Consider the following 57,671-nt stretch of genomic DNA (forward strand, 5'->3'; position numbering starts at 1 on the left):
TGGTCGCGCATCTGCGCGAGCGTTCCGACGTACAGAACATCGACCTGATGAACCTCGCCGGCTTCTGCCGCAACTGCCTGTCCAACTGGTACCGCGATGCGGCGCAAGCCGAAGGTGTCGAACTCAGCAAGGACCAGTCGCGCGACATCATCTACGGCATGCCCTATGCCGAGTGGCAGGCACTGAACCAGATCGAAGCCTCCGATGCCAAGAAGGCCGAGTTCGAGGCAAGGCGCCCCAGGGATCACTAGGGTCACCATCGATCGCACTGAGCCACCTTCACGAATAGTTTTTGTTGCCAAATGGGAGGACTACCGTGCCTAGGATCGACGTTGCCAACGTGCCCGGACGCAAGGGCTCATCCTATCCACCGCCGTTCGATGCACCTTGTGCCGAACGCGTGCGGCAGCGGCTGGGCAACGCCGGCGGGCTGACCGACTTCGGCATCAATCTCATGCGCCTGCCGCCGGGCGACTGGTCGAGCCAGCGCCACTGGCATTCGCACGAAGACGAATTCGTCTACGTGCTTGAAGGCGAGCTGGCGCTCATCGAAGATTCCGGCGAGACGGTGTTGCGCGCCGGTGACTGCGCGGCCTTTCCGAAAGGCTCAGGCAACGGCCATCACATGATCAACAAATCGGGCGCGATGGCGATCTATCTCGAAGTCGGTTCGCGCTGGCCCGACGACGTCACCACCTGCTCCGACATCGACATGATGAGCACCAACGCCGACGGCCGCTTTTTGCACAAGGATGGCGTACCTTATCCCGAGCCGTACGGATTTCGGAGTGGACCGCCGAGATGGTTGGCCGACGCGAGAGGACGTAGCGCCACCCGCGCATCATGGCGCCGTCTGGTCCAAGCACTTTCGGCGAAGAGCGCTTGACTGTGAATTGAATCGATCTAATTTGCCGCGCAAAGCCATTTCCGAACCGGATTCTACCCGATGGACGCGCAGAAAATCATGCAGACCGCGATTCGTGGACGCTGGGCAGTGGCCTGCATCTTCCTCGCCAACGGCTTTCTGACCGGCAGCTGGGCGCCGCAGATCCCGGTGTTCCTGACCCGGCTGGACATCAGCAAGTTCACGCTCGGCCTGCTGATCCTGTTGTTCGGTGCCGGCGCCGTCACCGCCATGACCTGGTGCGGCCATCTGATCTCGAAGCATGGCTCGCGCACGGTGCTGCGCTGGTTCGGACTTGCCGGCAGCTTCGGCCTTTTGGTCGTGGCTCTGGCCCCCAACGTGCCCTTGGCGGCCGTCGCCATGTTCATCTTCGGCGGTTCGATCGGCGGCATGGACGTCGCCATGAATGCCAATGCAGTGGCAGTCGAACGGCGGCTGTCCCGTGCCATCATGTCGTCCTCGCACGGCTTCTGGAGCCTTGGCGGTTTCGCCGGCGGCGCTTTGGGGGGTTTCGCCATCCAGAACTACGGTCACCTCGCCCATGCGACAGTGGTGACGGCTCTTGCCTTTGCCGTCATCGCCGTAGCGATCCGCTACCTGATCGTCGAGGACAAGCACCCAGTCGCCGAGCACCACAAATTTGCTCTGCCGGCAAACCCGCTGGTCTATCTGGTTGGGCTGATGGCGCTGCTGACGATGATCTCCGAAGGTGCGGTACTCGACTGGGCGGCGCTGTATCTCAGGCAGGAGCTCGGCGCCGATCTTGCCATCGCAGGCCTGGCCTATGCCGCCTTTTCCGGCGTCATGGCCGTCATGCGCTTTCTCGGCGATGGCGTCCGCAACCGTTTCGGTGCCGTTACGACGCTGCGCGCCTCGGCCCTTGCCGCTGCTGCCGGCATGCTGGTGGCCGGGCTGGCTCCCTCGCCTTGGCTGGCCATTGCCGCCTTTGCCTTTTGCGGCCTCGGCATTGCCAACATGGTGCCGATCATCTTTTCGGCCGGCGGCAACCAGGAGGGCATGGCGTCCGGCACCGGCATGAGCGTCGTCACCACAATGGGTTACTCAGGCATTCTGGTGGCGCCGTCGGCGATCGGCTTCATCGCCGAACACTCGAGCTTCGGCCCGATCTTCGTCGCTCTCTCTGGGCTACTGATCGTCGTGCTGGTGATGGCTGGGCTCGCTCACCGCGCCGAATTTGCTGCCGAGCCTGCACCGGCTGAATAGCGCTTGAACTCTTCGTACAGGAAATCCGCCACGCGGCGGATGCGCACGCTGGTACGCACGTCCCGGTGCATCGCCAGCCACACCGGCAGCGTCGGCAGCGGGAGACCCGGCAGCACTGTCTCGACCAGCGCATCGCGCTCAGCCAGCGGCTCCTGGCCAAAGCCGATGCCGTTTCCCGCCCGCACCGCCTCCCAAAGCACGATCTGATTGTCGGTCCTGAAGCGGAAGGCATTGCGGGTGAGCGCGACGCCGAATTGGACGAAGCCGCGAATGATCTCATCGCTGCGGTCGAAGCCGACCAGATCGTGGCCGGCCAGATCGCGGGCCTCGCGCGGACGGCCACGCCGGTCGAGATAGGATTTTGCCGCGCAGGCGCGGAGCGGAATGTCGGTCACCTTGCGCGCGACCAGTTCACTCTGCGCCGGCTTAACCATGCGGATGGCAATGTCGGCGTCGCGACGCAGCAGATTCTCGACCTGGTTCGAGGCGACGATCTCGACCTCGATGCCTGGCTCCTCGGTCCCAAGCCTCGCTGTCATTTCCGGCAGCACATAGGCCGCCACCACCTCGCTGGCGGCAATGCGCACCGTGCCCTCGATCGCCTCGACCGATCCCAGCGCCAGCAGCGAAAAGGCGCTCGCTTGTTCGCTCACCGCGCGGCCCCGTTCAAAGAGCGTGCTGCCCGCTTCCGTGAGCGCATAGCCGCGCCGGCCGCGCCGGAACAGGGTGACGCCGAGCGCCTGTTCCAGCTCGGCGATGTGGCGGCCGAGCGTCGGCTGGCTTGCGGCAAGTTTTCGTGCGGCCGCCGACAGGCTGCCGGTCTCCGCGACGGTGACGAAACTCTTGATCAGGTTCCAGTCGATATCCATTCAAAATTGAATATCAGACCGCCAGCTTTAGTCAATTTTCATTCGTTTGCGAGGAGATCACATTGCGGTCGTAGCGCAAACACGGAGACGAACAATGACCAAGATCGCAATTCTCGGCGCCAATGGCCGGCTCGGCCGCACGGTGGCCAAGGCCTTCCTCGATGCCGGCTACGACGTTCGCGCCGTCACCCGCAGCGGCAAGGTGCCGTCGGAGCTCAAAGGCGCCACGGCGATCGCCGGCGACGCGCTCGACCGCGATGCGCTGATCCGCGCCACCGACGGCATTGATATCATTTTCAACGGCCTCAACCCACTCTACACCGACTGGAGCAAATGCCTGCCGATGGCCGAGAATGTGATGGCTGCCTGCCGGGCGAATGGCGCGCTGCATCTCTTCCCGGGCACCGTCTACAATTACGGCTCGCCGATGCCGGCGGTGATCACCGAAGACACGCCGTTTCGCCCGACGACGGAAAAGGGCCGTATCCGCGTTGCGATGGAAGATCTGTTTCGCCGCGAGGCCGACGCGGGTCGGGTGCGCACGATCCTGCTGCGCGCCGGTGATTTCTTCGGCGGCACCGGCGGCGGATCGTGGTTCGATCTGGTTGTTGCCGCCAAGATGACCAAGGGCGTGTATACCGCGCCGGGGCCGGTCGATCTGGTACATGAATGGGCCTTTCTGCCAGATCTGGCCAAGGCCTTCGTCGGGCTGGCTGACAATCTCGACAAGATCGGCTCCTACGACGCGCTGAACTTTCCTGGCCATGCGGTATACGACCTGGAGATCAAGGCGGCCGCCGAGAAGGCGCTCGGGCGCTCGCTGAAACTGACCTCGATGCCGTGGTGGGTGCTGCGTGCCGGCAGCCCGTTTGTGGCGATGTGGCGCGAGATCGTTTCGATGTCCTATCTCCGCTTCGAGCCGCACCGGCTGGCTTCAGGCAGGCTGGAAGGCATTATCGGTGCGATCCCGCACACGCCGCTGGAAAATGCAGTGTCGGAAGCGCTCGAGGATATCGGCATCGCCACGCTCAAGACGACGCAAAAAGTTGCCTAACAACAAACCAAAAAAAGGCGGATGGCCAGATGGTCATCCGCCGCTTGTCACGACCAATGATTGCGGTCAGATCCGGCCCATCAACAGCAGCACCAGGACAACGATCAGAATGACGCCGACGATGCCGGATGGTCCGTAACCCCAGGACCGCGAATGCGGCCATGCCGGAACCGCGCCGATCAGAATAAGAATAAGAATAATGATGAGAATGGTGCTGATCGTCATCAGAAAATCCTCGCTTTGAGGTTGCAATGACGGAACAATGCAGAAGGCCGCCCATTGTTCCCGGGCGGCCTTTGCTTGATTGGGGACGTCGATCTATTCGGCGGCCTTCGGGAAGGCGATCGCCGGTTCGGTGCCCAGATCGGCCTCCAGGCCCTCCGAGGTGATCTCGGGCTTGCCACGCCCGAACAGGCGGCTGAACCAGCCCCGACGCGCACCGGGTTTGACCTTGGCGCGAGTGAATACCATCAGCATCGACGGCGTCACCACCAGCGTCAGCACGGTGGCGAAGGACAGCCCGAAGACGATCGCCGAGGACAGCGATATCCACCATTGCGTCGACGGCGCGTTGATCGTCGTCTCATGATGGAAGATTTCGAGGCCGAGGCCGAAAGCGATCGGCAGCACGCCGAGGATCGCCGACACTGCCGTCAGCACCACCGGGCGGGCACGTTCGCGGCAGGTCTGCAGAACGGCTTCGTATTTGTCCCAGCCCTCTTCGCGCAACCGGTCATAGGTGTCGATCAGCACGATGTTGTTGTTCACCACCACGCCGGCCAGCGCGATGACACCGATGCCCGACATGACGATACCGAATGCCTCTCCCGTCAGCAGCAGCCCGAGGAACACGCCGATCGTCGCCATGACCACGCAGGACAGCACCAGCCAGACGCTGGTGAACTTGTTGAACTGCGCCAGAAGCACGATGAAGATCAGGAAGATCGCCGCGCCGAAGGCTTTGCTGAGGAAGGCACCGGCCTCCGCGCTGTCCTCGTTCGAACCGGCAAGCTTCCAGCGAATGCCGCTGCCGAGGTTCATGTCTGCGACAGCTTTGGTGACCTCCTGCTGGACGGCAGCCACCTGGGCGCCGGCAGCGACGTTGGCCTGGACGACCACCGTTCGCGCGCCGTCGATGCGGTTGAGGATGCCGACCGTCGGCTCCGGCTTGCGCACGACGAAGTTCGAAATCGGCACCGAGCCTTGCGCGGTCTGAACACGCAGTTCGTCGAGCGTCGACAGCGTGCGCCGATCCTCAGGCAGGCGCAGTCTGATGTCGACGGCATCATCGGCGCCGGCGGGCCGGTACTCGCTGAGCTTCAGCCCGTTGGTCACCAATTGCACCACCGTCCCGACCGCGGTCGGGCTGATGCCGTACTGCGCCGCCTTGGCGCGATCGACCTCAAGCGCCCAGTCGACGCCGGGCGGCGCCAGGCCGTCGGAAATATCGATGACCCCGGGTACCTTGGCAATGCGCGCGGCGACGGCGCGGGCCTTGTCGTCAAGGCCCTTCGGATCGACGGCCGAGAGCCTGATCTGGATCGGCTTGCCGGTGGGCGGGCCGGCTTCCGGCACGCGAACCTCGACGTCGACACCGGGAATGCCGGCCATCACGCCGCGCAGTTCGTCGAGGATTGAATTCGCCGATTTACGCTCACGCCAGTCGACGAATTCGTACTGGATTACGCCGACCACGTCTTCCGGAACGTCCTGGCCGCCGCCCTGCGTCTTGCCGACACGGGTATAGACGGACTTCACGCCCGGCCAGCCGAGCAGCCGGTTTTCCGCCGTCTTGGTGGCCGCATCCATTTCGGCAAGCGAAAGATTGCCGCGGGCGTGGACATAGAGCAGACCGTAGTCAGGCTCGACATTCGGGAAGAATTCGACGCCGGCGCCGAATTTCGAATAGGCGTAGCCGACGCCGAACAACAGCGCCACAGTGAGGACAAGCACGGTGATGGGATAATGCACCGCCTGCTTGACCACGGCCATGTACCAGCCGTCGCGATTGTCGTCGGGGTGGTGGGCCGGCGCCTTGGCGAATATGGCGCCCAGCGTCGGTGCGAAAACCAGCGCATAGAGCATCGAGGCCGAGAGCGTCACGATCAGCGTGATCGGCATATATTTCATGAAGTCGCCGATGATGCCCGGCCAGAACAAAAGCGGCGAGAAGGCGGCAATGCGGGTCATCGTCGCGGCAATGACCGGGCCGGCCATGCGCTTGGCGGCAAGCGCGAACGCTTGTTCCTTCGGCATGCCCTCGCTCATGCGTCGCTCGGCGAATTCGGTGACGATGATGGCGTCGTCGACCAGCATGCCGACCGCCAGGATGAGACTGAACAGCACGATCATGTTGATCGTGTAGCCCATCATCGCCAGCAACAGGATGCCGATCAGGAAGGATGAGGGGATGGCCAATCCGATCAGCAGCGAGGCACGGCCAGACAGGGCATAGAGGATAACGATGAACACCAGGATGACGGCGATCATCACGTGGTTCTGCAGGTCGCCAAGCAGCTGGTTCACGAACACGGACTTGTCTTGCGTGTAGGTGACGTGCATGCCCTCCGGCATCGTCTTGATGAAGGCGTCGGACACCTCCCTGACCTTGCCAATCGTATCGATCAGGTTGGAGCCGATGCGCTTCTTCACCTCGATGGCAATCGCCGGCTTGCCGTCGAGGCGGGTAACCGTCTCGGCGTCCTTGAAGGTCGAGCGGATGGTGGCGATATCCTTGGCCTGCACCACCGCATTGGGGCCGGCGACGACCGGAAGCGCCGCCACATCCTCTGGCGTCTCGATAAGCGAAGGCACCTTGACCGCGTATTTGCCCTCGGACCCTTCGATGTTGCCGGCGGCGACAAGGCTGTTGGAAGCGCCGACCGCACCGATCAACTGGTCGAGCTGCAGCCCATAGGAAGACAGCTTCATCGGATCGATGACAACTTCGACGAGGTCGTCGCGGGCACCCTGCAGCGAGCCCTCGAGCACGCCAGGCACTTCCTCGATGCGGTCGCGCAGTTCGCGCGCCGCCGCCGTCAGCACGCGCTCAGGCACCTCGCCCGACAGCGTCACGACCAGGACGGGGAACTCGGAGATGTTGACCTCGGAGACCACGGGCTCCTCAGCCGCTTGCGGCAGGTCGGCCTTGCCGTCCTGCACCTTGCTGCGCGTGTCCTGCAGCGCGGTGGCGAGATCCGTCTGTGGCTGGAATTCGACCAGCACATAACCGCCGCCCTGGAAGGCGGCCGAGCGCATCTCCTTGAGGCCCTTTAGGCTCTTCAGCTTGGCTTCCATCGGCCGCAGCAGGAGGCGTTCGGAGTCTTCCGGCGAGATGCCCTGGTAGATCAGGCTGACATACATCATCGGAATCGGAACGTCGGGTTCCGCTTCCTTCGGCGTCGACTGGTAGGCGACCGCACCGGCAAGGATGAGAAAGACCAGGACCGCAATGGTCAGCCGGGCATTGCTGATTGCAAGTTTGACGATGTCCATGATTACTGCGTCCCGGTCGTCGCTTCGCCCAACAGCTTTTGAATGGTCGCCTGGTCGGCCTCGACCGGCTTGACCGCTTCGCCTTCCTTCACCAGCTCCTGGCCAGCGACGATGATGCGGGCGTCGGCCGGAATGCCACCAAGCACCAGGCCGGTCGGCGTGTCGTCAACCAGGTCGATCGGGAAGAACACGACCTTGTCGTCCTTGTCGACGGCGCGGATGCCGAGGTCGCCCTTGTCGCCGAGCGTCACCACCGAGCGCGGCAGCATCACGGCGTCGGTCGGCTGGGCGCTGAGCGCGATTTCGGCCGTCATGCCGGCTGGTACGGAACCATCAGCGTTGGGGATGGCGACTTCGACCCGGAAGGTACGGGTTGCCGAAGACGCATCCCGGCTGATGTAGCGCACGATGCCTTCGACATTCTGGCCGCTGACCAGACGCACATTTGCCTTGTCGCCGATCTTCAAATAGCCGAGATCGCGTTCGCTGACCTCGCCGCGTGCAATCACCGGATCGAGGCTGAGAATGGTAGCCACCTCGCCGCCCTGCATCACCGAACTGCCAAGCTCCACCGGCACCCGGTCGATAACGCCGTCGAAGGGCGCCTTCACCTCATTGCGGTCGAGCTCAGCTTGCGCGGCGTCCAGTTGCGACTTGGCCAGCGACAGGTTGGAGCGGGCCGTATCGAGCTGCAGCGTCGGCAGATTGCCGGTTTTCATCAGCCGCAGGGCCGCAGCCAGCTCGGCCTCACGTTGCACGACAAGCTGCTTGGCGTTGTCGACCGCCGAGATTTTTTCCTCGGCGGCAAGCATCAGGATGAGGTCGCCGGTCTTGACGTGCTGACCCTGCTTGACCGGCAGCTTGTCTATGACTCCGGCGACGCGTGTCGCCAGGACGGCGCGCTTGTCGGCTTCGGTCAGTCCGGAAATGCGGATAGCGCGTGCATAGGTGCGCCGCGGCGGGGTTATGATCGCGACCGTGCGCAAGGGCGCCTTGGGCTGTTCTGCCTCGGCAGTCCCCGGCTTGGCAGCCCCCTGTTCGCCAGTTTGGGGCTTACCTGAGTCGGCGGCCTTGGGCTGCTCGACCTCTCCTGCCTTGGGCTTGTTGTCGGCGGACGCGCTGCCGACGGACGAGAATTCGCCTGTCGCCATCCAGCCGGCGAACCCGATGAGCACAACAATGGCTGCAAGCTTGTGAAACCTGAATTTCGGCATCGTCATTTTTTCCAGTGCGCGGGGTTCGGCCAGGCCGCATCTTTTACTTGGGGCGCGTCGCCGATATGGGTGCGCGCGAGGCCGTATTCAAATTGCCGTGATCGGCGAAGCGCGCTTCTACCTCAAAGTTGCATCGCAATATAGTCAGAAATGTTGATGGATTGTTGCTTTGTCCGCAAAGATGCGGCTGCAGCATCGGCTGTTGATCGCCAAAACAGCGGTTTGGCAGCAAGTGTCAGGATGATTGGACAGATTGCGATGTCATCTGCTTTGCGGAGGAGCCAGAACAATTCCAGGAAAAGTGTGAAACGGTTTTCCGTCCGGAATTGCGTCAAAAAAGATAGAGCGGTTCGGCGTTTCCGTGAAACGGTAAATCGTTCTAGGCCGGACGGCGGGCGGCCTCGGGCTGCTTGCGCGCCGCAAGAAACTCCTTGACGCGCCGGCCCGGCGCCGGCCCGCGCACCGGCTTCAAGCCGTCGTCGAGCTCGCCGGACAGATCGATCGTCGGCCGCTTGCCTACGGCGTCGTAGTTTTCTTCCAGCCAATCACTGGCTGCGGTGCGGCCCAGGTCGCGCAGATAGGCAAGGAACGCCCATTCGGCATTGACTTTGGACGATGCCGACAGATCCTTGAATGCTGCGTCGGCATCGATGCGGTGCATGCGGATGTCGCGATATTCGCCGTGCGGCAATCGGCCGGCGGCGATCAGTTCCTTGACGAAGGCGATCGAGCGGAATTCGCGCAACAGCCCGGCATTGAAGGTGATCTCGTCGATGCGGTTCTGGATCTCATTGGCGCTCTTCGGCGTCCCCTCGCGGACCACCGGATTGATCTGCACCAAGAGCACGTCCTCGGTGGCCGCGGTCTTGAAGAACGGGAACAGTGCCGGGTTGCCGCCATAGCCGCCATCCCAATAGGGCACGCCCTTGATCTCGACGGCACGGAACAATTGCGGCAGGCAGGCCGACGCCATCACCGTGTCGAGGTCGATCTCGCCGTCCGAGAAGACCCGCAACTGGCCGGTCTCGACATTGGTAGCGGAAATGAACAGTTCCATCGATTTGCAGGCGCGCACATTGTCGAAATCGATCTCACGTTCGACCACGTCGCGCAGCGGATTGATGGCGAGCGGATTGGCGACATAGGGCGAAAATACCCGAGACATCGTATCGAACAGGAAATAGCCGGGCGTGTTCTCGATCGACCAATTGCCCCAGGCGACGTCCCAAGGCATGCGCTGCACCGGACTGAAGCGGCCCTTTGCCGCCACCGCACGCCAGAAATCGTCGAGCTTGCGCCGCGCGCCCTCGACCCCGCCGCGGACGAAACCGTCGGCCAGCGCCACGGCATTCATGGCGCCAGCGCTGGTGCCCGAAACCGCCGTTATATCGAGGCGCCCGTCCTCGAGCAGCCGATCGAGCACGCCCCAGGAAAACGCCCCGTGCGAACCGCCGCCTTGCAGCGCGATGTTGATCTTCTTTGCTCTTCCGCCTTGCCGTTTTTCGGCATAGCGTGGCCCTTGACCGCTGGAAGGCTCACTGAGCGGTCCAGCCGCCGTCGACAGAGACGTGCGTGCCGTTGATCTGCGCCGCCGCATCCGAGCATAGGAACACCGCGGCCGCCGCAACCTGCTCGACGGTGACGAACTCCTTGGTCGGCTGCTTTTCGAGCATGACCTCGCGGACCACCGTCTCGCGGTCCATCTTGTTGGCCTTCATCTGGTCGGGGATCTGCGCCTCGACCAGCGGCGTCAGCACATAGCCGGGACAAATGGCATTGCAGGTGATCTTGTCGCGCGCCAGCTCCAGGGCAACTGTTTTGGTCAGGCCCACAATGCCATGCTTGGCCGAGACATAGGCCGACTTGAATGGCGAGGCGACAAGGCCGTGGGCCGAGGCGACGTTGACGATCCGGCCGCCACCGGCCTGTTTCATCAGCGGGATGGCGGCGGCGATGGTGTGGAAGGCCGATGACAGGTTGATGGCGATGATCGCGTCCCACTTCTCGATCGGGAAGCTTTCCACCGGCGCGACATGCTGGATGCCGGCGTTGTTGACCAGGATTTCGACCGAGCCGAATGCCTCGGCTGCCTTCGCCACCAAAGCCCGGCACTCGGCCGGCTTCGACATGTCGGCCTTGACGTAGACGGTCTTCACCTTGTGGTGCTTCGCGATCGCATCGGCGATGGCGTGATCGTCGGCGGTGTCGGAAAAGGAATTGACGACGACGTTGCAGCCTTCGGCCGCGAGCGCGTGGGCAATTGCCAGGCCGATGCCCGAGGTGGAACCGGTGACGATGGCGGTTTTTCTGGCGGTCAAGGCGGCTTATTCCTTTCGAGGCGGGCTCCCGTGGAACCATGCTGCACTGCAGCATATAGGCTCTCTGTCACCCAAGAACAGCGGATGTGTGGAGCAATGACATGAAATTTTTGTCATGAGGACCTCTCCCATCTCGACGAGAGAGTGTCCGGCACCGGCTGTAGCGGGCCGGTTTCCGTAAGCATTCGGGGAGAAATCCTTAGGCGACGAGGTCCGGCACCGTCCCGATATAGCGCGACTGCGGCCGGATCAGCCGTCCGCTCGTCTGCTGCTCGCGCGCATGGGCGATCCAGCCGGCGACGCGCCCGGCAGCAAAGACATTGGTGAACGCCTCTTTCGGAAAGCCCGCCGCTTCCAGCAGGAGCGCTGTGAAGAACTCGACATTGGTCTGGATCGAGCGCGACGGCTTGGCGATGCGAAGCACTTCGAGTGCCGCTTGCTCCACACGCTCGGCAAACGCCAGCCGGTGGCCGGTTTCGCCCTTGGCGCCAAGCTGCCGCACCACCGCTTTCAGCACGTCGGCACGCGGATCGCGCACGCGGTAGATGCGATGCCCGAAGCCCATGATGCGGCGGCCGCGCCCGATCTCGTCACGCAGCCAGCCGGCGGCGTCGCCATGCGCCTCGATCGCATCCAGCATCTCGATCACCGGACCTGGCGCGCCACCATGCAGCGGCCCCTTGAGCGCTCCGAGCCCGGCCAGCACCGCCGAAGTAAGCCCGGCTTGCGTCGAAGCGACCACGCGCGTGGCGAAGGTCGATGCGTTGAGGCCATGGTCGCAAACCGTCACGAGATAGGTATCGAGCGCTTTCGCCAACTTCGGCGAAGCCGCAATGCCGGTCAGCATCCGCAGCATGTCGGCGGCATGATCGGCCTTGCTATCAGGCGCAATTGGGCTTTCGCCGCGCTGGAAGCGCTGCAAGGCCGGCGTCAGCACGGCAGGTGCCGCAACCAGCCGCAGCGCGTCCGGCAATTTGTCGCCGTCCGGCAGCACGGCAATGCCGGCGCGCATCGCGCTGTAGATGTCGAGGGATGCGAGAAACGGCAGCAAGGGTTCGATCTGCTCGAACACTTCGCTGCGCGCCCGACCGATCGCCTTCGCCAGTTCCTTGTCGCCGGGAAGATCGTCGAAAAAGCCGTCGAACAGCAGATGAACCACCTCGGCGTATTTCCAGCGGCCTGCCAGTTCGGGCAACGAATGGCCCCGGATGGTCAGGCGGCCAGCAAGACCGTCGACATCGGAGAGCACCGTTTCCGCCGCCACCACATCATCGAGCCCATTCGCCATTGGTTTTCTCCTTGACCCTTTCTGGGCGGTAGATAAGGGTTGGCGACTGGACCATCAATCTTGATCAACTGAATCAACATGCCAAGGCTGACATGACGGAGTGGCTGACGCGGGACGAAGCCCTGGAGCGTCTCAAGGTGCGCGCTCAGACGCTCTATGCCTATGTCAGCCGCGGACGCATCGGCATGCGGCCGGATCGGGCCGACCCACGCCGCAGTCAGTATCGCGCCGACGACATCGCGGCGCTGGCGAGCCGGCGGGCGCGCGGCCGAAATCCCCAGGCTATCGCCGAAAGTGCAATCGCCTGGGGTGAGCCGGCAATCGCCACCACGATCTCGACCGTTTTGCAAGGCCGCCTCGTCTATCGCGGCCAGGATGCGGTTGCACTCTGCGAGACTGCCACGCTGGAGCAGACGGCAAACCTGCTTTGGGCATCCGACGCACCAGTGTCGTTCGTCTCGGCGAGCCGCCATGGCAACGGCGCAACTGGCCGGCCGGCTGCCTTCGCGGAATTGGCCGCGTTGGCGGCTAACGGCCGGCCTTCGCTCGGCCGCAGATCGGCTTCGCTCAACCACGATGCGGCCGGCGCCATCGCCGCTCTGGCTCAGGCGCTCGGCGCGATTCCCGGAACTGGTGCCGTGCACGAAAGGCTGGCGCGGGGATGGTCGCTCGATGCGGCCGGCGCAGACTTGATCCGCCGCTCACTGGTACTGTTGGCCGATCACGAATTGAACGCATCGACCTTCGCCGCGCGGGTCGCCGCGTCCACCGGCGCACCTGTTTCGGCCTGCCTGCTTGCCGGCCTCGCCACGCTCTCCGGTCCGCGCCATGGCGCCGCCGCGGAGGCGGTCATGATGTTGGCGGAGGATGCGCAGAGATTCGGGCCGGATGCGGCTGTCGGACGCTGGCTTGGTCACGACAGGCCACTGCCCGGATTTGGCCATCCGCTTTATCCCGACGGCGATCCGCGTGCGGAACCGTTGCTGGCCGCAATCGATGTCGATGATGGGCTGGTACGGCTTTGCGATGCGGCCTTTGCGGCAACGGGCATGCGCCCGAACGTCGATTTCGCCTTGGCCGCGCTGACGCGCAGCCTCCGCTTGCCGTCCGATGCGCCGTTCCGCTTGTTTGCGCTCGGCCGCAGCGTCGGCTGGGCCGCGCATGCCGTGGAGCAGGTGATAAGCAGCGGCCTGATCAGACCACGCGCCCGCTACCAGGGACCGTTGCCGGAGTTCCATTAGCTGGCGGCGCAACCTCGGCCCCTTTTTGGGTGCTGGCGAATTAAGCTTTAGATGGAATGGTCATCCGGCTCATGAAAAGTCGGAGAGCCCGCTGCGCGGCCAGGGCTGGCGGCTCGCACGGATGCCATTCCCGGAAATGACCATCGATCGCCATGCGTGCCAACCCGTAAACGAGTGCACGCGCGGCAAGCACAAGATGATCAAAGTCGGTGTCGGGAGCAAGCCGACCCTGTTGTTGCGCTTGCGTCAGCAAGTCGATCATCGTCCGCCGAATAGCCTCATTCTGATCACGAAGGCTGTCCGACCCTTCAAAATCAATCAGGGTTCGGGAACTGATGATCTGGAAATGCGTGGGGTTGGTAATTGCCCATTCCAGATAGCCTTGTCCGATTGCTTCGAAGGCCTCAATGGGATCTGCGCTGTCGATTTTCGACTGCGCCTTGGCAACAGCCTTTGTCAGCCGATCCATGGCCTGTTCGGCGACTGCGGTTAGCAGCGCTGTTTTCGATCGAAAATGCCGGAATGGTGCGCCGGGTGAAACGCCGGCACGTTTTGCGGCCTCGCGTACGGACACATGCTCGGCTCCCCGTTCCTCGATGATCTCCACGGTTGCCGTGATCAAGGCCTCGACGAGATTGCCGTGATGATATCGCTTGGCATCTCCGGCTTCGTCGGAATCAGTAGTCTTGGTCATCTCAGCCAAATAACACGAGAGCGGAATGTAATCACTGATTATTTCCCTTGTGTTCGAGCGCTGCGTATGTAATCAACGTTTACATCGCAACGGAGGTTACCATGTTTCGCATCACCGCAACGACTGCCCTCGCTTTCTCCTTATTGTCGCTCGTATCTGCCGAGGCCGAGGATCGGCCCACCCTGGAAGTCGTCTGGCCGACGGCAGGTTCAGTTGTCGAACTAGGCAATGCTCCTGAGAAGGCGATAGGCGTTGTCGTCAGGAGCAACTTCAGGCTGCTCCCTGCGGGTGAGTGCGGGGAAATCAAGCAATGCGGCCACGTGCATATGAAGATCGATCCCAACGGAGAGACCTGCAACATCCCCGGCAAGCCGTACAACAGCATGAACAGCGACTTTGGCGGTGATCTTATCAAGGCCCGTTTTGGCCATTGCCCGGATGCCGCCGGCAGACACGTGATCGGCGTGCTTCTTGCCGATGATCATCACCGGCCCATTCTAGTAGACGGCAAACCTGTTACCGCTCTGGTGACGGTGACCACGAAATAGAGCATGGATGACATCTTCACCTTCGAGGCAAAGATGTTTTCTGACACGGGCCTGCTGAGGGAAATTTGGGCCGGCGCTTCGCCGGCCGGCAGTCACGACATCGTGTCGAGCTTGCGCTGCATCGCGGCGATCTGCTCCTTCAGCTCCTGAAGGTCGTCGGGTTTTTCCGATGTTTCCTTCCTGGCCGGTTCGGCCGGCGGTGCTGCCGGCGCAGAGCCCGCAGGCGGGAACGGCGTGAACAGCCGCATGGCGTTCTGGAACATTTCCATGTTACGCCGAGTCTGCTCCTCCAGCACCTTGATCGGCGTCGCGATCTTCATCATGTCCATCGGCGACTTGCCGAGGGCATCTTTCATCTGCTCGCGAAAGCGTTCCTGCTCCTTCGAGAAGGCCAGCATCGACTGCTCGAGAAAGCTCGGCACGATCATCTGCATCTGGTCGCCATAATAGGCGATGAGCTGACGCAGGAACGGGATCGGCAGCATGTTCTGCCCGTCCTTGTTCTCCAGCTCGAAGATGATCTGGGTCAGCACCGGATGCGTGATGTCGTCACCGGTCTTGGCGTCCTGGACAGTAAAGTCCTCGCCTTTTTTGACCATTTCAGCGAGATCCTCGAGCGTCACATAGGTGCTGGTGCCCGTATTGTAGAGACGGCGATTGGCATATTTCTTGATAACAATAGGTTCGTCTTTTGCGGCCATCTGCATCCTCCCCGGACACCGGGCAGCTTAAGTAAGCCGCCGGTAACGATTGCGCCTTTTTAAAGGATATGCGCAAAAGCGTCATGAATCCAAGCAGTTTGTGCAGTGCGAGAACATTTTATGCTGCGCAGCACGGATGGGCTGCCGTCGCCGCGACGCGCGGCCTGCTTGCGACGGAGCAACGCCCTACCCATTTCGGGTTTGACTCGGGTTGTGGAAAGGGCAAGAAAAGTCCCCGACGGCACCCGAAATCGTTCCCCGAAAGCCTGGAGAAGAACATGTCCGCTTCCAACGCCATCGTTGTCGCCAGTGCGGCGCGCACGCCCGTCGGCTCCTTCAACGGCGCCTTCGCCAACACGCCAGCCCATGAATTGGGTGCCGTCGCCGTCAAGGAAGCGCTGGTCCGTGCCGGCGTCGACGGCAAAGAGGTGGACGAGGTCATCCTCGGCCAGATCCTGACCGCGGCTCAAGGGCAGAACCCGGCGCGGCAGGCGGCTATGGCCGCCGGCGTGCCGCAGGAGGCGACCTCCTGGGGCCTCAACCAGCTCTGCGGCTCCGGCTTGCGCGCCATCGCGCTCGGCATGCAACAGATCGCCCAGGGCGACGCAAGGATCATCGTTGCCGGCGGCCAGGAATCAATGTCGATGGCTCCGCACGCGCAGCATCTGCGCGGTGGCGTCAAGATGGGCGATTTCAAGCTGATCGACACCATGATCAAGGACGGCCTGACCGATGCCTTCTATGGCTATCATATGGGCAACACCGCGGAGAACGTCGCCCGCCAGTTCCAGATCACCCGCGACGACCAGGACCAGTTCGCACTGGCTTCCCAGAACAAGGCCGAGGCCGCGCAGAAAGCCGGAAAATTCAAGGACGAGATCGTTGCCTTCACAGTCAAGGGCAGGAAGGGCGACACGATAGTCGACCAGGATGAATACATCCGCCACGGCGCGACAATCGACGCCATGACCAAGCTCAAGCCGGCCTTTGACAAGGAAGGCACGGTAACCGCTGCCAATGCCTCCGGCATCAACGACGGCGCCGCCGCCGTGGTGCTGATGACCGAAACGGAAGCCGCAAGGCGCGGCATCACACCGCTGGTGCGTATCGTTTCCTGGGCGACCGCCGGCGTCGACCCGCAGATCATGGGGACGGGACCGATCCCCTCCTCGCGCAGGGCGCTGGCCAAGGCCGGCTGGTCAGTCGGCGACCTCGATTTGGTCGAAGCCAACGAGGCCTTCGCCGCGCAGGCCTGCGCCGTCAACAAGGACATGGGCTGGGACCCGGCGATCGTCAACGTCAATGGCGGCGCCATCGCCATCGGCCATCCGGTCGGCGCCTCGGGCGCGCGCATCTTCAACACGCTGGTCTACGAAATGCGCCGCAGAAGTGCCAAGAAAGGTCTTGCCACGCTGTGCATCGGCGGCGGCATGGGTGTTGCCATGTGCGTGGAAGCATTGTGATGAGATAAGCGATACGAATAGGATGCTGGCGCAAAGCGAGTAGGAATAGAGGGCAAACCCCACCGCTTCAACGCTCAGTCATCTGCATTTCCCGGGAGGACATATGACAAAGGTTGCAATCGTCACAGGCGGGTCGCGCGGCATCGGCGCGGCGATATCGGTCGCCTTGAAAAGCGCCGGCTATTCGGTCGCCGCAAACTACGCCGGCAATGAGGAAGCGGCGGCAAAGTTCAAGGCCGCGACCGGCATCCCGGTCTATAAATGGTCCGTCGCCGATTACGAGGCCTGCGCCGCCGGCATCAAACAGATCGAGGCCGATCTCGGTCCCGTCTCGGTGCTGGTCAACAATGCCGGCATCACTCGCGACGCGATGTTCCACAAGATGACGCGAGAGCAATGGAAGGAGGTCCTCGACACCAACCTTTCCGGCGTCTTCAACATGACGCATCCGTTGTGGGGCGGCATGCGCGACCGCAAGTTCGGTCGCATCATCACCATCTCCTCGATCAACGGCCAGAAAGGCCAGGTCGGCCAGGTCAATTATTCGGCCTCGAAGGCGGGCGATATCGGCTTCACCAAGGCACTGGCCCAGGAAGGCGCGCGCGCCGGCATCACCGTCAACGTCATTTGCCCCGGCTATATCGCCACCGAGATGGTCAAGGCGATGGACGAGAAGGTCCTCAACGAGCGTGTCATCCCGCAGATCCCGGTCGGCCGTCTCGGCGAGCCGGAGGAGATCGCGCGCTGCGTCGTCTTCCTCGCTTCCGACGATGCCGGTTTCATCACCGGGTCGACCATCAGCGCTAATGGCGGCCAGTACATCGCCTGATCGTTTATCTTTGCGTTGAGACAGATACGCGCTGAATGAACGGGCCCTGCGAAACGGCCCGTTCCATAGCAGCCTTTCCCGCTGCAAAATCGCGGCGCAGACACTGCCCCAAACTGGCACGCAAAGGTTAACGGCAACTGCGCAACCTGTGCACAACTCGTCCGGCGGCCTGTGGATTCTCGGTGGAAAAGCTGTTCACGACACAACATGCTGCGGTGAACAAACCAAGAAACTTTGCCTATCGCTGATTCGTCGCCGATTCGTTCCGGCTTTGAGCGGAACGTTAACGACGAGAGCTGAAAACACCCTCGAAATGATTAAAGCGCATTAGGAAACATCAATAATTTCATAATGTTGGGCGGAGCAGATTGGCTGGCCACGATCATTCACCGGCAAAGGTTAACCGCGGTGCTCGCTTGGATGCCGCTTGCATGAATCGGGCCAGTTTCCGTGATTCAGCATGTGGTGAGACTCGCCGGCAGAAAGCCCAGATGTAGCCGTGAACAAACCCTGAATCAGCGGGAGTCAGTGATTCGTAGCTGATTCGTTCCAGACTCGTTCCAATTGTTAATCGGGAACAGATTTTCTGGCTTCGAAGCAACCAATCGCCTGCCCTCGGCACATTCCGCTTTCGCTTCGCGCCCGAAATCCCTATGTGTCGCCTGTCATACGCGGCCAATATGGGCGCGCTCCCGACAATGCGAGGCAGAGAGCCTTATTTCCAGGCCGATGAACATCCATCCGAAACACACTGAACCGCTGATCCTGTCGGGTCGAGACGTGACGGCCGTGCTCGGCCCGACCAACACCGGCAAGACCCATCTCGCCATCGAACGCATGGTGGCGCATGAAAGCGGCGTCATCGGCCTGCCGCTCAGGCTGCTTGCCCGCGAGGTCTATACGCGCGTCTGCGAGAAGGTCGGCGCCCATAAGGTTGCGCTCATCACCGGCGAGGAAAAGATCCAGCCGGCGGGCGCGAAATACTCGGTCTGCACTGTGGAAGCGATGCCGCGCGAGACCGACGCCGCCTTCGTTGCCATTGACGAGGTCCAGCTCGCCGGCGATCTCGAACGCGGCCACATCTTCACCGATCGCATCCTGCATCTGCGCGGCCGCCAGGAGACGCTGCTGCTGGGTGCGGCCACCATGCACGGCATCCTGCAGCGCCTGCTGCGGGGCGTGTCGGTGGTGACCCGGCCACGCCTATCGCATCTTGCCTATGCCGGCTCGAAGAAGCTGACCCGCCTGCCGCGGCGCACCGCGATCGTCGCTTTCTCGGCCGACGAGGTCTATGCCATCGCCGAGCTGATCCGCCGCCAGCAGGGCGGTGCCGCCGTCGTGCTCGGCGCACTCAGCCCGCGCACCCGCAACGCCCAGGTGGCGCTGTTCCAGTCGGGCGACGTCGACTACCTCGTCGCCACCGACGCCATCGGCATGGGCCTCAACCTCGACCTCGACCACGTCGCCTTCGCCCAGAACCGTAAATTCGACGGCTACCAGTACCGCAACCTGACGGCGGCCGAGCTTGGCCAGATTGCCGGCCGCGCCGGCCGGCATCTGCGCGACGGCACCTTTGGCGTCACCGGTCAGGTCGATCCGCTGGATGAGGAACTGGTCAAGAAGATCGAGGCGCATGAGTTCGATCCGGTGAAAGTGCTGCAGTGGCGCACCGCGCATTTCGATTTCGCCAACCTCGATGCGCTGAAGCGCTCGATCGAGACCAACGCCCCGGTCGAGGGCCTGACGCGCGCACTGCCGGCCGTAGACGCGCAGGCGCTCGAGCATCTGTCGCGCGACGAGGACATCTGGGCACTCACCACCGATGCCAGGCGCGTGGCGCTGCTGTGGGAAGCCTGCGCGCTGCCCGACTACAGGAAGATCGCGCCGGCCCAGCACGCCGACTTGATCGCCTCCATCTACATGGACCTTGCCAGGCACGGCCATGTCGACGAGAACTACATGGCCGAGCAGGTGCGCCGTGCCGACACCACCGAAGGCGATATCGACACACTATCGCACAGGATTGCCCAGATCCGCACATGGACCTTCGTTTCCAACCGGCCCGGCTGGCTGGCCGATCGGGCACACTGGCAGGAAAAGACGCGCGAAATCGAAGACAGATTGTCGGATGCGCTGCATGAGCGGTTGACGAAACGTTTTGTAGACCGCAGGACTTCCGTCCTCATGCGGCGCCTTAGAGAAAACACGATGCCTGAAGCCGAAATCAGCCCAACCGGAACCGTCCTCGTCGAAGGCCATCACGTCGGCGAGTTGCAGGGTTTCCGCTTCACCGCCGACCAGAGCGCCGGCGGCGAGGACGCCAAGGCGGTGCGGGCGGCGGCGCAGAAGGCGCTTGCCGCCGAGTTCGAGGCGCGGGCCGAGCGCTTCGGCGCCTCGGCCAATGGCGACATCGCGCTGGGTTCGGATGGCACGCTGCGCTGGATCGGCGCTCCGATCGGCACACTGGTTGCTGGCGAAGACGCTTTGAAGCCACGTCTCGTTCTGCTCGCCGACGAGCAACTCACCGGCCCGGCCCGCGACAAGGTTGCGGCGCGCGCCGAGCGCTTCGTCAACTTCCAGATCGAATCCCTGCTGAAGCCGCTGGTCGATCTCAAGAATGCCGAGCAGATCACCGGCATCGGCCGCGGCATCGCTTTCCAGCTTGTCGAGCATTTCGGCCTCATCAACCGTCGCGACATCGCCGACGAGATGAAGTCGCTCGACCAGGAAGGCCGCGCGGCGCTTCGCCGTCTCGGCGTGCGCTTCGGCGCCTACCACGTCTTTGTACCGGCGCTGATCAAACCGGCGCCGGCCGGGTTGATAACACTGCTGTGGGCGCTGACGAACGACGGCAAGGACAAGCCTGGCTTCGGCGACGTCGTCCACGCGCTGGCCTCCGGCCGCACCTCGGTCGTCATCGATCCGACCTTCGACAAGACCTTCTACAAGCTGGCGGGCTACCGCAATCTGGGCCGGCGTGCTGTACGCGTCGATATTCTCGAACGGCTGGCCGACCTGATCCGGCCGGCGACCAACTGGAAGCCGGGCCTCGGGCCTCGCCCCGACGGCGCCTATGACGGCCAGTCCTTCATGGTGACGCCGCCGATGATGTCGATCCTCGGCGCCACCGCCGACGACATGGAAGAAATCCTGAAGGGACTCGGCTATCGCGCCGATGCCAAGCCGGCGGCCGAGGTCAAGGCGCGGCTCGAAACACAGGACAATGCCGCGCGTGAAGCTGCCGCTGCAAAGCAGGCGACGGAAGAGGCAACGCGAGCCGAGCAGGCGAGGATGGCGGAAGCATCTGCCGCGGCAGGGCCGCCGGCGGAGGTTTCCGAGCCCGTGTCGGATGCGGCTCCAGTTGCGGCGGCTGCGGCCGAAGCCGCGACCGAAGCGGCGGCAGAGCCTGTCGCGGCAGACCAGCCGGAAGCTCCAGCCCCTGAAGCTGCGGTAGAAGTCACGCAAGAGACCCGGCCCGCCGCCGAGGCGACTGCTGAAGCGCCTGCAGAACCAGCGGCCGAGCCAGGGGCGGAACTTGGGGCGGAAATTGAGGCTACGGCACCGGCCGAGCCGCCGGTTTTCGAAACTACGGAAGCATCGCCGGCCGAACCTGCAGCAACGGCGGAAGCCGTCGCCGGGGAAGCTGCTCCAGAAGCCGAGGAGCCAAAACCCATCCTGTTGTGGCGGCAGGGTCGCTTCGACCAACGCCCGCGTCATCGCCAGCATGACAACCGCCCCCGGGACAATCATCGGGACAATCGCGCGCGCAATGGTCAAGCTGCGCCGGACGGCCGCAGCGATGCGCCGGTGGATGCCGGCGGGCAACCGACGCCGGGCGACCGGCCCGCCCGTCAGGGGCGGCACGACCAGCGCGACGGCGCCGGCAAGCCGCGCTTCGACCGCAGCAAGTTCAAGCCTAAACTGCAAGGCGAGGCTGGAGAGCAGCGCGCCGGCAAGCCGCAAGGCGAACGCCCCGACCGGCGCGAAAACCGGCCCGACTGGAAGGCTGGCCGGCAGGACGGCAAAGGCGGCGCCCAAGGCGCAAAGCCCGCCTTCCAGCCAAAGCCGCGTGAGGAACGCCCGGTCCGCTTCGATCCGGACTCGCCCTTCGCCAAGCTCGCCGCGTTGCGCGACCAGCTGAAGAAGTAAGCTGCTCGTCCGATGGTCACTGATGCCCGCCAGCGCATCGACAAGTGGCTGTTCTTCTCGCGCGCGGTAAAATCGCGTACGCTGGCAGCCAAGCTGGTCGTCGCCGGACGCGTCCGCATCAATCGCGACAAAGCAGCGCAGGCCTCCGATACGGTCCGGCCGGGCGACGTTTTGACCATCACGCTGGAGCGGCGGATTTTCGTCTGGAAGGTCCTTGGCACCGGCGTACGGCGCGGTCCGGCCGAAGAAGCCCGCCTGCTCTACGAGGATATGTCGCCGCCCCCGGTGCCCAAGGGCGAGGCGCTTCCCGATGCGGTGCCGCCGTTGCGCGAGGCCGGCAGCGGTCGCCCGACGAAGAAGGAACGCCGCCAGACCGACCACCTGCTCGGCGACGATTGAGCAAGCTCGAACTTCCGCTTTGCCGGCCCTCTGGAATTCCATTCCGGAAACCGCGGCACCGCTGAGTAAGGGCCGCCCTTGCCACCAGCGGACAAAGGCGTTACCTCACCAAAAAAGCCCAACAAAATGGGACGTCCCGGAGCCGACCAATGACCTATGTCGTGACCGACAATTGCATAAAATGCAAATACATGGACTGCATCGAGGTCTGTCCGGTCGACTGCTTCTACGAAGGTGAGAACATGCTCGTCATCCACCCGGACGAGTGCATCGATTGCGGCGTCTGCGAACCGGAATGCCCGGCCGACGCGATCAAGCCGGACACCGAGTCGGGTCTCGACAAATGGCTGCAGATCAACACCGAATATGCCGAGAAATGGCCCAACATCACCGCCAAGAAGGAGCCGCCGGCCGACGCTAAAAACTTCGATGGCGAAACTGGCAAATTCGAGAAATATTTCTCCCCGGAGCCCGGCGAAGGCGATTGACGAGCCTGCCGGCTGCGGCGGCCTGACGCCGCGTAACAGACGTGATACATTAACTGCCTTGACAGGCGGCGACGGCGCGTGGCCTTCGCGCGTGCAGCAAAACCTTGATTCTTCCGACTTTTTGTGTTACATCAGCCAAACATGCCGGTGACACAACGTCGATTTATGGCGCAAACGCCCCAAATCACTGAAAGGTGAATTTCTCAATCCGGACCAGAGCGATCTGGGGCAGGCGGTCGCAATGTTGCGATTTGCCGGTCCTGGCCTTTCCGGTGAGTTCATCGTTGTGTGGCTAAGGACCGGTCACCCCGGTCGCACGAGTTCGGGCCGGCACGATGCCGGTACCACAACAAGGAGTTCAGGGCGTAATGGCAACGATCACCCCGCAGAAGAAGTCCACCGCAGCGCGCCACGGTTTCAAGACCGGCGAGTACATCGTCTATCCGGCGCATGGTGTCGGCCAGATCGTCTCGATCGATGAGCAGGAAGTCGCGGGCCACAAGCTGGAGCTGTTCGTCATCGACTTCCAGAAGGATAAGATGCGCCTCAAGGTGCCGGTCGCCAAGGCGACCTCGATCGGCATGCGCAAGCTGTCGGAAGAGGATTATGTCGAGCGCGCGCTGAAGGTCGTGCAGGGCCGCGCCCGCGTCAAGCGCACCATGTGGTCGCGCCGCGCCCAGGAATATGATGCCAAGATCAACTCCGGCGATCTGATCTCGATCTCGGAAGTGGTGCGCGACCTTTACCGCGCCGATAACCAGCCGGAGCAGTCCTATTCCGAACGCCAGCTCTACGAGGCGGCGCTTGACCGCATGGCCCGCGAGATCGCGGCCGTCAACCGCATGTCGGAGACCGAAGCGGTACGCCTCATCGAGGTGAACCTCAACAAGGGCCCGAAGCGCGGCGCCAAGGCCGACAACGAGGAAGCCGAGCAGGAAGAAGCTGCCTGATTTTTCTCGCCTTCGAATTCAGAAAAACCCGGCCTCGCGCCGGGTTTTTTGTTTTGGCTGACTTTTTTGTTTTGGCTGACTGGCGAATGCATATCTAACCTTCGCCGCCGCCCTCCCTTTCCGCCTCGTGCTTCAGCGTGGCGATAAACCGCTTGGTCCGCTGGCGTTCCGGGTTGCTGAACAGCACCGCGGCCGGACCTTGTTCGACGATGTTGCCGGCATCGAGGAACACCACTTCCCGCGCGATCTTCGAGGCGAGCCGCAGATCATGCGTCGCCATCACCATGGTCGTGCCCTCGCTGGCGAGCTTGCCGAGCACATCGACCACCTCCTGCGCCAGTTCCGGATCGAGCGCCGAGGTCGGCTCGTCGCAGAGCAGGACTTTCGGCGAAGGCGCCAGCGCCCGGGCAATCGCCACGCGCTGCTGCTGGCCACCTGACAGCGTCGCCGGCCAGGCATCGGCCTTGTGCGCCATGCCGACCTTTTCGAGCAGGGCGAGCGCCCGTTCGCGCGCCCTTTCCTTGGGCCATTTCAGCACCGTCACCAGCCCCTCCATGATGTTCTCGATCGCAGTGCGATGCGGAAACAACTGAAAATTCTGGAACACCATGCCGGTCTGAAGCCGCAGCCGCTGGATATCCCTGGTCGAGACCCTGCCGCCGGGGTGGAATTCGAGTGCATCGTCGCCGATCCGCACCGTGCCTGACGTCGGCAGCTCGAGCAGGTTGATACAGCGCAAAAGCGTGCTCTTCCCGCCGCCCGATGGCCCGACCAGCGCCGTGACGCTGCCTTCCTCGATTGTGACGGTCACACCCTTCAGCACCAAATTGTCGCCGAAACGCTTTTCGATGTTGGTGAGGCCGATCATGCGCGCGCCTCCAGGAAGCCGCCATAACGGTTGAGCCGCGTTTCCAGCCGCGCCTGCAAGGCCGACAGCACGGAGCTCATGACCAGATAGAGCGCCGCCGCCTCGACATAGAGGATCAGCGGCTCATAGGTGGTGGCGACGATGCGCTGCGCTGCCTGGAACATCTCCGGCACGGTGATGGCAGCGGCGAGCGAAGTGTCCTTAACCAGCGAGATGAAGGTGTTGGACAGCGGCGGCACCGCGACGCGCCCCGCCTGTGGAAGAATGGTGCGCCGCATTGCCTGGGCCCAGGTCATGCCGATCGAATAGGCCGCTTCCCACTGGCCCTTGGGCACCGAACCGATGACGGCGCGGATGATTTCCGACGAATAGGCACCGATGTTCAAGGTGAAGCCGATCAGTGCTGCCGGAAAGGCGTCGAGCAGGATGCCGATCGATGGCAGGCCGTAGAAGATAAGGAACAGTTGCACGAGAAGCGGCGTGCCGCGGAATATCCAGACGTAGAAGCGGACCACGGCGACCAGCGGTTTGGGACCGAACAGCCGGACAAGCGCCACGACCAGGCCGAGAACAAGACCGAATGCAAACGACAGCAGCGTCAACGGCACGGTGAAGATCAGTGCAGCCCACAGCAGCGTAGGCAGGGATTCCAGCATCAATTGCAGCCAGTGCGGCACGAAGGCTCCTCCTTGCCAGATTGCCGTCGCTCATATCACGCGAAAGCGGCGGGCCGTCAAAAGACAGCTCGCCGCGATACGAACGACGCGGGCCGGCGTTCGGCCCACACGAGAAAGCCGTTTTACTTCGAAACGTCCTGGCCGAAATAGGTGTCGGCGATTTTCTGGTAGGTGCCGTCGGCCTTGATGTCGGCCAGCGCCTTATTGATGGCGGCCACCAGTTCCGGATCGCCCTTGCGCACGATGACGCCGGAATAGTCGGCGTTTTCTTCCTGGGCGGCAATCTTCACATTGGCGTCTGGCTTGTGCTTCTTGAAATCGAGGAAGGACAGGCTGTCGTTGATGGTGGCGTCGGCGCGGCCGGTTAGAAGCAGCTGGATCGACTGGTCGAAGCCGTCGGTGCCGACGAGTTCGGCGCCGTTGGTTTCAGCCAGCTTGCCGAAGTTCGAAGTCAGCGACTGCGCCGCCTTCTTGCCCTTGAGGTCGGCGAAGCTCTTGATATCGGTGTTGTCGCCGCGCACGATCAACACCGCCTTGGAGGCGATGTAGGGTTCGGAAAAGTCATATTTGGCCTTGCGCGCCTCGGTGATGCCTACCTCGTTGATGACGGCATCGTAGCGGTTGGCGTCGAGACCGGCGATCAGTCCGTCCCATTTGCCTTCGAGGAACTGGGCTTTGACGCCGAGGCGCTCGGCGATTGCCCGCGCGATCTCGACATCGAAGCCGACCAGCGCGCCGGAAGCATCATGATAGGTGAAGGGCGCATAGGTTCCTTCCGTGCCAACCTTGAAGACGCCGGACTGCTTGATCTGGTCGAGATTGGCGCCGGCATGACTTGCGGCGATGGCCAGAAGCTGGAGCGTTCCGGCGATAATGAGCGACTTGAGCCATTTCATTTTTCTGTGATCCCGTCCTTGGCCGATGTCCGGCGTCATTGCGAGTGCCGGAAAATGACAGATGCGCGATGCCAGAATAAGAAACTAAATTTCAAAAATCTCGCGCCCTTGAAATCCCATTCTCAACCAGCATCTCCCGGCGCCATCCGGCTGAGTCAAGGCCGGTGGTGAATCGCCTGGAACAGCGCAATCGACATGACAGTCCGGGGGAACATTCCCCCGCATGGCACGTTCTTGGCTGTTGTAGGGCGCGGTGCCGCCATTTCAACCATCGGCGCCAACTCACGATTCGATCGCACCGCAACGCCTGAAGCAGGAGCGCGGCATGATGCAAGACAGTGCAGGACGGACCATGGTTCGCGCGGCGATGAAAGCCCCTTATCTGGAACGTGACGAAGAGCATCTCCTGGCGCTGCGCTGGAAGGAAAACAATGACCAGCACGCGCTGCACCGCATCACCGTCGCACATATGCGGCTGGTCATTTCCATGGCGTCGCGGTTTCGCCACTACGGCCTTCCGCTGGGCGACCTGATCCAGGAAGGCCATGTCGGACTGCTGGAGGCAGCGGCCCGTTTCGAGCCCGAGCGCGAGGTGCGGTTCTCGACCTATGCGACCTGGTGGATTCGCGCCTCGATGCAGGACTATATCCTGCGCAACTGGTCGATCGTGCGCGGCGGCACCAGCTCGGCGCAAAAGGCGCTGTTCTTCAACCTGCGGCGCCTGCGCGCCCGCCTGGCAAACGGCGCCGAGCAGACGTCGAATGCCACGCTCTACCGCGAAGTGTCGGCGGCTCTCGGGGTTTCCGAGGCCGATGTGGCGATGATGGATTCCCGGCTTTCGGCGCCGGACAGCTCGCTCAACACGCCGCTAGCCGACGATGCGGGCGCAACCGAGCGGATGGAGTTCCTGGTTTCGGATGATCCACTACCCGACGAGATCGTCGGCGATACGATCGACGTCGAACGCCGCTCGGTGTGGCTGAAGACGGCGCTCGGCGCGCTCAATGCGCGAGAACTCAGGATTATCGAGGAGCGCCGGCTGAGCGACGAGGGCGCGACGCTCGAAGCGCTCGGGGAAACACTCGGCATCTCCAAGGAACGTGTCCGCCAGATCGAGGCGCGCGCCATGGAAAAGCTCAAGGCGGCGCTGGTAAAGCAGAATCCGGAATTTCTCGCAGCCTGAATCGCGTCGGCAGCTATTTGTCGGTGACGATCTTGACCTTGTCGCCGGCCGAAACGGCGGCACCCGGCGACAACGCGTTGAGCACTCTGAACAGATCCAGCTTGCGGTCGACGCCGACCATCTGTGCGGCCAGGGAGCCCATTGTCTGGCCGGGCTGCACCGTGACGATGCGGATACGCAGCGGCTTCAGCGCCGCCTTCTCGGCAGCACTCAGGATGCGGAACGAGCCGCTGACCGAGCGCGCCACCGTGCTCAGCGAGGTGCTGGCCGAAGGCGCCGCTGTCAGCAAGCGGTAGACCTGGCCGCCGGCGCGGATCACCGCAATGTCGAATTGCCAGCCATCGGCGCCGGCATGCGCGGTTGCCGCTTCGTTGCCATTGATCGTCTCCTGGCGCACGCTGCTGTCGTCGAGGCCGGCAACCCAGCCGCTGCGGATGTAGTCGGTCAGCGAGCGGTCCTTGTCGATCGAGACGCCGTCGAAGCGGATCGCGATGTCGCCCGGGCCTGTCGCCGTCACCGCCGCCGCCGAATTGTCGATGATGAAGCCGTTGGGCACCGAGAACGACACGCCGAGGCCAGGGTGCAGGAAGGTTTCGCCGCGCACATAGCCTTCCTCCGGCGTGTCGCCGTAAAGCAGCCCGTCTATGCCAGCAAGGAATGAATCGCGGTCGCGCGACCCGACACCGGGCGCGCCGAACTGGCGGGCGTGGCGCTGTGCGAGATCGATACGCTGCGGCGTGTTGGGGTGCGTCGCCAGGAAGTCGAGGCTGGCGTCGGTGGCGCCGCTGATGGAACGGAAATCGGTATAGGCCGACATCGACTGCAAGAAGCGGCCGGCGGCGTAGGGATCGAAACCGGCCTCGCCGATCGACTTGATGCCGATGGCATCGGCCTCCAGCTCCTGATTGCGCGAGAACTGCGCCAGCCTAAGCTTGCCGCGGACCAGCGCCGCCTTGGCCGTCGGGTTGTCGCCGAGCACATCCGAAACGACCTTGGTCGCCAACCCCTCTTCCGCTTCCAGCTGCTGGCGCTGCAGACCATGATTGGCCGTAACGTGGCCCATCTCATGCGCAATGACGGCGGCAAGCTCGGCCGAATCGTTGGCCAATGCCAGCAGGCCGCGGGTGATGTAGAGATAGCCGCCCGGCAGCGCGAAGGCATTGACGTTGGGCGAGTTGAGGATGGTGATGCGGTAGGTCTGGGTCGGGTTGGCCGACACCACGGTCAGTCTGCCGACGACCTTGGCCACCATACGCTCGAGCTTGAGGTCGGAATACTCACCGCCATAGGTGGCAAGGATGCGCGGGTGCTGCGCCTTCGCCAGTTGGGCGAGCTTGCTGTTGGCGGCGACATTGTCGACCGTGATCGGCTTGTCTGAGGGCTGGAAGCCCGATTCCTGCACGTCGGGAGGCGTGAACATCTGGCAGCTTGCCAGCGCCACGGCAAGACCGGCCAGCGCCAGAAAGCGCGCCAGCGGTTTCACCCTCCGATTGTCGATGCCGGTCGGCAGATCGGCTTCCTTTCAAGTCCTGGGACGTGACCGCGAAAATCGGGCGCGATTTCCGGAAAGCATCACGCGCAAAATCAAGTGCTACGGCGTCCTTCGTGCGTCCGACAGATACGAGGCAGCAAGGGCAAATCACGGTCTAGGCCGGACCAGCTCCTGGCGGACCTAGCCACACTACCTCGACCATGGCAAGCAAGCGCCGCTTCGCCTTCCGCCGGTTTGACCATAAATTATGTCCGCTTCCGGGCAACATCTCGTGATCCGGCCGCAAACGGACCCGAGCCGATATAGCGTCGGAATGCCTCCGGTCCAGCCCCGACGAAAAAATCAGCGGCGGTGCCCGTCGCGGCAACTGTGCCACCATCCAGGAAAACCATGTTTTGGCCGATACGGCGCGCATCGTCCGGCTGGTGCGTGACGAATAGCACCGTCATGCGCTGCTCCGAATGGACGTCGGTCACCAGGTCGAGCATGTCGTCGCGCAGTGCCGGTCCGAGCGAAGCGAACGGCTCGTCGAGCAACAGCACCGGTCGGTCGCGCACCAGGACCCGGGCGAGCGCGACGCGCTGCCGCTCGCCGCCGGAGAGTTCGCGCGGCAGCCGGCTTTCCTTGCCGGCAAGGCCGACGCGCTTCAGCGCTGCGGCGATTGCGGCGCGATCGGCCTCGCTCAGCCTGAGCGAAGGCGAGCGGCCGAGCCCGACATTCTGCTCGACGGAAAGATGGGCAAACAGGTTGTTTTCCTGGAACACCATCGATACCGGCCGCGCTGAAGGCGGCGCAGTGCTGACATCGGCGCCACCGATCAGCACCCGGCCCGACCGCGGCGCCTCGAAACCGGCCACCAGATTGAGCAGCGTCGACTTTCCCGAACCGCTCGGCCCCATGATGGCGGTGATCTCCGACGCCGGGAAATCGACATCGAATGTAAGCGGCGTTTCACCATAGCTGAACGAGACATTGTCGAGCCGCACCGCCGCGCCTTTTTCCACCGAAATGGACCGTTCCGGGCTGATCGGCATCATGATTTCTCCCTCCTTCCCAGCAAGTCCGCGGTCAGCACCAGCGCCAGGCAGACAAGGCCGAGCAGCAGCGCCAGCCCGGCCGCATCCTCGGTGCGGTAACTGCCCATGCGCGCCAGCAGCAGGTAGGGCAAGGTCTGCACGGAATCGCTGCCGAACAGCGCAATGACGCCAAGATCGCCGAGCGACAGCGCCATGGCGAAAGCGAAGCCGGTGGCGAGCGGCCGCCGCAGCGACGGCCACTCGACCAGCCGCAACCGGTTCCAGCCCGAGATGCCAAGCTGTGCGCAGAGCCGTTCGTGGCGTTCGCTCGCCGCGTCATAGGCAGGGCGGATGGCGCGGATGGCGAATGGCATCGCCATCACCGCATTGACCGCAACGACCATGACGGGGGCGATCGCAAAGACATCGCTGACGGTGCGCAGGAGCAGGAACCAGCCGGCGCCGATGACGATGGGCGGCACCACCAGGACGAACCCCGCACCGGTGTCGGCCAGATGTTCGAGCAGTGTCCGCCGGCCTGTTCGCCGGGTGAGCGCCAGCGCCCGGCGCGCCATGACCAGCGACAGCGACAACGCAACAGAGAGCAGCGCCGATAGAAGGGAGAGCACGCCACTGGTCGCCGTCGCTTGCCGCACCGCGCTGTCGCCGGCCAGGCGGCCGAGATCGGCGCCAAGCCCGGCTGCCAGCGTCGCCGCCATCGGCCCGGCGACAAACAGCAATGCCAGCCCGATCACCAGCGCGTTCAGCCCGGTCTCGGCCGCACCGGCTGAAAAATACCGGCGCGGCGCCACCGGTAGATTGGCGTCCCCGACCATATTGGCGCCGAGCCGCGTCAAGGCCAGCACGACGACGAAGGTCAGGGCAATCTGCAGCAGGGTGAGCGTCACCGCCCGCGCCGGGTCGAAGTCGAAACGCAGCGCCTGGTAGATGGCAACCTCCAGCGTCGTCGCGCTGGGTCCGCCGCCGAGTGTAAGCACGATGGTGAAGGAGGTGATGCACAGCATGAAAACGAGCCCGGCAACGCCCGGCAAGGCCGCACGCAGCGGCGGCCATTCGATCAGCCGAAAGGCCGGCGCAGCGCCCATGCCAAGCTGGCTCGCCAGCCGCCATTGGTTGGCCGGCACGGTCTGCAACGCTTCAAGGAACAGCCGCGTTGCCAGCGGCAGATTGAAAAAAACATGGGCCACGAGAATGCCCGACAGGCCGTAGATGCCGGGCCAGCTCTGGCCGCCTAGCGCGCCGAGCGTGCCGGCAAAATAGCCGGCGCGGCCATAGAGCGCCAGGACACCGAGTGCGGCAACAATGGCCGGCAGCGCCAGCGGCACGGCGAAAAGCTGCAGGATGAAGCCTCGCCCGAAAAACTGTGGATGCCGCGACAGGGCACGCGCGACGAACAGCGCCGGCGCGACGGAGAGCAGCGTCGAAAGGACCGCCTGCCAGAGCGTGAAACGGGCGACGCGCAAGAGATAGGAATCGAAAGCGGAGGCGGCGCCGGACAGGTCGCGTGTGGCTTCGACGACGAGCCCGGCGAATGCCCCGCCGATCAGCAGCGCGATGGCGGCGAGCGCGACGATGCCGGCAGTGACGCGGGAGTCAGGACGGCGAGCCTGCATTTCGCGCTACCCAGCTTAACGATGGGTGCTGAGAGGAGGAACTTGGCTGAGGTCGTGTTCCCGCCCACCCCCCTCTGGCCTACCGGCCATCTCCCCCGCAAGGGGGGAGATCGGCAGCTTCGTTGCCCCGCTCATTCCTGCCGCAGTGGAGATTGGCGAAAGCGGCTGAGAGCTCAATCTCCCCCCTTGCGGGGGAGATGGCCGGCAGGCCAGAGGGGGGTGGGCGGGAACGAACACCATATGGAATCCTACTTGCTCATCGCCGCAAGCCACTCATCGACCCAAGCCTTACGATTTGCCGCGACCTCTTCCGGGCTGAACAGCAAGGTCTTGGTCGGCTTGACCAGCTTGTCGAACGCCGGGTTGAGCGGCTTGTCGGTTTTGCCGGCCGGGAACATCCAGTTGGTTTCGGGAATGACGTCCTGGAATTTTGGCCCGGTCATGAAGGCAATGAAGTTTTCCGCCAGCGGGTTCTTCGCGCCCTTGGTGGTGATCCCCGCAACCTCGATCTGCAGATATTCGCCCTCCTCGAAGGACGCCGCCTGGTAGCGCTCGGTGTTTTCGGCGACCATGTGGTAGGCTGGCGACGTGGTGTAGGACAGCACCATCGGCGCCTCACCCTTGGTGAACAGGCCATAGGCCTCGCTCCAGCCCGGCGTCACCGTCAGCACCTTCGCCTTGAGCTTGGCCCAGGCTTCGGGCGCCTTGTCGCCATAGACCGACTTGACCCACAACAGCAGGCCAAGGCCCGGCGTCGAGGTGCGCGGATCCTGGATGACGATCTTCTCTCCGGCATCGCCCTCGACCAATTCCCTGAGGCTCTTCGGCGGGCTCTTCAGTTTTTCGGTATCGTAGACGACGGCGAAATAGCCATAGTCGAACGGCACGAAAATATCGTCGCTCCAGGCTCCCGGGACGCTGACGCCCGACACAGCGCCGTGCGGCGAAAACAGGCCGGTTGCCTTGGCGTCCGCAGTCAAATTGGTATCGAGGCCAAGCACGATATCGGCCTTGGTCGCGGCGCCTTCCAGCTTCACACGGTTGAGCAGCGCGACGCCGTCGGCGGCCGAGACGAATTCGACGACGCAGTTGCATTCGGCCTCGAAGGCCTTCTTCACCGCCGGTCCCGGACCCCACTCGGCGGTAAAGCTTTCATAGGTATAGACGGTCAGCTTATCCTGTGCCGATGCCTGCCCTGGCAGGGCCAGCGCGGATGCTGCAAGCAGGATAATCGAGACAAGAGAGTGGAAAAAACTGCGCATCGGCGCCTCCTTCGTTCGCGTTGAAAGGAATTGAGGCGTCGGGCTGTCCGAAACGTCTAATCCCTCCGCCGGTACAAACCGGATCAGGTTCAGCGGGTTGGCAGTCTTGCCTCTCAGCCGGTCCGCGAAGATCGCGTCCGGCACCCCGTTAGAGCGTTGCGACACATAGGCCCGGCCGAAGTGCTGCGCAAGCGGAAGTTTGCCGAGCATCCAAAGCCCAGCCTTCCGTTTCGTCTGCCGTTTCATCTTCCGTTTCCGGGGCAGGGCTGGTAAGGGCCACGAGATATGAGCACATTCACCATCCTGCTTGGCGGCGATCTCATCCGCACGCCGCTGCTCGACCGCCAGGTCGAAGGCTCCCGCGTTATCGCCGCCGATGCCGGCATCGGCCATGCCCGCATGCTGGGCCTGAGGCCGGAACTCTGGGTCGGCGATTTCGATTCCGTGCCTGCCGATTTGCCGGAGGATCTGGCCGCCGTGCCACGGCAGGTGTTTCCCGCCGAAAAGGACAAGACCGACGGTGAACTCGCTATCGCCGCCGCGCTCGAACGCGGTGCTACCAGCCTTGTGCTCGCAGGCGCCTTCGGCGGCAAACGCACCGACCACATCTTCCTGCATCTGGCGCTGAGCGTCCGGCTGGCGGAAGGCGGAACGGAAGTGCTTTTGACCAGCGGCGCACAGGAAGGCATTCCCTTGCTGCCCGGAAAGGTTGGCTTCGACTATGCCGACGGCACACTGTTTTCGGTGCTCGGCTTTTCGGATCTTGCCGGCCTGACAGTCACCGGCGCCAAATGGCCGCTCGCCCATGTCGAGGTTGCCTTCGGGTCGTCGCTGACCATTTCCAATGAGGTCAAGGGCCGGCTGGAAATCGCGCTGGCCAGCGGCCGCGCGCTGCTGCTCGCGCATCCTTTTCCCCTACCTGAAAGCTGATATGGCGCCGCCGCTTCTCAATCTCGACGAGATAAAGCTGACCTTTGGCGGCACGCCGCTGCTCGACGGTGCCGCCCTGACGGCTTCGGCTGGCGACAAGATCGCCCTGGTTGGCCGCAACGGCTCGGGCAAGTCGACGCTCCTCAAGATCGCTGCCGGGCTGATCGAACCGCAGGACGGCGAAGTCTTCCGCCAGCCCTCGGCGACTGTGCGCTATTTGCCGCAAATGCCCGACATGGACGGTTTTGCGACCATTCGCGCCTATGTCGAGGCGGGGCTCGGACCCGCCGACGATCCCTACCGCGCCACCTATCTGATGGAGCATCTCGGCCTGTCCGGCGAGGAACGGCCGAACGACCTCTCCGGCGGCGAGGCGCGGCGCGCGGCCCTCGCCCGCGTCATGGCGCCGGAGCCCGACATTCTCCTCCTCGATGAGCCGACCAATCATCTCGACCTTTCGGTCATCGAATGGCTGGAGGAGGAGCTTGCCCGCACCTCCTCGGCGCTGGTCGTCATCTCGCATGACCGCCGTTTTCTCGAACGCGTGTCGCGCGCCACAATCTGGCTCGACCGCGGCCAGACCCGCCGCCTCGACAAGGGCTTTGCTTATTTCGAGGAATGGCGCGACACGGTGCTGGAGGAGGAAGAGCGCGAGCAGCACAAGCTCGGCCGCCAGATCGTGCGCGAGGAGCACTGGCTGCGCTATGGCGTGACGGCAAGGCGCAAGCGCAACATGCGCCGGCTCGGTGAGTTGCAGACCATGCGACAGCGCTTTCGCGGCCATCGCGGCGCCGAGGGTGCGGCGACAATGACAGCCAGCGACGCCGCCGAATCCGGCAAGCTGGTGATCGAAGCCAAGAACATTGAGAAGAGCTTTGGCGATCTGACGGTGGTCAAGGGATTTTCGACACGCATCCAGCGCGGCGATCGCGTCGGCCTGGTCGGGCCAAACGGCGCCGGCAAGACGACGCTGTTGAAGATGCTGACCGGCGAATTGAAGCCGGACGCGGGCACGGTTCGGCTCGGCACCAATCTGGAGATCGCCACGCTCGACCAGAAGCGCGAGGCCGTCGATCCGCAGGAGACACTGGCGCAGTATCTCACCGACGGGCGCGGCGAGAACCTCGTCATCAATGGCGAGCAGCGCCACGTCGTCTCTTACATGAAGGACTTCCTGTTCAAGCCGGAACAGGCACGCACGCCGGTGCGCGAGCTTTCGGGCGGCGAGCGGGCACGGCTGATTCTCGCACGCGTCTTGGCGCGGCCGGCAAACCTGCTTGTGCTCGACGAGCCGACCAACGACCTCGACATGGAGACGCTGGAACTGCTGCAGGAACTGGTCGCCGGCTTTGCCGGCACGGTGATCCTGGTCAGCCACGATCGCGATTTCCTCGACCGCACCGTGACCAGCATCATCGCGCCGGATGGCGACGGCCGCTGGATCGAATATGCCGGCGGCTATTCCGACATGCTGGCGCAGCGCGGCGGCACCAGGCTGGATGACCGCAAGGCGCGGCCGAAGGCAGAGACCAGCGAGGCGATGGCTGCAAGCAGGACCGACGCGGCCGCTCCCAAGGCCCCGGCCAAGAAACTGTCGTTCAAGCAGAAATTCGCGCTGGAAACCTTGCCCAAAAAGATCGAGGCGGTGTCGGCCTCGATCTCGCGGCTGGAGAACAACATCGCCGATCCGGCCTATTACGAGCGCGACCCGGCCTCGTTCCAGAAGACGATTGCCGCGCTCGACAAGGAGCGCGTCACACTGGCAGCGCTCGAGGAGGAATGGCTGGAACTCGAGATGCTGCGGGAAGAAATGGAGGGGTAGTCCACTTCCTCGTTGCTGCAGCTCGGAAATGCGCATAGATTATGCGCATATTGCGGAGGCTGCCGTGCGCAAATTGGCATTGAATGCAATTCGCCAACCGGCAAACCTGTCGATAGATTCCAAACTCATGAAAGAAGCCAAAGGGCTGGACGTGAATGTCTCACGCGCGGCGGAAGCCGGCATTGCGGAGGCTGTCGCTGCGGAAAAGACCCGGCTGTGGAAGCTCGAGAACCGCGCCACCATGGAAGCGTGGAACGACTATGCCGAGAAACACGGTATTCCGCTGAAAGAACATCGGCAATTCTGATGGCGCTCTACGATGTCTTCGCCGGCAGTATCGAAGGCAGCTATCTACTCGACGTCCAGTCCGACATGCTTGATCACTTCAAGACAAGGGTCGTCGTTCCGCTTCTCCCGATGGCAACAACGCCGCCGCCGATGCGCAAACTCCACCCTCTCCTTGAGATCAGCGGGCGAAAAATGGTTATGGCCACCCATCTGATCGCAACGGTTCCGGCGGACGAATTAGGCGAAAGCCGGATGAACCTGTCAAAGCATCACGAAGACATCGTGAGCGCACTCGACATGCTGTTCCAAGGCTTCTGAGCCAGAGAAGCGTTGGGCTGGCGAGCCGGCTTCAGCCCGCTGTCTTTGTCTGCCAGGCCTTCAGCGCCTCATCGAACACCTTCTCGCCGGGAATGCCCTTTTCCATGGTGAGCAGCGCCCGCCGCCCGGTCTTGTAGACGACCGGCACGTCGATCCAGTCCTGGCCCCTGAGCAAGGTCAGATTGGCGTCTTCGTCAGCCTTGGTGTCGTTGAGCGCAACCAGGAAGAAACCGTCGGCGATCTTGGCCGGGATGCCGATCAGCGGGCTGCCGGCATCCTGCTCGGACCCCTTCATGGCGACACGCAGGATGTTGTCGACGCCGCCGCCCTCGAAGCCGTCAGGCGTCAGGAAGATCATCTCGATAATATGGCTGGCCGGCAGCGTCTGGTCGGTGTTGCGACGGATCGTCATGCGCAACTGGATATCCTTGCCTGGAATGGTCGCCTCGGCGCGGATCGCCGGCTCGGGTGGCAAGTCGCCGCCGGGCGATTCCTGCACCAGTGACCAGACGATGTTGCCGGGCTCGGCCGAGCCTTGAGCGGTGCTGGTGCGCTCCTCGTAGAAGATCGCCTTCTGGCCGACGGCCAACGTGGCCTGCGGCGGAACTGCCATTGGTGCCGCCGCCGGTGCGGGCGGCGGGGCGGCCGCTGCAGGCGCTGCTGCGGCATCGGCCGGCGCTGCTGCCCCGTTGGCGGGCGGCGTTGCGGGAGTTGGTGCAGCGGAGCCATCGACCGCTGGAGGATTGGCCGTGGCTTGCGCATCGGCAGGTGCGGCCGGTGCCGGCGCGGCGGGTGCCGGGGTGGTCGGCGCTTGGGCGGCCGACGGCGGCGTGGTCAGTGCGGCGACGGATTCGCCTTCGCCGATGCCCGCCTGCCCGGCCGCGGGGCCAGGATCGACTTCGTGGCCCTCGGGCGTCAGGCGCTGCGTGAACTTCGCGCCTTCGCCGGCCTCCGTCGGAGGCGCGGCGGCCGGTACGGCCGCATCGGCCACCGGCTTGGCCGGGGCTGGCTTTACCAGCGGTTCGGTGGCGACGGCTTTGGTCTCGTCGAGGCCGAGCATGCTGCCGAACGCATCCTTGTTCAGCCAGATGCCATAGCCGCCGCCGGCAATGACCAGCAAGGCAATAGCGGCGGCGATCACGCCGCCATAGCTGCGCCTGCGCTCGGCGGGATGGAGCCGCTGGAACCGGTCCTCCGCGGGGCCGCCGTCGTTGGAAAAGTCATCGCCCTGAAAAACGCCGTCTTGGTCATCGGCCGTCGGAATATCCATATTGGGCGGCGGCGGACCAGCGCGCTCCTGAGAAAGAGCGACGGGCTGCGGCTTTTGCCAGTTCGGTGCCGCCTTAGCGGGCGTAGGCTGCCATGCTGGCCCAGTCTTTGCAGGCTCCGTCTTTGCCGGCTCAGTCCTTGCCGGCTGCCATGGCGGCTCGGTCTTTGCCGGCTGCCGGACATGGCTGGACTGGTTCTTGTTGCGGTCGATGGAGGAGAAGATGTCCTCCAGTTCCGCCAGCGGGTCGGGTGGCGGCGCAGGCTTGGCGAAGTCCCGCTCGACTTTGGCGATGGCGTCTTCCAGCACACGCATCTGCCGGTCGACATCGGAAGGCGTCATCGTGGCCTTCTCTGCGAGTTGTTTCGCGATTGACGAACGGGCCTTGTCATAGACCCTGGCGCGCACTTCCGCCGACGGCTCACCGAGTTTGTCGAGCGCCTTTTTCAGAATAGGAACAAAATCTACCATACGTCAGTCGACCTGCATTTGTTTCTGGGCCGGCCCCCGCAAATCAGCCGCAATGCCCGGAAAGGCTGAGAAACTAGTCTTGAAACGGATCGGTCACAAGTATCGTGTCGTCCCGTTCAGGGCTGGTGGAAAGGAGTGCGACCGGCGCGCCGATCAGCTCTTCGATGTAGCGGACGTACTTTACCGCCTGGGCCGGCAGGTCGTTCCAGCTGCGCGCGCCGGCGGTGGTGCCTTTCCACCCTTCCAGCGTCTCGTAAACCGGTTCGACGCGCGCCTGCGCGCCTTGGCTGGCCGGCAGGTAATCGATCGCCTCGCCGTCGAGGCGGTAGCCGGTACAGACCTTGATTTCGTCCAGCCCATCGAGCACATCGAGCTTGGTCAGCGCAATGCCCTTGATGCCGTTGACGGCGACAGCCTGGCGGACCAGCACGGCGTCGAACCAGCCGCAGCGGCGCTTACGGCCGGTGACGACGCCGAATTCATGGCCGCGCGTGCCCAGGAACTCGCCGATCTCGTTCTTCTGCTCGGTCGGAAACGGGCCTTCGCCAACACGCGTCGTATAGGCCTTGGTGATGCCGAGCACATAGCCGATGGCGCCCGGGCCGACACCGGACCCGGCAGCGGCCTGGCCGGCAACGGTGTTGGAGGAGGTGACGAACGGGTAGGTGCCGTGGTCGATATCGAGCAGCGTGCCTTGCGCGCCCTCGAACAGGATGCGCTCGCCGGCGCGGCGCTTGTCGTCGAGGATTTTCCAGACGCGGTCCATATAGGGCAGGATCTCGTCGGCGACCGAAATCAGCTCGCTCATGATCGCCTCATGCGTAACCTCGGCATGGCCGAGCCCGCGCCGCAGCGCATTGTGGTGCGTCAGCAGCCTGTCGACCTTCAAGGGCAGCGTTTCCAAATCCGCCAAATCCATCACCCTGACCGCGCGCCGGCCCACCTTGTCTTCATAGGCGGGACCGATGCCGCGACGGGTCGTGCCGATCTTCGTTCCAGAATTGGAAGCGGCGTCCTCGCGGAATCCGTCCAGCTCCCGGTGCAAGGACAGGATAAGCGCGGTGTTTTCGGCTATTTTCAGGCGGTCCGGCGTCACCTCGACGCCCTGCGCTTTCAATTTCGCAACCTCCGCGACGAAAGCGTGCGGATCGAAGACGACGCCATTGCCGATGATGGACAGCTTGCCTTGCCGCACCACGCCGGACGGCAGCAGCGACAGCTTGTAGACCTTGCCGTCGACGACCAGCGTGTGGCCGGCATTGTGGCCGCCCTGGAAGCGCACGACAACATCGGCGCGCTCCGACAGCCAGTCTACGATCTTGCCTTTGCCCTCATCGCCCCATTGCGAGCCGACGACCACCACATTGGCCATATTTCTTTTCCCTTGAGACGCCGCACGAGCAGCTTGAAATAGTTCGAACCGATAGGCCTCTATCGCATCGGCCCCCAAAAACGGAATCGATTTTGGGAAAGCACGACGCGAGGATTAAAGCCTTCCGACGCGTAGCGTCCAATTGCACGCACGTCGCTCTATAGCGTCAAGACCCGGCGAGCGCGACCATTCTTTGCCGCCGAAAACGCTCCGAGGCACAACAATTTTCGCCTTTGACATCATTTACTTGCGCGAGCTGCCGCAATAGGCCCGCAACGACCGCGCATTTCTCTCTGCCTGGCCGGAATGTCACGATGCATCGAGCCGCCTACCTATTCCTGCTGTTCACCACCTTGCTGTGGGGCGGCAACTCCGTGGCCGGAAAGCTGGCGGTCGGTCATATCTCGCCGATGACGCTCGTCTTCCTGCGTTGGCTGCTGGCGGTTCTGATCCTGCTGCCGATCGGCTGGGGAACGCTGCGCCAAGACTGGCCAGTGGTGCGCAGGCACTGGTTGCTGCTTGGCGGGCTCGGCGCTTGCGGCTTCGCCTTCTTCAACACGATCTTCTACACGGCGCTCAACTACACGACGGCGATCAACGTCTCGATCGAGCAGGCGGCGATCCCGATCGTCATCATCATCGCCAATTTTGTGTTCTTTCGCCTGCGCGTCAATGGCGTGCAGGTCATCGGCGTCGTGCTGACCATCGCCGGTGTCGCGGTGACGGCGAGCCATGGCGATCCACGCCAGCTTCTCAGGCTGGATCTCAATTTCGGCGACGCGATCATGCTGGTCGCCGTGCTTTGCTACTCCTTCTATTCGGTGGGGTTGCGGCTGAAGCCGGTCATCCGCTGGCAGAGCCTGATGCTGGCGCTGTCGGTTGCCGCACTCATCACATCGCTGCCTTTCTTCCTGTGGGAGATTGCCGCCGGCAAGGTCATCGTTCCCGATACCCGCGGCTGGGCGGTCGCGTTCTATACCGCCATCGGTGCTTCGGTCATCTCGCAGATCTTCTATATCAGGGGCAACGAGCTGATCGGCGCCAACCGGGCCGGCCTGTTCATCAATCTGGTGCCGATCTTCGGTACGCTGCTGTCGGTGCTGATTGTCGGTGAGACATTCCAGCTCTATCAGGCGCTTGCTCTCGCGCTGGTGCTCGGCGGCATCAGCCTCGCCGAATACAGCGGACGGAAGATGGCGGCATCCGCCGCTGAATGAAGTCGCTTGCCGCGACGTTCCACTACGGATCCATCAACGACCGTGGAAGCGCCCCGCGTGCTGCTGCACACGGGGCGACCGAGTTTCAGGCTACGCCGACATCGAAATGCAGCCGCTTGGCGGAGTCGATCGACTTGTGCGAGCGCACCTGCGCCAACACGTTTTCCGGGAATGGCGCATCGAGATAGAGCAATGCAATGGCATCGCCGCCCGGCCGGTTGCGGCCGAGCTGGAAATTGGCGATGTTGACGCCGTTCTCGCCGCAGACCGTGCCGAGCAGGCCGATGATGCCGGGCGCATCGGCATTGGTCGTGTAGAGCATGTGCTGGCCGACCTCGGCGTCGAGATTAATGCCCTTGATCTGGATGAAGCGCGGTTTGCCATCCGAGAAGCAGGTGCCGGCGATCGAGCGCGTCCTGTGCTCGGTCTTGACCGTGAGCTTGATATAGCCGTCGAACACGCCGGATTTGTCGCGCTTGACCTCGGCGACGATGATGCCGCGCTCCTTCACCATGATCGGCGCCGACACCATGTTGACGTCGGAGACCTGCGGCCGGATCAGCCCGGCAAGGGTGGCGCTGATCAGCGCGCGCGTGTTCATCGTCGCGGTCGAGCCGTCGAACAGTATCTCGACCTCCTTGATCGGATCCTCGGTGACCTGTCCGACAAAGGCGCCGAGCACTTCGGCAAGCTTGACGAAAGGTTTCAGCCGCGGCGCCTCTTCGGCGGTGATCGACGGCATGTTGATGGCGTTGGAAACGGCGCCCTTGATCAGATAGTCGGACATCTGCTCGGCGACATGCAGGGCGACATTCTCCTGCGCTTCGGTGGTCGACGCGCCGAGATGCGGCGTCGCCACGACATTCTCCAGGCCGAACAGTTCATTATACTCCGCCGGTTCGACCTCGAACACGTCGATGCCGGCGCCGGCCACCTTGCCGCTTTTCAGTGCCGCGATCAGGTCGGCCTCGACGACCAGCCCGCCACGCGCACAATTGATGATGCGCACACCGGTCTTCATTTTGGCGATCGCCGCGGCGTCGATGATGTTGCGCGTCTTGTCGGTAAGCGGTGTGTGCAGCGTGATGAAGTCGGCGCGGGCGAACAGCTCGTCGAGCTCGACCTTTTCGACGCCGAGCTCCTCGGCGCGGCTGTCCGACAGGAACGGATCGAAGGCGATGACATGCATCTTCAGGCCGACGCCGCGCGTAGCGACGATCGAGCCAATATTGCCGCAGCCGATGATGCCCAGCGTCTTGCCGGTGATCTCGACACCCATGAAGCGGTTCTTTTCCCATTTGCCGGCATGGGTCGAGGCGTTGGCCTCCGGTATCTGGCGGGCCAGCGCGAAGATCATGGCGATCGCATGCTCGGCGGTGGTGATCGAATTGCCGAAGGGCGTGTTCATCACGATGATGCCCTTGCGGCTCGCCGCCGGAATGTCGACATTGTCGACGCCGATGCCGGCGCGGCCCACGACCTTCAGCCTGGTCGCGGCGTTGATCAACTTCTCCGTGACCTTTGTCGCCGAGCGGATGGCCAGCCCATCATACTGGCCGATCACTTCGAGCAGTTTTTCCTTGTCCTTGCCGAGATCCGGCAAATAGTCGACCTCGATGCCGCGATCCCTGAAGATCTGCACGGCGGTGGTGGAAAGTTTGTCTGAGACGAGAACACGGGGCATTGCTTGTTCCTTTGCGATTGGCGCCCCTCCCCCTTGAGGGGAGGGTCGGCGCGAAGCGCCGGGGTGGGATCGGTGCGGCCGGACGTGGCCAAATCTTTCTGGATGGTGGATCGGTGAGCTGGGCGGAGGCGACCCCACCCGGCCCTTCGGGCCACCCTCCCTCGAGGGGAGGGATCAGGCCGCTGCCTTCAGCGACGCCTTTTGCGCGGCAAAGGCCCAGTCGAGCCAAGGCAGCAGCGCTTCGAGGTCGGAAGTCTCGACTGTCGCCCCACACCAGATGCGCAGGCCGGGCGGTGCATCGCGGTAGGCGCCGATGTCATAGGCGACGCCTTCCTTGTCGAGCGCCGAGACAATTGCTTTGGCGAACGCAGCCTGTCCGTCGGCGTCGAGTGCAGCGACATCCGGATCGGTGAAGGAAAGGCAGACCGATGTGTTCGAACGCGTCGCCGGGTCGACGGCAAGATGGCCGAGCCAGGAAGATTTCCGGACAAAGCGATCGAGAACAGCGGCATTGGCATCCGCTCTGGTGACCAGCGCGTCGAGGCCGCCGATCGACTTCGCCCAACGCAGCGCGTCGAGATAGTCCTCGACGCACAGCATCGACGGGGTGTTGATGGTCTCGCCCTTGAAGATGCCTTCGATCAGCTTGCCGCCCGAAGTGAGGCGGAAGATCTTCGGCAGTGGCCAGGCCGGCTTGTAGCTTTCCAGACGCTCGACGGCGCGCGGGCTGAGGATCAGCATGCCGTGCGCGCCCTCACCGCCCAGCACCTTCTGCCAGGAGAAGGTGACGACGTCGAGTTTCTGAAAATCGAGCTTTTGCGCAAAAGCCGCCGAAGTGGCGTCGCAAATGGTCAGCCCCTTGCGGGTGGCCGGGATGAAATCGCCGTTCGGCACGCGCACGCCCGACGTCGTGCCGTTCCAGGTGAAGACCACGTCGCGGTCGAAGTCGATTTTGGTCAGGTCGGGCAGTGCACCGTAGTCGGCCTCTAACCTGCGCACATCGGCGAGCCTCAGCTGCTTGACCACATCGGTGACCCAGCCGGAGCCGAAGCTCTCCCAGGCGACCATGTCGACGCCGCGTTCGCCGAGCAGCGACCACAGCGCCATTTCGACCGCGCCGGTATCCGAGGCCGGCACGATGCCGATGCGGTAATCCGCCGGAACCTGGAGGATTTCCCGCGTCAGCTCGATCGCTTGTTCGAGCTTGGTCTTGCCGATCTTGGCACGGTGCGAGCGCCCGAGCGCGGCATTTTTGAGCGCCTCGACCGACCAGCCGGGGCGTTTTGCACAGGGACCTGAGGAAAAATTGGGATTTGCCGGACGGAATCCGGGCTTCGTATGCGTCGTCATCGTGGTCTATCCTTCCAGATAGTGGCCCCTCGTTGGGGAGGGGTGGCCCACGGACGGCGATATGCGTTCAGGCTTTCGGCGTCAAGGGGAAAGTTTTTGTCGCTGTCGGGATATTGCCGGCGGCGAAACGCAAACGGCGGGCCTACGACCCGCCATTGTTAACGCCTCGGCTTCGATCGAGCCTACCAGAGATCGTAGCGCAGTCCGACTTTGACTTGATGATTGTTGATTCCTTTGCGGATCGGAAAAGAAGTCAGGCTCTCGGCAGTCACATATTCGGCGTCTGGCGCGGAAAAATACTGATAGCCCAGATCGACTGAGACATTCTTGGACACCTGGTAGGCAAAGCCGGCATTCAGCGTGTAGGCGAAGGAGTACTGGGTCTTGTTGTCATGCCGGACGAAATCGTCGGTGGGGTCGGCGTTGTCGGTGAAGTAGCTCGCCGAGAGGCGACGCTTGCTCTGCAGGATACCGATACCAGCGCCGAGATAGGGCGTGATTCCGACATACGTGCCAAGATCGACGTAGCCATTGAGTATGCCCGAGAAGGCATAGTTCTTCAGGGATGCTGATGCCACCGTCGCCGTTGCCGGTAGCACCACAATCCCTGTATCGTCGTAGCCGATGTCGATCTTGTTGCCGGGCAGATAGCCGACATTGAGATCGGCGCGCAGATAGTCGTTGAAATGGTAGCCGAAGCCAATGCTGGCGAAGATGGGATCTTCCTTTTCGTCGAAGCTCGCGGGCGTGAAGGCGAAATCCTCATCCTTGAAGCTCTTCTGCACCAGATAGGAGACATCGCCGCGCAGATACCATCCCGAGCCAACCTCGACTGGCACATAATCCGGCGCCTGGTCGACATAGACCGGCGGATCGTAATCGGCGCCAAGCGCCGGCGTCAGCGGCATCAGGACGACTGCTGCAAGCGCCAGTGCTACAGGCGATTTGAATCTCATGGTCCTCGGCTCCCGAACTTGGCGCATTCGCGATCGCGCGCGCCGTTTCAGGGAGCATTGTTAACCATAGTGGTTAAGTGCGGGTTAAGGATAACAAGGCGTTAGCAATTGATTTGATCCGTTTGCGCCCCTCGAGCTGGACGGTGTCACAGAGCGTCGCAGCATCTTCAGGCAGCCAAACGAAACCGCCCGGCATCAGCCGGGCGATCGACAAATTCCTCGATTTCGAAGCGCTTATTTGGTGTAGACCGGCTCCGGCTCCGGAACATAGGGTTCCGGTTCGACGCAGTCCGATCTGCCGAACTGATAGCGCAGGCCGCCGCGCACCTCATGAACATTGATGCCGTCGTCATAGCCGGGGCCGACGCCGCTGCCGAAGTCGAACATCTTCCCACCGTTTATATGGCTGTAGCGGTAGCCGACGTCGAGCTTGACGCGATCGGTCAAACAGTAGGATGCACCAACCATGGCAGCATAGGCAAAACGCCAGCCCTTGCCGCCGTGGTGGAAGAATTCACCGTCTTCATCACTGTTGTGGAGTGTATCCCACTTAACCCAGGCACCGCCGATGCCGGCACCGACGTAGGGCGTGATACCGTGCCATGTGCCGATATCGACATAGGCGTTGGCGAGCAGCAGCAGCGCCGTATAGGACGAGGTGTCGACCGAAGTACAGGGATCTCCATCGAGACAGATGCCGCTGGTCGAGCCGCGGAAAGTGGATTTGCTCATCCAGTCCGCGGTTAAGTCGGTGCGGAAGTGCTGGTCGATTTGATAGCCGACGCCGGCACCGGCCGAGAAGGCACTCTTCAGCTTGCCGCTGTCAAAAGTACCTGTCCCGGGAGGCGGTCCGTAGGTGATGTAGTCGGCGCCGCGAAACTTCGACCAGTGATAGTCGATGTCGCCGCGGATATACCAGCCGCCATACTCGGCCGGCTGCTCGTAGACGACCGGTGGCGGTGCCTCCTCGACCACGGGCGGCTCGACGAAATCGGCGGCGAATGCCGGTCCGGCGCCGGCAAACAGCGCGGCCAGGAGAGCCATTCTTGCTGTGTTGAACATGCTTATCACCCCTGAGAACCCTCGAACGGCGAACGCGCCCGAAATGTGATTGATCTCAGTTGTGGATAATGAATCGGAAAGGTTAAAAGGCGTTTAACCGTATCGATTAACCACGAATCTCAAAAATCCAAGGAATCTGGCGACCGTTGCTGTAGCAGGACTGACAGGCGATCCAACAAAAAGCCCGCCGGCAAGGCGGGCTTTTGAACTGACGTTGGAAGGAGATCAGGCGGCGCTGCGCGTTTCTGAAATGACCTCGACGATATCGTTGACCACGGACTCGACAAGCTGCGGGTCATCGCCCTCCGCCATGACGCGGATGAGCGGCTCCGTGCCGGATGGCCGGATGACCAGGCGCCCGGCCTTGCCGAGGCGATTGCGCGCATCTTCGATCGCTGCCTTGACCGGCGCCTCCTCCAGCGGCTTGCCGCCGGAAATATGCACATTCTTCAAAAGCTGCGGCACCGGCTCGAATTTCTTCGACAATTCGCTGACCGGCCGGTTCTGCCGCTTGATGCAGGCGAGCACCTGGAGCGCCGAGACGAGGCCGTCGCCGGTGGTCGAGAAATCGGACAGTACGATGTGGCCCGACTGTTCGCCGCCGACATTGAGCCCATGGGCACGCATGTGCTCGACGACATAGCGGTCACCGACCTTGGTGCGATGCAACTGCAGGTTCATGTCGCCGAGGAAGCGTTCGAGGCCGAGATTGGACATCACCGTCGAGACGACGCCGCCGCCGGCCAGCCGTCCGCTCTGGTGCCAGGACTCGGCAATCAGCGCCATGATCTGGTCGCCATCGACGATCGCGCCGTTCTCGTCGACGATGACGACGCGGTCGGCATCGCCGTCGAGCGCAATGCCGATATCGGCGCGCACCTCGTGCACCTTCTTTTGCAGGCCGGCCGGATGGGTCGAGCCGCACTCCTTGTTGATGTTGAAGCCGTTGGGCTCGACATTGATGGCGACGACTTCGGCGCCGAGTTCCCACAGCGCGTCAGGCGCCACCTTGTAGGCGGCGCCATTGGCGCAATCGACGACGATGCGCAGGCCCGACAACGACATCGAGCGCGGCAGCGTGCGCTTGGCGAATTCGATATAGCGGTCATGCACGCCGTCGACGCGTTTGGCGCGGCCGAGCCCATCGGAATCGGCGAGCGCCAGTTCGATATCCTTGTCGAGCATCCCCTCGATACGCTCCTCGATCTCGTCGGACAGCTTGTAGCCATCGGGGCCGAACAGCTTGATGCCGTTGTCGTAATAGGGGTTGTGCGAGGCAGAGATCATCACGCCGATATCGGCGCGCAGCGAGCGCACCAGCATGGCAACAGCGGGCGTCGGGATCGGGCCGAGCAGGAAGACATCCATGCCGGCGGCGCACAGGCCGGATACCATCGCGTTCTCGATCATGTAGCCGGAAAGCCTGGTATCCTTGCCGAGCACGACGCGGTGGCGGTGGCTGCCACGCTGGAACGAGAGGCCGGCGGCCATGCCGACCCGCATGGCGACCTCCGCCGTCATTGGAAACTTGTTGGCGCGCCCACGAATGCCGTCCGTACCGAAATAATGTCCTGCCATTTTCGCCAGCTTCCCGATGGTTCTTTCCGAGCATCTCATGCCATAAAATGGCCCAAGCCCCGTCATCACATTGTATGATTATGGACGACCAATCCTTAGAAAATTGTTGTCTTGTGTGTTTTGCGTCACGCTAGTGTGTTGATTTTCAAGTTTCGAGCCCTTGTTGCGGCAGCAGCATCAGAAACGTCAACCTCAAACCTCATCTGGATCCTTTGGTTAGTGGCAGTGTGGCCTTGAACCCGAATCCGCATCGTGCTGCTCCAGACAGAGGTAGGCTCAGGTCCGCCGCACCCGCCGATTTGACTGGCTGTCATGCGACGCAGTGTCCTCGCTGGGAACCAGCCATATGCGCGCTCTCCGTGCAATGCACCCGGACGAACTTGGCTGGGAGACAGTCCCGGCAACGAATTCATCACCTTAAAGAAAAGAATGCACCTCTAAATTGTCTCTACGCTACTTAGCATCTGGCGCAACCAGCCGTTGAGCGCTATTGCTGCACTGGGACATATCATGAACCGCCATAGGGAGAAAACGCATGCTCATCCACCGACTTGCCACTTTGACGGGTCTTACCGTCGCGACCTTATTCCTGGCGGCGCCTGCCAATGCGCTGACCATGGCCGAGTGCAGCACCAAGTATAACGCGGCCAAGGATGCGGGAACGCTTGGCGGGCAGAACTGGAACCAGTTCCGCAAGGCCCAATGCGGCACCGATGCCACCGCCGCTACGACCGATCCCGCCCCAGCCAAAGCCACGGCCAAGGCCGTCGACACCACCAAGGCAGCCGCCGGCGACGATGCGGCGCCTGGCCTGACGGCGAAGGAGTGCAGCACCAAGTACCAGGCGGCAAAAGCCGCCGGCACGCTGAACGGCATGAAGTGGAACGATTTCCGCAAGACCGAATGCGCCGCCGGCGCCACTGCAGCCGCACAACCTGCCGCCACGACCAAGGCTGCGGCAGCCGCCGCCGACGACGCTGCGCCTGGGCTGACGGCCAAGGAATGCAGCACCAAATACCAGGCCGCCAAGGCTGCCGGCACGCTCAACGGCATGAAATGGAACGATTTCCGCAAGAGTGAATGCGCCGCCGGCGCAACTGCAGCGGCACAGCCTGCCGCCGCACCTGCCAAGGCGACGACGGCCGCGGCGACCGATACCGGGAAAGGCCTCAGCATGGCTGATTGCAGCGCCAAATATCAGGCTGCCAAGGCCGGCAATACTTTGAACGGCATGAAGTGGAACGACTTCCGCAAGAGCCAATGCGGCGCCGGCGCAGCCGACGACGACGACACCCTGCCGGCTCCCGATGCCAAGTACACCGGCGATCCGCAACCGCCGACCATCACCGCCCCCCAGGGTGTAAAATTCCCGACGGCGATCTCCAAGAAGTATGCAGCCGAGACCCCGGCCAAGGGCCGCATGCACACCTGCCTCGACCTCTATTACGCCAACAAGGACGCCAACACGCTGGGCGGCCTCAGGTGGATCCAGAAGGGCGGCGGCTTCTACAGCCTCTGCAACGCCAAGCTGAATAGCTGACCGCGGCATCATTCGACGATAGGAGCCTGCGAGCCGCAAGGTTCGCGGGCTTTTTTTATTGCCGAACAAGTGCGAGGGCCTTCCGAGATCGAACCAACTGTCAGGTCGCGTTCCTTCGCTCCCTCTGTCTCGCCGGCATCGATCTCGGCAACACCGGAACCCCTCACAGCCGGAAACAAAAAACCCGCCTCGGTGGGCGGGTCGGCGGCGCCAATTGGCACCACACCCAAATTAATAGCATAGCTGCCGGCACAAAGCAAGAACAAAATGTGGCGCCGTCGGCAAAAAATGCGAGCTTCATTCACCGCCGCGCCTTGTCGATCTTCCCGAAGCCGTCAACGAGGACGATAGAAGGCCGGATTCCTTCGCGCCCCTCTCTGTCCTGCCCTCTTTGCGACCACTTGGCATCTCCCCCACGAGGGGCGGGCTATCGCGGGTTGGAAAGCCGAGGCTTTCACTCTACGATGGACCCCCACCCCTAACCCCTCCCCACAAGGGGGAGGGAGACTTCCGTTGGCGCTAACCTCGGGCAGATTGCCTGCCTTTCGGCGCCAAAGAGGAAGGAAAGGCGCGCGGCAGCATTCCCTCCCCCTTGTGGGGAGGTTTAGGGTGGGGGTCCATCTTCGCAACAATCCAAATGCGATTGTCGTGTCGCATTCCCCAAAAGAAAACGCCGCGGTTAGAGCCGCGGCGCTTCGAAGTCGATCTGTCCTGGGCCGGAGCCTAGCTTGACGGCTGGGGTTCCATGCCGCCTTCGGGCTCGGGGCCTTTCTTGCGGCGGCCGGACTTCGGCACGGCCGAGCCGCGGCTCGGCGGTGTGTCGTCGCCAAGGTCGCGTGCGGGCTTATTGCCGGCGATCAACTGCTTGATCTCCTCGCCGGACAGCGTCTCGTATTCGAGTAGGCCTTGCGCCAGCGCGATCCATTCCTTCTTTTTCTTGGTCAGGACGGACCTTGCCGTCGAATAGGCCTCGTCGATCAGCCGGCGCACTTCGGCGTCGATGATCTGCGCCGTCTCTTCCGAGATGTTCTGCGTGCGCGCCACCGAATGGCCGAGGAACACCTCCTCCTGGTTGTCGCCATAGGCGACATGGCCGAGCTTGTCGGAGAAGCCCCAGCGCGTCACCATGGCGCGCGCCAGCTTGGTCGCCTGCTCGATATCGGAGGAGGCGCCGGAGGTGATGTTCTCCTTGCCGAATTTGAACTCCTCGGCGACACGGCCGCCCATCATGATGGCGAGGCGCGAGATCATGTATTTGTAGCTCATCGAATAGCGGTCGCCTTCCGGCAGCTGCATGACCATGCCGAGTGCCCGGCCGCGCGGGATGATGGTCGCCTTGTGCAGCGGATCGGCCGACGGCACGTTGAGCGCCAGGATGGCGTGACCGGCCTCGTGATAGGCGGTCAGCTCCTTCTCGGCCTGCGTCATCGCCGACGAGCGGCGCTCGGCGCCCATCATGATCTTGTCCTTGGCGTCCTCGAATTCGGCCATGGTGACGAGGCGCTTGTTGCGCCGCGCCGCCATCAGTGCGGACTCGTTGACCAGGTTCATCAGGTCGGCGCCGGAAAAGCCCGGCGTGCCGCGCGCGATCACCTTGAGGTCGACATTGGGCGCCAGCGGCACGTTGCGCACATGCACTTTCAGGATCTTCTCGCGGCCGACGATGTCGGGGTTCGGCACCACCACCTGGCGGTCGAAGCGGCCCGGCCTCAGCAGCGCCGGATCGAGCACGTCGGGCCGGTTGGTAGCGGCGATCAGGATGATGCTTTCGTTGGATTCGAAGCCATCCATCTCGACCAGCAGCTGGTTCAGCGTCTGCTCGCGCTCGTCATTGCCGCCGCCGAGGCCGGCACCGCGATGGCGGCCGACCGCGTCGATTTCGTCGATGAAGATGATGCAAGGCGCGTTCTTCTTGGCCTGGTCGAACATGTCGCGAACGCGGCTTGCGCCGACGCCGACGAACATCTCGACAAAGTCCGAGCCCGAAATGGTGAAGAACGGCACGTTGGCTTCACCGGCGACCGAGCGGGCGAGCAGCGTCTTGCCGGTTCCGGGAGGACCGACGAGCAGCACGCCGCGCGGGATCTTGCCGCCGAGCCGCTGGAATTTCTGCGGGTCGCGCAGGAACTCGACGATCTCTTCCAGATCTTCCTTGGCTTCGTCGACGCCGGCGACGTCCTGGAAGGTGACGCGGCCGTGCGCTTCGGTCAAAAGCTTGGCCTTCGACTTGCCGAAGCCCATGGCGCGGCCGGAACCGGACTGCATCTGGCGCATGAAGAATATCCAGACGCCGAGGATGAGGATCATCGGCAGCCAGGAGATCAGGGTGCCGAACAGCGAATTGGAGCCGTCGGATTCAGGACGCGCATTGATGGTGACGTTCTTGTCTTGCAGCCGCGAAACCAGCGACGGGTCCCCAGGAGAATAGGTCTGGAAGCCGTTGGAACTGTCAGTGTAGTTGCCGGAGATACGAGCGCCGGCAATGGTCACCGACTTGATCCGTCCCGCCGCGACTTCCTGCAGGAACTGCGAATAGGGGACATCGCTCGAGGCTCCACGCGTTTGCGGCGTCTGGAAAAGATTGAAGAGAGCGATGAGCAGGACCGCTATGATCGCCCAGAGCGCGAGGTTGCGATAATTCGGATTCATCAATTGTCCCGTTGGCGCCGCTGGGCGGACACGCGTCGTGAGAGGAAACTTGGCCCTAACATAGGGAGAGCGTCTCCCCTTGCCAAGCATAACAGCAGGTCTCGGTTAAGCTTTCGCCCGTGGTAGGCCGGCACTGTGGCCGCCGAATGGCGAGGCTGGAACCGGCGCCGCGCCAAGCAAGGCGGCGACGGCATCGGCCGGCGCCAGATCGAAAGACGGCAGGAAACGGGCGAAGGGCGCGACTGCCGGATATGCGGCGACAGCCGCCGGCATCGGGCCTTCGCCAGGCAAACCAAGGCATTCGCCATCCCGCCATAGCGCCGGCTCAGCGGCCAAGGCGGCACGTACAAGGCTTGCCGGCGTGCCACGCCCGGCAATTGCCCGCTTTGCGGCAAGAGCCGCCCCGAGCGGTGCCACCAACAGCGGTGCGATCAACAATGCACCTGAACTGTCGCCCAATGTGATCCGTCTGCGGCCGTCCCAAAGGGCATTATCGGAAAGCGCAACAGTGGGCGGCAGATCGCGCAATTCGCGATGCAGAAAGGTACCGGTACGCCGGGCATCGATCACGGTCCGCGACAATGTGGCACAAAGCGGCCCGGTGCGGAGCCGGCCGAAAAGGGCTTCGCTGCGGGCCTGGTCGGGAAGGAAGGCGGTGCCGCCGATCGCCGCCAGCAGAATGCGCAGCGCATAAATGGCCGCCCGGCTGTCGCCTTCCATCGCAAAATCCCGATCGAGGCGGACGAGGCCGGCGGCCGGCCTGGAGGCCAAGCTGCGGATCAGCATGGCCGCGCGGTGTCCCAGCTGCTCACGCTCGACCGCCGCCTTTCTGGCCAGCGCCATCGTTTCAGCCATGCGAGGCGCATCGTCGCCTTCAACAAGTGCTGCGCGGACGCGCGGCCGCTCGAAAGCGGTGTCGGCATTGGTCGGATCGTCGATCCAGGCGACCTGTTCACGCCGCAGGAATTCGCGCAGCTCAGCACGCCTTACGCCGAGCAGCGGCCGCACGATCCAGTGCCGCCACTCGTAGAGGGTTGCCGGCGCCATGCCGGCAAGGCCCCGTCGTTCGTCGCGCGGCCCGTCGTCGCTTTGCCCTTCATCACTTGGCCCTCCATCACTTGCCCGCTCGTCACGTGCCCACTCGTCACGTGCCCACTCGTTACGCGCTTGCCGCATCAGCACGGTCTCGGCCTGGTCGTCGGCGGTGTGCCCCGTCAGGATCAGGCCGATGCCTGCCGCTTCGGCGGCCTCGGCGAGCAGCCGGTATCGCGCCTCGCGCGCGGCGGCGGGCAGGCCGGTCGATGGTTTGTGCCCCGACCAGGCGAGGATGCGATGGGCAATGCCGCGTGCTGCGCACAGCCTGGCCACGGCTTGCGCTTCCGCTGCCGCTTGCGGCCGCAATTGGTGATCGATCGTCACCGCCAGCAATTTCGTTGCCGGCGCGGTACGGTCGAGATGGGCTTTGAGGAGGAGGAGAAGGGCGGTCGAGTCGCTGCCGCCGGACACGGCCGCAACAGCGCCGTTGGAAAAGTCGATCCGCGAAAAATCCGAAAGGTCAGGCTCGGTGTCGAGCGTCATGCATGTCGCCCAAAAGTGGGCCCGGTTTTGGGGCAACGACATGCAACGGAAAAACTAGCACGCCGCGAGCGCCCTTTCCTGCTTGACCCGCTCCTTGAGCGCGCCGGAAATATCGGGGTAGCGCTTGCCGATCTCGCTGAAGGTGGCACAGGCCACGTCGCGCTGTTTCAGCCCGACCAGTGAAACGCCGAGCTTCAACAGCATGTCGGGCGCCTTCTTGGCCTTGGGATAGTCCTTGCTGGCAGCGAGGAACGTCTCGGCCGCATCGCGGTATTTCTGTTGGCCGAGCAGCGATTCACCGAGCCAGTAATGCGCGTCCGCCGCCTTGGCGTCCCGGGGAAAACGAGCGATATGGTCGCGGAAACCCTGTTCGGCGGTGCTGTAGTCGCCCGACAGGATGAACTGGTAAGAGTTGCGGTAAAGCTCCTCCGGATCGTTGGTCGACGGGAGTGCCGCGACCACCGTATCGTCGGATTTGCCGGCCTTGTTGCCGGCTGCGTTGGCGCCATTGGCTGGGGCCGTGTTCTGCTCCGGCGCGTTCGCCTGCGAATTGCCGTCGGCTTCGACGACATTGCCGTTTTTGTCGACGGTGATGGTGCCGAACGTCTTGGGCGGCGCGCCGGGGATCAGCTTGCCGGGATCGCCGTTGGGCGATTCGACGATGACGTCCTCGACGCTCTTGTCGCCGGCTGGCGGCTCCGCAGCGGCCGGAGCTTGCGCTGCCGGCGCCTCCGCCACGTTACCGTCGCTGTTGGGGCTGTCGCTGCTGGGCGCCGCCTCGGACTTCTTCTGCTCGGCCGGCTGCTGCGCGCCTTGCGGACCACCTTCCAACTGCTGGAAGCGGAATTCGTTGTCTTCCTGCTGCTTGCGGATCTGCTCCTGCATCTGCAGGACCTGGAAGTTGAGTTCCTCGATCTTGCCGTTCATCTGCCGGAGCTGTTCCTCCAGCGCCGGAGTGCCGGTGCCATCCTGTTGCGCGAATTGAACCTGATCCGGCTTCTTCTTTTCACCGAAAATGCCGGGCAGTTTGATCGTCGGCAGATGGAAGGAAAAACCGCTTTCCGATGACTGCTCGGTGCCGCTTGCCCCGATACCGTCAGCAAGCGCCGCGATACTTGATACGAGCAGCAGCGCAAGCGTGCCGCTCAAGACCGATCTGAAATGCATGTGCCTCTCGCCGTGAAACCGTTAGCCTGTTGCGCGCCCTTCCAACCGAAGTGGACCAGCCAAGTGGGACTAGCCAGTAGTATCCGCCGGGACGCTCTCGGCTCTTAACAGGACGTGAGACTTCGGCCAAATTTTGTTTGGAGCGAGCAGATATGAAAAAGGCGGCCCTTTGGCCGCCTTTCGCACCAAGTGTTGCATTTATGCCGATCAAGAACCGGCGCCGCCCAGCGTGGTGACGGCGCGGCGGTTCTGCGACCAGCAGGAGATGTCGTCGCAAACCGCGACCGGACGCTCCTTGCCGTAGGAAATGGTCTTCAGGCGCTGCGCCGAAACGCCCTTGGCGACCAGGAAGTCGCGTGTGGCGGCAGCACGGCGGGCGCCGAGCGCCAGATTGTATTCGCGCGTGCCGCGCTCGTCGGCATGGCCTTCGATGACGATGGCGTACTGCTTGTACTGGTTCAGCCACTGCGCCTGGCGCGACAGTGTCGTCTGCGCGTCAGCGCGGATCGAGGACGAATCGGTGTCGAAGAAGATGCGGTCGCCGATGTTGACGGTAAAGTCCTGGGCCGACCCGGGCGTTGCCGCGCCGGCGCCGTTGAGGCCGAGATCGGCGGCGCTGTTCGGCGTCTTCTTCGAGGCGCAACCGGTGATCGCGAGCATCGCGACCAGCGCGATCATGACCGGGTTTGTGGTAAGTGCTGCGATACGGCCCATGCCGCCTCTCCTTCGCAATTCGAGTGATTTCATTGATCGTCCAGTAACCACGTTTGGGTTAACCGGCGCTCAAGAAACACGGTTAAAATTTGGTTTCGGCTGCCGTCCGCAACCGTTCTGCCGAGGGCTACTCAAAGGCGACAATGAGCGCGGACCGTAGGCGGAAATGCGGCCAAAACATGAAAAAGAGGGAATTGAAGAATTGAAGAGTTGAGGAATTGAGGAAAGAGATCACCTCAGCTTCTCTCTGAGATTGACCAGCATTCCGTAGATGCGGGCATAGGATTGCAACCAATCGTCGCGTTGCGCCTGTGTGATGTACTCGAGGTCGAACGCATACGAAATCCAGGTCTCCACTTCACTGCATGACCCTATGGCCATCGAAATGAACCGTGCAAATTCGGGCTTGGAGTGGGTCTGTTTGGCAAAACCCTCAGCCAAATTGGCGCAGATCGCCTTGCTGGAACGACGTAGTTGATCGGCGAGCGCGTATTGCCCGATTTTCGGAAAAGCAAGCGTGGCTCTGTGTACCCCAAGGGAAACCGCATAGGCACGCTTATAGACTTCCAAATCCCTCGCGTGCTCGATGTAGGCCCCTGGCTTCTCCATTCTTCAGTTCTTCAACTCGTCAGTTCGTCAGTTCCTCAATTCCTCAGTTCCTCTATTCGAGCAGCGGCGACCAGGCCGGATCCGAGGCGAAGTTCGCCGTCGGGATCGACTGTTCGTTGCGGCCGGTGAGATCGACCGAAACAAGTTTTGGTCCACCGTTGGAATCGCGGAAGAACATCAGCACCCGGCCATTGGGCGCCCAGGTCGGCCCCTCCTGCTGAAAGCCGGTGGACAGGATGCGCTCACCCGAACCGTCGGTGCGCATGACGCCGATCTGGAATTCGCCGCCGGTCTGCTTGGTGAAGGCAATGAGATCGCCGCGCGGCGACCACACCGGCGTCGAATAGACGCCGTCGCCGAACGAGATGCGGGTCTGGCCCGAGCCGTCGGCGCCCATCACATAGATCTGCGCGCGGCCGCCGCGGTCCGAGGTGAACACCACCTTGCTGCCGTCGGGCGAGTAGGACGGTGAGGTATCGATGGCGGTCGAGTTGGTGAGCCTGGTCGTCGAGCGGCTTCTCAGATCCATGGCGAAGATGTTGGAATTGCCGTCATCGCGCAGCAGGCTCATGATTACCTTCTGGCCGTCCGGCGAAAAGCGCGGCGCAAACGTCATGCCGGGGAAATTGCCGACCAGTTCGCGCTGCCCCGTCTCGATCTGCAAAAGGTACACCCGCGGCTGACCGCTCTCATAGGACATGTAGGTGATTTCCTGCCGGTTCGGCGAGAAGCGCGGCGTCAGCACGATCGATTTGCCGTTCGAGAGGTAGCGGACATTGGCGCCGTCCTGGTCCATGATGGCAAGCCGCTTCTTGCGCGCATTCTTGGCACCGGACTCGTCGATGAAGACGACGCGCGTGTCGAAATAGCCCTTCTCGCCGGTCAGCCGCTCATAGATGGCGTCGGCGATGATATGGGCGACGCGCCTGGTATTGGCGTCGTTGGCGAAGAACTGTTCCCCCGACATCTGCTGGCCGGCAAAGGTGTCCCACAGCCGGTACTGGGCGCGGACACGGCCGTCAGCCTCCTTTCCGACACTGCCGGTGACCAGCGCCTGCGCATTGATCACCTTCCAGTCTTCGAAGCGCGGCGTGGCATCCGGGTTGGAGATCTTTTCAATGAAAGCGCTTTTGTCGATCGGCGCGAACAGGCCGGAGCGTTTCAGGTCGGCACTGACGATGCCGGAAATCTCGGCGCCGAGCGCATCGCCGCCCTGGAAGTCCGTGATGGCGATCGGCAACGGCTCGACATTGCCCTTGTTGACGTTGAGCTCAACGAGCGCCCGCGCCGGCAAGGTGGCGGCGGCAGTCATGCCCAGCGCCATCGCTACGATCATCAGGAGCGGCTTGAGGATGGATTTCATGTCTTCTCGCTTCTCTTCGCTGACTCTGTGGGCGCCGGGCCTAAAGGCCGAGCATCTCCCTGGGGTCGAAAGTGACCCGAACGTCGGACCAGATGTCTTGCTTGCCCGCAGGAACTTGCAGGCCGGCCACATCGCATTTCTGAACCGCGCGCACTGCACTTTCGTCAAACGGGCGGTTTCCGCTCGATTTTTCAACGCTCGGCCGGCCATCCAACTTGCCGGAGGCGTCCAGATTAAACCGGACCACGACGACGAAATTCTCCGAACCCTCGAGCCCTGCCGGAAGCGTCCAGCAACCACCAAGCTGGGCCTCCAATGCCCCCTGCTCCGATTTCGAAAGCTTCTGGCCCTGATCCTTCTCGCCGCCGAGCGACGCCTGCTGGGTCGAGCGCTTGGCGCCACCACCGGCCGGCTTGCGCTTGTCGAGCAGAGCCGAAATCTCGTCGGCGTTGAATTGCTTGTCGTCCGATTTCGGCTTGGATGACGCCTCCTTGACCGGCTTGTCGGCGTCCTTGCGCTCCGGTGCCTTGGCGCTTTCGGCCTGGGCCGGCTGCGGCTTCGGCCGAGCCTCGGGTGCCGGGGCCGAGTCCGGAAGCTGCGCCTCCTCGGTTGGCGGTTGCTTGGCAATCGCCTCGGCGACGGCATCCGGCTTGACCTCGGGCTGCGGATCGATCGCGGCAGTCTTGTCCTGCGGCGGCGGGGGCGTCGGCTCCTTGGCCGGCGTCGGCTTGGGCTCGGTCTGCTTGACCGGTTCGGGCTTGACCTCTTCCTTCGGCTGCGGCACCGGCGCTACCTCCGTAGCGGGAATAGGCTTCGGCTCTTCCTTCGGCTTCGGCACGTCCTCGGGGTTGGGCTTTTCGACCGGGGTCGGCGCGGGTGG

General features: G+C 63.1%; 48 protein-coding genes, 2 pseudogenes and 1 riboswitch (2 of these 51 only partly in view). Of the genes and pseudogenes, 19 read left to right on the top strand and 31 right to left on the bottom strand.

The window, feature by feature from the left end; genetic code table 11:
• The 3 genes and pseudogenes from NKI95_RS04150 to NKI95_RS04160 form a co-directional block, all read left to right on the top strand.
• Positions 1-251, top strand: partial view of a DUF1244 domain-containing protein gene (locus tag NKI95_RS04150; protein ID WP_352714369.1) — the 3' portion only. It extends 58 nt beyond the left edge of the window; the window shows 251 of its 309 coding nt (coding positions 59-309); its start codon lies off the left edge, out of view; it ends in the stop codon at positions 249-251.
• Between the two features lie 65 nt (positions 252-316).
• Positions 317-772: pseudogene (locus NKI95_RS04155) on the top strand (cupin domain-containing protein); the annotation flags it as partial.
• 174 nt (positions 773-946) lie between these two features.
• On the top strand, positions 947-2,128 hold the full coding sequence (locus tag NKI95_RS04160; RefSeq protein WP_352714371.1) for an MFS transporter: 1,182 nt from the start codon (positions 947-949) through the stop codon (positions 2,126-2,128).
• Here the strand turns inward: NKI95_RS04160 and NKI95_RS04165 are convergent.
• Positions 2,086-2,997, bottom strand: a complete 912-nt coding sequence (locus NKI95_RS04165; protein ID WP_352714372.1) for a LysR family transcriptional regulator — start codon at positions 2,995-2,997, stop codon at positions 2,086-2,088. The genes NKI95_RS04160 and NKI95_RS04165 overlap by 43 nt on opposite strands.
• 94 nt (positions 2,998-3,091) lie before the next feature.
• Here NKI95_RS04165 and NKI95_RS04170 point away from each other — a divergent pair, with 94 nt between their 5' ends.
• Entirely contained in the window at positions 3,092-4,051 is a 960-nt protein-coding gene (locus NKI95_RS04170) for an SDR family oxidoreductase (RefSeq protein WP_352714374.1), read from the top strand.
• A 66-nt stretch (positions 4,052-4,117) separates the two neighbouring features.
• Here NKI95_RS04170 and NKI95_RS04175 read toward each other — a convergent pair whose 3' ends face one another.
• From NKI95_RS04175 to NKI95_RS04200, 6 genes and pseudogenes are all read right to left on the bottom strand, one after another.
• On the bottom strand, positions 4,118-4,276 hold the full coding sequence (locus NKI95_RS04175; protein WP_023678456.1) for a DUF3309 family protein: 159 nt from the start codon (positions 4,274-4,276) through the stop codon (positions 4,118-4,120).
• Between the two features lie 93 nt (positions 4,277-4,369).
• Positions 4,370-7,546 (bottom strand): efflux RND transporter permease subunit, encoded by a 3,177-nt coding sequence (locus NKI95_RS04180; protein WP_352714376.1) that lies wholly within the window; start codon positions 7,544-7,546, stop codon positions 4,370-4,372.
• 2 nt (positions 7,547-7,548) lie between these two features.
• On the bottom strand, positions 7,549-8,760 hold the full coding sequence (locus tag NKI95_RS04185; protein WP_352714378.1) for an efflux RND transporter periplasmic adaptor subunit: 1,212 nt from the start codon (positions 8,758-8,760) through the stop codon (positions 7,549-7,551).
• Positions 8,761-9,139: 379 nt separating this feature from the next.
• Positions 9,140-10,269: pseudogene (locus tag NKI95_RS04190) on the bottom strand (patatin-like phospholipase family protein).
• Positions 10,270-10,295: 26 nt separating this feature from the next.
• Positions 10,296-11,078: a 3-hydroxybutyrate dehydrogenase gene (locus NKI95_RS04195; protein ID WP_352714380.1), complete on the bottom strand. Its 783-nt coding sequence runs from the start codon at positions 11,076-11,078 to the stop codon at positions 10,296-10,298.
• A gap of 199 nt (positions 11,079-11,277) precedes the next feature.
• Positions 11,278-12,366 (bottom strand): citrate synthase/methylcitrate synthase, encoded by a 1,089-nt coding sequence (locus NKI95_RS04200; protein ID WP_352714382.1) that lies wholly within the window; start codon positions 12,364-12,366, stop codon positions 11,278-11,280.
• Between the two features lie 92 nt (positions 12,367-12,458).
• Between NKI95_RS04200 and NKI95_RS04205 the strand changes: the two genes are divergently transcribed.
• Positions 12,459-13,607 carry a citrate/2-methylcitrate synthase gene (locus tag NKI95_RS04205; RefSeq protein ID WP_352714383.1) on the top strand — a complete coding sequence of 383 codons (1,149 nt, stop codon included), beginning with the start codon at positions 12,459-12,461 and terminating at the stop codon, positions 13,605-13,607.
• Positions 13,608-13,647: 40 nt separating this feature from the next.
• On the opposite strand, the gene NKI95_RS04210 is transcribed toward NKI95_RS04205, so the two are convergent.
• Positions 13,648-14,301, bottom strand: coding sequence for a TetR/AcrR family transcriptional regulator (locus NKI95_RS04210; RefSeq protein ID WP_352714385.1), 654 nt, complete (start codon positions 14,299-14,301; stop codon positions 13,648-13,650).
• 101 nt (positions 14,302-14,402) lie between these two features.
• Between NKI95_RS04210 and NKI95_RS04215 the strand changes: the two genes are divergently transcribed.
• Positions 14,403-14,849 (top strand): hypothetical protein, encoded by a 447-nt coding sequence (locus NKI95_RS04215; protein ID WP_352714386.1) that lies wholly within the window; start codon positions 14,403-14,405, stop codon positions 14,847-14,849.
• 92 nt (positions 14,850-14,941) lie between these two features.
• Here the strand turns inward: NKI95_RS04215 and phaR are convergent, their stop codons facing one another.
• A complete protein-coding gene (gene phaR / locus NKI95_RS04220; protein ID WP_352714387.1) occupies positions 14,942-15,550 on the bottom strand; it encodes a polyhydroxyalkanoate synthesis repressor PhaR in 609 nt (202 codons plus the stop codon).
• A gap of 278 nt (positions 15,551-15,828) precedes the next feature.
• On the opposite strand from phaR, the gene NKI95_RS04225 reads away from it, so the two are divergent.
• The 6 genes from NKI95_RS04225 to NKI95_RS04250 all read left to right on the top strand — a co-directional run bounded on the left by NKI95_RS04225 (position 15,829) and on the right by NKI95_RS04250 (position 23,828).
• Entirely contained in the window at positions 15,829-17,013 is a 1,185-nt protein-coding gene (locus NKI95_RS04225) for an acetyl-CoA C-acetyltransferase (RefSeq protein ID WP_352714388.1), read from the top strand.
• Positions 17,014-17,116: 103 nt separating this feature from the next.
• Complete coding sequence (phbB, locus tag NKI95_RS04230) at positions 17,117-17,842, top strand: acetoacetyl-CoA reductase (protein WP_352714390.1); 726 nt, start codon at positions 17,117-17,119, stop codon at positions 17,840-17,842.
• Between the two features lie 729 nt (positions 17,843-18,571).
• Positions 18,572-21,991 carry a helicase-related protein gene (locus NKI95_RS04235; protein WP_352714392.1) on the top strand — a complete coding sequence of 1,140 codons (3,420 nt, stop codon included), beginning with the start codon at positions 18,572-18,574 and terminating at the stop codon, positions 21,989-21,991.
• A 12-nt stretch (positions 21,992-22,003) separates the two neighbouring features.
• Positions 22,004-22,390 (top strand): RNA-binding S4 domain-containing protein, encoded by a 387-nt coding sequence (locus NKI95_RS04240; RefSeq protein ID WP_352564641.1) that lies wholly within the window; start codon positions 22,004-22,006, stop codon positions 22,388-22,390.
• A 149-nt stretch (positions 22,391-22,539) separates the two neighbouring features.
• Complete coding sequence (fdxA, locus tag NKI95_RS04245; RefSeq protein ID WP_292664799.1) at positions 22,540-22,878, top strand: ferredoxin FdxA; 339 nt, start codon at positions 22,540-22,542, stop codon at positions 22,876-22,878.
• A gap of 368 nt (positions 22,879-23,246) precedes the next feature.
• Complete coding sequence (locus NKI95_RS04250) at positions 23,247-23,828, top strand: CarD family transcriptional regulator (protein WP_006327799.1); 582 nt, start codon at positions 23,247-23,249, stop codon at positions 23,826-23,828.
• 94 nt (positions 23,829-23,922) lie between these two features.
• Here the strand turns inward: NKI95_RS04250 and NKI95_RS04255 are convergent, their stop codons facing one another.
• The 3 genes from NKI95_RS04255 to NKI95_RS04265 all read right to left on the bottom strand — a co-directional run bounded on the left by NKI95_RS04255 (position 23,923) and on the right by NKI95_RS04265 (position 26,269).
• The gene (locus NKI95_RS04255) at positions 23,923-24,696 is read right to left on the bottom strand and encodes an amino acid ABC transporter ATP-binding protein (protein WP_352714394.1); all 774 of its coding nucleotides are present in this window, start codon (positions 24,694-24,696) and stop codon (positions 23,923-23,925) included.
• Positions 24,693-25,373, bottom strand: a complete 681-nt coding sequence (locus NKI95_RS04260; protein ID WP_352714396.1) for an ABC transporter permease subunit — start codon at positions 25,371-25,373, stop codon at positions 24,693-24,695. Before NKI95_RS04260 ends, NKI95_RS04255 begins: the two co-directional genes overlap by 4 nt.
• Positions 25,374-25,495: 122 nt before the next feature.
• A complete protein-coding gene (locus NKI95_RS04265; RefSeq protein ID WP_352714398.1) occupies positions 25,496-26,269 on the bottom strand; it encodes an amino acid ABC transporter substrate-binding protein in 774 nt (257 codons plus the stop codon).
• A 325-nt stretch (positions 26,270-26,594) separates the two neighbouring features.
• Here NKI95_RS04265 and NKI95_RS04270 point away from each other — a divergent pair, with 325 nt between their 5' ends.
• Positions 26,595-27,452 (top strand): RNA polymerase factor sigma-32, encoded by an 858-nt coding sequence (locus NKI95_RS04270; RefSeq protein WP_352714400.1) that lies wholly within the window; start codon positions 26,595-26,597, stop codon positions 27,450-27,452.
• A gap of 13 nt (positions 27,453-27,465) precedes the next feature.
• Here NKI95_RS04270 and NKI95_RS04275 read toward each other — a convergent pair whose 3' ends face one another.
• The 4 genes from NKI95_RS04275 to thiB form a co-directional block, all read right to left on the bottom strand.
• Complete coding sequence (locus NKI95_RS04275; RefSeq protein ID WP_352714401.1) at positions 27,466-28,935, bottom strand: M48 family metalloprotease; 1,470 nt, start codon at positions 28,933-28,935, stop codon at positions 27,466-27,468.
• A 254-nt stretch (positions 28,936-29,189) separates the two neighbouring features.
• Positions 29,190-29,981: a thiamine ABC transporter ATP-binding protein gene (gene thiQ, locus NKI95_RS04280; protein ID WP_352714403.1), complete on the bottom strand. Its 792-nt coding sequence runs from the start codon at positions 29,979-29,981 to the stop codon at positions 29,190-29,192.
• On the bottom strand, positions 29,978-31,594 hold the full coding sequence (thiP, locus tag NKI95_RS04285) for a thiamine/thiamine pyrophosphate ABC transporter permease (RefSeq protein ID WP_352714405.1): 1,617 nt from the start codon (positions 31,592-31,594) through the stop codon (positions 29,978-29,980). Before thiP ends, thiQ begins: the two co-directional genes overlap by 4 nt.
• 248 nt (positions 31,595-31,842) lie before the next feature.
• Entirely contained in the window at positions 31,843-32,856 is a 1,014-nt protein-coding gene (thiB, locus tag NKI95_RS04290; protein ID WP_352714406.1) for a thiamine ABC transporter substrate binding subunit, read from the bottom strand.
• 43 nt (positions 32,857-32,899) lie between these two features.
• A riboswitch (TPP riboswitch) is annotated at positions 32,900-33,014 on the bottom strand.
• Between the two features lie 127 nt (positions 33,015-33,141).
• On the opposite strand from thiB, the gene NKI95_RS04295 reads away from it, so the two are divergent.
• From NKI95_RS04295 to NKI95_RS04310, 4 genes are all read left to right on the top strand, one after another.
• Positions 33,142-33,786, top strand: coding sequence for a thiamine diphosphokinase (locus tag NKI95_RS04295; protein WP_352714407.1), 645 nt, complete (start codon positions 33,142-33,144; stop codon positions 33,784-33,786).
• Between the two features lies 1 nt (position 33,787).
• Positions 33,788-35,608 (top strand): ABC-F family ATP-binding cassette domain-containing protein, encoded by a 1,821-nt coding sequence (locus tag NKI95_RS04300; protein WP_352714409.1) that lies wholly within the window; start codon positions 33,788-33,790, stop codon positions 35,606-35,608.
• Between the two features lie 64 nt (positions 35,609-35,672).
• The gene (locus NKI95_RS04305; RefSeq protein ID WP_352714411.1) at positions 35,673-35,915 is read left to right on the top strand and encodes a type II toxin-antitoxin system CcdA family antitoxin; all 243 of its coding nucleotides are present in this window, start codon (positions 35,673-35,675) and stop codon (positions 35,913-35,915) included.
• A complete protein-coding gene (locus tag NKI95_RS04310) occupies positions 35,915-36,214 on the top strand; it encodes a CcdB family protein (protein ID WP_352714412.1) in 300 nt (99 codons plus the stop codon). The genes NKI95_RS04305 and NKI95_RS04310 overlap by 1 nt, the downstream gene beginning before the upstream one ends.
• A 31-nt stretch (positions 36,215-36,245) precedes the next feature.
• Here the strand turns inward: NKI95_RS04310 and NKI95_RS04315 are convergent, their stop codons facing one another.
• Positions 36,246-37,952, bottom strand: coding sequence for a hypothetical protein (locus NKI95_RS04315; protein WP_352714414.1), 1,707 nt, complete (start codon positions 37,950-37,952; stop codon positions 36,246-36,248).
• A 73-nt stretch (positions 37,953-38,025) separates the two neighbouring features.
• On the bottom strand, positions 38,026-39,324 hold the full coding sequence (locus NKI95_RS04320; protein WP_023680654.1) for an adenylosuccinate synthase: 1,299 nt from the start codon (positions 39,322-39,324) through the stop codon (positions 38,026-38,028).
• 314 nt (positions 39,325-39,638) lie between these two features.
• Here NKI95_RS04320 and NKI95_RS04325 point away from each other — a divergent pair, with 314 nt between their 5' ends.
• On the top strand, positions 39,639-40,541 hold the full coding sequence (locus NKI95_RS04325; RefSeq protein WP_352714416.1) for a DMT family transporter: 903 nt from the start codon (positions 39,639-39,641) through the stop codon (positions 40,539-40,541).
• An 85-nt stretch (positions 40,542-40,626) separates the two neighbouring features.
• Here the strand turns inward: NKI95_RS04325 and serA are convergent, their stop codons facing one another.
• The 5 genes from serA to glmM all read right to left on the bottom strand — a co-directional run bounded on the left by serA (position 40,627) and on the right by glmM (position 47,171).
• The gene (gene serA, locus NKI95_RS04330) at positions 40,627-42,225 is read right to left on the bottom strand and encodes a phosphoglycerate dehydrogenase (protein WP_352714418.1); all 1,599 of its coding nucleotides are present in this window, start codon (positions 42,223-42,225) and stop codon (positions 40,627-40,629) included.
• Between the two features lie 174 nt (positions 42,226-42,399).
• The gene (locus NKI95_RS04335; RefSeq protein ID WP_352714420.1) at positions 42,400-43,575 is read right to left on the bottom strand and encodes a phosphoserine transaminase; all 1,176 of its coding nucleotides are present in this window, start codon (positions 43,573-43,575) and stop codon (positions 42,400-42,402) included.
• Between the two features lie 182 nt (positions 43,576-43,757).
• Positions 43,758-44,531: an outer membrane protein gene (locus NKI95_RS04340; RefSeq protein WP_352714422.1), complete on the bottom strand. Its 774-nt coding sequence runs from the start codon at positions 44,529-44,531 to the stop codon at positions 43,758-43,760.
• 234 nt (positions 44,532-44,765) lie between these two features.
• Positions 44,766-45,593, bottom strand: a complete 828-nt coding sequence (locus tag NKI95_RS04345; protein ID WP_352714423.1) for an outer membrane protein — start codon at positions 45,591-45,593, stop codon at positions 44,766-44,768.
• Between the two features lie 225 nt (positions 45,594-45,818).
• Entirely contained in the window at positions 45,819-47,171 is a 1,353-nt protein-coding gene (gene glmM / locus NKI95_RS04350; protein WP_292664754.1) for a phosphoglucosamine mutase, read from the bottom strand.
• Between the two features lie 874 nt (positions 47,172-48,045).
• On the opposite strand from glmM, the gene NKI95_RS04355 reads away from it, so the two are divergent.
• Positions 48,046-48,711, top strand: a complete 666-nt coding sequence (locus NKI95_RS04355) for a hypothetical protein (RefSeq protein ID WP_352714594.1) — start codon at positions 48,046-48,048, stop codon at positions 48,709-48,711.
• Positions 48,712-48,719: 8 nt separating this feature from the next.
• Here the strand turns inward: NKI95_RS04355 and NKI95_RS04360 are convergent, their stop codons facing one another.
• From NKI95_RS04360 to tolA, 8 genes are all read right to left on the bottom strand, one after another.
• Positions 48,720-49,016 carry a hypothetical protein gene (locus NKI95_RS04360; protein ID WP_352714425.1) on the bottom strand — a complete coding sequence of 99 codons (297 nt, stop codon included), beginning with the start codon at positions 49,014-49,016 and terminating at the stop codon, positions 48,720-48,722.
• Positions 49,017-49,434: 418 nt separating this feature from the next.
• Positions 49,435-51,360, bottom strand: coding sequence for an ATP-dependent zinc metalloprotease FtsH (ftsH, locus tag NKI95_RS04365; RefSeq protein ID WP_352517047.1), 1,926 nt, complete (start codon positions 51,358-51,360; stop codon positions 49,435-49,437).
• A 105-nt stretch (positions 51,361-51,465) separates the two neighbouring features.
• On the bottom strand, positions 51,466-52,938 hold the full coding sequence (tilS, locus tag NKI95_RS04370) for a tRNA lysidine(34) synthetase TilS (RefSeq protein WP_352714427.1): 1,473 nt from the start codon (positions 52,936-52,938) through the stop codon (positions 51,466-51,468).
• A 54-nt stretch (positions 52,939-52,992) separates the two neighbouring features.
• Positions 52,993-54,105, bottom strand: coding sequence for a tol-pal system protein YbgF (gene ybgF, locus NKI95_RS04375; RefSeq protein ID WP_352714429.1), 1,113 nt, complete (start codon positions 54,103-54,105; stop codon positions 52,993-52,995).
• Between the two features lie 207 nt (positions 54,106-54,312).
• On the bottom strand, positions 54,313-54,819 hold the full coding sequence (gene pal / locus NKI95_RS04380; protein WP_023677992.1) for a peptidoglycan-associated lipoprotein Pal: 507 nt from the start codon (positions 54,817-54,819) through the stop codon (positions 54,313-54,315).
• 231 nt (positions 54,820-55,050) lie between these two features.
• On the bottom strand, positions 55,051-55,428 hold the full coding sequence (locus tag NKI95_RS04385; RefSeq protein ID WP_352714431.1) for a four helix bundle protein: 378 nt from the start codon (positions 55,426-55,428) through the stop codon (positions 55,051-55,053).
• 52 nt (positions 55,429-55,480) lie between these two features.
• The gene (gene tolB / locus NKI95_RS04390) at positions 55,481-56,764 is read right to left on the bottom strand and encodes a Tol-Pal system beta propeller repeat protein TolB (RefSeq protein ID WP_502895839.1); all 1,284 of its coding nucleotides are present in this window, start codon (positions 56,762-56,764) and stop codon (positions 55,481-55,483) included.
• A gap of 67 nt (positions 56,765-56,831) precedes the next feature.
• Positions 56,832-57,671 carry the 3' portion of a cell envelope integrity protein TolA gene (gene tolA / locus NKI95_RS04395; protein WP_352714432.1) on the bottom strand. The gene runs 318 nt beyond the window's last position, so only the last 840 of its 1,158 coding nucleotides appear in the window; the start codon falls outside the window, past its right edge; the stop codon is at positions 56,832-56,834.

Origin of the sequence: Mesorhizobium sp. M0306, from assembly GCF_040321655.1 — a bacterium.
GTDB lineage: Bacteria > Pseudomonadota > Alphaproteobacteria > Rhizobiales > Rhizobiaceae > Mesorhizobium.

What these genes read in the sequence shown, in the direction of transcription:
- serA (WP_352714418.1), bottom strand. Translation starts at nt 42,225, where the DNA reads ATGCCCCGTGTTCTCGTCTCAGACAAACTTTCCACCACCGCCGTGCAG.
- NKI95_RS04385 (WP_352714431.1), bottom strand. Translation starts at nt 55,428, where the DNA reads ATGGAGAAGCCAGGGGCCTACATCGAGCACGCGAGGGATTTGGAAGTC.
- NKI95_RS04210 (WP_352714385.1), bottom strand. Translation starts at nt 14,301, where the DNA reads ATGACCAAGACTACTGATTCCGACGAAGCCGGAGATGCCAAGCGATAT.
- ftsH (WP_352517047.1), bottom strand. Translation starts at nt 51,360, where the DNA reads ATGAATCCGAATTATCGCAACCTCGCGCTCTGGGCGATCATAGCGGTC.
- NKI95_RS04225 (WP_352714388.1), top strand. Translation starts at nt 15,829, where the DNA reads ATGTCCGCTTCCAACGCCATCGTTGTCGCCAGTGCGGCGCGCACGCCC.
- phaR (WP_352714387.1), bottom strand. Translation starts at nt 15,550, where the DNA reads ATGGCCGCAAAAGACGAACCTATTGTTATCAAGAAATATGCCAATCGC.
- NKI95_RS04205 (WP_352714383.1), top strand. Translation starts at nt 12,459, where the DNA reads ATGACGGAGTGGCTGACGCGGGACGAAGCCCTGGAGCGTCTCAAGGTG.
- NKI95_RS04175 (WP_023678456.1), bottom strand. Translation starts at nt 4,276, where the DNA reads ATGACGATCAGCACCATTCTCATCATTATTCTTATTCTTATTCTGATC.
- thiP (WP_352714405.1), bottom strand. Translation starts at nt 31,594, where the DNA reads ATGCAGGCTCGCCGTCCTGACTCCCGCGTCACTGCCGGCATCGTCGCG.
- NKI95_RS04355 (WP_352714594.1), top strand. Translation starts at nt 48,046, where the DNA reads ATGAAGTGGAACGATTTCCGCAAGACCGAATGCGCCGCCGGCGCCACT.
- NKI95_RS04310 (WP_352714412.1), top strand. Translation starts at nt 35,915, where the DNA reads ATGGCGCTCTACGATGTCTTCGCCGGCAGTATCGAAGGCAGCTATCTA.
- NKI95_RS04215 (WP_352714386.1), top strand. Translation starts at nt 14,403, where the DNA reads ATGTTTCGCATCACCGCAACGACTGCCCTCGCTTTCTCCTTATTGTCG.
- NKI95_RS04200 (WP_352714382.1), bottom strand. Translation starts at nt 12,366, where the DNA reads ATGGCGAATGGGCTCGATGATGTGGTGGCGGCGGAAACGGTGCTCTCC.
- NKI95_RS04320 (WP_023680654.1), bottom strand. Translation starts at nt 39,324, where the DNA reads ATGGCCAATGTGGTGGTCGTCGGCTCGCAATGGGGCGATGAGGGCAAA.
- tilS (WP_352714427.1), bottom strand. Translation starts at nt 52,938, where the DNA reads ATGACGCTCGACACCGAGCCTGACCTTTCGGATTTTTCGCGGATCGAC.
- NKI95_RS04250 (WP_006327799.1), top strand. Translation starts at nt 23,247, where the DNA reads ATGGCAACGATCACCCCGCAGAAGAAGTCCACCGCAGCGCGCCACGGT.
- phbB (WP_352714390.1), top strand. Translation starts at nt 17,117, where the DNA reads ATGACAAAGGTTGCAATCGTCACAGGCGGGTCGCGCGGCATCGGCGCG.
- NKI95_RS04325 (WP_352714416.1), top strand. Translation starts at nt 39,639, where the DNA reads ATGCATCGAGCCGCCTACCTATTCCTGCTGTTCACCACCTTGCTGTGG.
- NKI95_RS04255 (WP_352714394.1), bottom strand. Translation starts at nt 24,696, where the DNA reads ATGATCGGCCTCACCAACATCGAAAAGCGTTTCGGCGACAATTTGGTG.
- thiB (WP_352714406.1), bottom strand. Translation starts at nt 32,856, where the DNA reads ATGCGCAGTTTTTTCCACTCTCTTGTCTCGATTATCCTGCTTGCAGCA.
- glmM (WP_292664754.1), bottom strand. Translation starts at nt 47,171, where the DNA reads ATGGCAGGACATTATTTCGGTACGGACGGCATTCGTGGGCGCGCCAAC.
- NKI95_RS04185 (WP_352714378.1), bottom strand. Translation starts at nt 8,760, where the DNA reads ATGCCGAAATTCAGGTTTCACAAGCTTGCAGCCATTGTTGTGCTCATC.
- NKI95_RS04180 (WP_352714376.1), bottom strand. Translation starts at nt 7,546, where the DNA reads ATGGACATCGTCAAACTTGCAATCAGCAATGCCCGGCTGACCATTGCG.
- NKI95_RS04170 (WP_352714374.1), top strand. Translation starts at nt 3,092, where the DNA reads ATGACCAAGATCGCAATTCTCGGCGCCAATGGCCGGCTCGGCCGCACG.
- NKI95_RS04295 (WP_352714407.1), top strand. Translation starts at nt 33,142, where the DNA reads ATGAGCACATTCACCATCCTGCTTGGCGGCGATCTCATCCGCACGCCG.
- NKI95_RS04300 (WP_352714409.1), top strand. Translation starts at nt 33,788, where the DNA reads ATGGCGCCGCCGCTTCTCAATCTCGACGAGATAAAGCTGACCTTTGGC.
- thiQ (WP_352714403.1), bottom strand. Translation starts at nt 29,981, where the DNA reads ATGATGCCGATCAGCCCGGAACGGTCCATTTCGGTGGAAAAAGGCGCG.
- NKI95_RS04165 (WP_352714372.1), bottom strand. Translation starts at nt 2,997, where the DNA reads ATGGATATCGACTGGAACCTGATCAAGAGTTTCGTCACCGTCGCGGAG.
- fdxA (WP_292664799.1), top strand. Translation starts at nt 22,540, where the DNA reads ATGACCTATGTCGTGACCGACAATTGCATAAAATGCAAATACATGGAC.
- pal (WP_023677992.1), bottom strand. Translation starts at nt 54,819, where the DNA reads ATGGGCCGTATCGCAGCACTTACCACAAACCCGGTCATGATCGCGCTG.
- NKI95_RS04345 (WP_352714423.1), bottom strand. Translation starts at nt 45,593, where the DNA reads ATGTTCAACACAGCAAGAATGGCTCTCCTGGCCGCGCTGTTTGCCGGC.
- NKI95_RS04315 (WP_352714414.1), bottom strand. Translation starts at nt 37,952, where the DNA reads ATGGTAGATTTTGTTCCTATTCTGAAAAAGGCGCTCGACAAACTCGGT.
- NKI95_RS04270 (WP_352714400.1), top strand. Translation starts at nt 26,595, where the DNA reads ATGATGCAAGACAGTGCAGGACGGACCATGGTTCGCGCGGCGATGAAA.
- NKI95_RS04235 (WP_352714392.1), top strand. Translation starts at nt 18,572, where the DNA reads ATGAACATCCATCCGAAACACACTGAACCGCTGATCCTGTCGGGTCGA.
- tolB (WP_502895839.1), bottom strand. Translation starts at nt 56,764, where the DNA reads ATGATCGTAGCGATGGCGCTGGGCATGACTGCCGCCGCCACCTTGCCG.
- NKI95_RS04340 (WP_352714422.1), bottom strand. Translation starts at nt 44,531, where the DNA reads ATGAGATTCAAATCGCCTGTAGCACTGGCGCTTGCAGCAGTCGTCCTG.
- NKI95_RS04240 (WP_352564641.1), top strand. Translation starts at nt 22,004, where the DNA reads ATGGTCACTGATGCCCGCCAGCGCATCGACAAGTGGCTGTTCTTCTCG.
- ybgF (WP_352714429.1), bottom strand. Translation starts at nt 54,105, where the DNA reads ATGCATTTCAGATCGGTCTTGAGCGGCACGCTTGCGCTGCTGCTCGTA.
- NKI95_RS04265 (WP_352714398.1), bottom strand. Translation starts at nt 26,269, where the DNA reads ATGAAATGGCTCAAGTCGCTCATTATCGCCGGAACGCTCCAGCTTCTG.
- NKI95_RS04160 (WP_352714371.1), top strand. Translation starts at nt 947, where the DNA reads ATGGACGCGCAGAAAATCATGCAGACCGCGATTCGTGGACGCTGGGCA.
- NKI95_RS04335 (WP_352714420.1), bottom strand. Translation starts at nt 43,575, where the DNA reads ATGACGACGCATACGAAGCCCGGATTCCGTCCGGCAAATCCCAATTTT.